Annotated in this window: 50 protein-coding genes and 2 pseudogenes (1 of these 52 running past the window's edge); 26 read left to right on the top strand and 26 right to left on the bottom strand. The window is 64.5% G+C overall.

The window, feature by feature from the left end:
- Both aroB and AYJ54_RS07830 read left to right on the top strand, forming a co-directional pair.
- On the top strand, window positions 1-896 hold the 3' portion of the coding sequence (gene aroB, locus AYJ54_RS07835; RefSeq protein ID WP_063698085.1) for a 3-dehydroquinate synthase. It extends 253 nt beyond the left edge of the window; 896 of the gene's 1149 nt are visible here — the last part of the coding sequence; its start codon lies beyond the left edge, outside the window; its stop codon occupies window positions 894-896.
- Between the two features lie 29 nt (window positions 897-925).
- Window positions 926-2233 carry an HlyC/CorC family transporter gene (locus AYJ54_RS07830; RefSeq protein ID WP_063698083.1) on the top strand — a complete coding sequence of 436 codons (1308 nt, stop codon included), beginning with the start codon at window positions 926-928 and terminating at the stop codon, window positions 2231-2233.
- 146 nt (window positions 2234-2379) lie between these two features.
- Here AYJ54_RS07830 and AYJ54_RS07825 read toward each other — a convergent pair whose 3' ends face one another.
- Window positions 2380-2655 (bottom strand): BolA family protein, encoded by a 276-nt coding sequence (locus AYJ54_RS07825; protein ID WP_063698081.1) that lies wholly within the window; start codon window positions 2653-2655, stop codon window positions 2380-2382.
- A 155-nt stretch (window positions 2656-2810) separates the two neighbouring features.
- On the opposite strand from AYJ54_RS07825, the gene AYJ54_RS07820 reads away from it, so the two are divergent.
- Window positions 2811-3443, top strand: a complete 633-nt coding sequence (locus AYJ54_RS07820) for a J domain-containing protein (protein ID WP_063698080.1) — start codon at window positions 2811-2813, stop codon at window positions 3441-3443.
- Window positions 3444-3642: 199 nt separating this feature from the next.
- Here the strand turns inward: AYJ54_RS07820 and AYJ54_RS07815 are convergent, their stop codons facing one another.
- Window positions 3643-4734 carry a citrate synthase/methylcitrate synthase gene (locus AYJ54_RS07815; protein WP_063698078.1) on the bottom strand — a complete coding sequence of 364 codons (1092 nt, stop codon included), beginning with the start codon at window positions 4732-4734 and terminating at the stop codon, window positions 3643-3645.
- A 75-nt stretch (window positions 4735-4809) separates the two neighbouring features.
- Here AYJ54_RS07815 and AYJ54_RS07810 point away from each other — a divergent pair, with 75 nt between their 5' ends.
- The gene (locus AYJ54_RS07810; protein WP_063698076.1) at window positions 4810-6039 is read left to right on the top strand and encodes a citrate synthase family protein; all 1230 of its coding nucleotides are present in this window, start codon (window positions 4810-4812) and stop codon (window positions 6037-6039) included.
- A gap of 208 nt (window positions 6040-6247) precedes the next feature.
- On the opposite strand, the gene AYJ54_RS07805 is transcribed toward AYJ54_RS07810, so the two are convergent.
- On the bottom strand, window positions 6248-6907 hold the full coding sequence (locus AYJ54_RS07805) for a DedA family protein (RefSeq protein WP_063698074.1): 660 nt from the start codon (window positions 6905-6907) through the stop codon (window positions 6248-6250).
- Window positions 6908-7203: 296 nt separating this feature from the next.
- Between AYJ54_RS07805 and cobS the strand changes: the two genes are divergently transcribed.
- From cobS to AYJ54_RS52100, 7 genes and pseudogenes are all read left to right on the top strand, one after another.
- Entirely contained in the window at window positions 7204-8202 is a 999-nt protein-coding gene (gene cobS, locus AYJ54_RS07800; RefSeq protein WP_063698072.1) for a cobaltochelatase subunit CobS, read from the top strand.
- 3 nt (window positions 8203-8205) lie between these two features.
- Window positions 8206-8616: a GNAT family N-acetyltransferase gene (locus AYJ54_RS07795; protein WP_063698070.1), complete on the top strand. Its 411-nt coding sequence runs from the start codon at window positions 8206-8208 to the stop codon at window positions 8614-8616.
- Window positions 8613-10520 carry a cobaltochelatase subunit CobT gene (gene cobT / locus AYJ54_RS07790; protein WP_063698069.1) on the top strand — a complete coding sequence of 636 codons (1908 nt, stop codon included), beginning with the start codon at window positions 8613-8615 and terminating at the stop codon, window positions 10518-10520. The genes AYJ54_RS07795 and cobT overlap by 4 nt, the downstream gene beginning before the upstream one ends.
- Window positions 10517-11602, top strand: coding sequence for an esterase-like activity of phytase family protein (locus tag AYJ54_RS07785; RefSeq protein WP_063698067.1), 1086 nt, complete (start codon window positions 10517-10519; stop codon window positions 11600-11602). The genes cobT and AYJ54_RS07785 overlap by 4 nt, the downstream gene beginning before the upstream one ends.
- Before the next feature lie 193 nt (window positions 11603-11795).
- Window positions 11796-12494 carry a hypothetical protein gene (locus AYJ54_RS07780; protein ID WP_063698065.1) on the top strand — a complete coding sequence of 233 codons (699 nt, stop codon included), beginning with the start codon at window positions 11796-11798 and terminating at the stop codon, window positions 12492-12494.
- A 301-nt stretch (window positions 12495-12795) separates the two neighbouring features.
- A complete protein-coding gene (locus AYJ54_RS07775; RefSeq protein WP_063698063.1) occupies window positions 12796-13908 on the top strand; it encodes an NADH:flavin oxidoreductase/NADH oxidase in 1113 nt (370 codons plus the stop codon).
- A 618-nt stretch (window positions 13909-14526) separates the two neighbouring features.
- A pseudogene (locus tag AYJ54_RS52100) lies at window positions 14527-14832 on the top strand (hypothetical protein); the annotation flags it as partial.
- A gap of 283 nt (window positions 14833-15115) precedes the next feature.
- Here the strand turns inward: AYJ54_RS52100 and AYJ54_RS07765 are convergent.
- Window positions 15116-15361, bottom strand: a complete 246-nt coding sequence (locus AYJ54_RS07765; protein ID WP_063698061.1) for a PilZ domain-containing protein — start codon at window positions 15359-15361, stop codon at window positions 15116-15118.
- A 391-nt stretch (window positions 15362-15752) separates the two neighbouring features.
- Window positions 15753-17060, bottom strand: a complete 1308-nt coding sequence (locus tag AYJ54_RS07760) for a T6SS phospholipase effector Tle1-like catalytic domain-containing protein (protein WP_063698058.1) — start codon at window positions 17058-17060, stop codon at window positions 15753-15755.
- Between the two features lie 407 nt (window positions 17061-17467).
- On the opposite strand from AYJ54_RS07760, the gene AYJ54_RS07755 reads away from it, so the two are divergent.
- Window positions 17468-18013, top strand: coding sequence for a hypothetical protein (locus tag AYJ54_RS07755; protein ID WP_245328932.1), 546 nt, complete (start codon window positions 17468-17470; stop codon window positions 18011-18013).
- A 326-nt stretch (window positions 18014-18339) separates the two neighbouring features.
- On the opposite strand, the gene ftsZ is transcribed toward AYJ54_RS07755, so the two are convergent.
- From ftsZ to rpmB, 6 genes are all read right to left on the bottom strand, one after another.
- Window positions 18340-19599, bottom strand: a complete 1260-nt coding sequence (gene ftsZ / locus AYJ54_RS07750) for a cell division protein FtsZ (protein WP_063698054.1) — start codon at window positions 19597-19599, stop codon at window positions 18340-18342.
- A gap of 53 nt (window positions 19600-19652) precedes the next feature.
- Window positions 19653-20165, bottom strand: coding sequence for a hypothetical protein (locus AYJ54_RS07745; protein ID WP_063698052.1), 513 nt, complete (start codon window positions 20163-20165; stop codon window positions 19653-19655).
- Between the two features lie 67 nt (window positions 20166-20232).
- A complete protein-coding gene (locus tag AYJ54_RS50585) occupies window positions 20233-20397 on the bottom strand; it encodes a hypothetical protein (protein WP_161491822.1) in 165 nt (54 codons plus the stop codon).
- 126 nt (window positions 20398-20523) lie between these two features.
- Entirely contained in the window at window positions 20524-21774 is a 1251-nt protein-coding gene (locus tag AYJ54_RS53915; protein ID WP_082905539.1) for an ATP-binding domain-containing protein, read from the bottom strand.
- The gene (locus AYJ54_RS07735) at window positions 21755-23572 is read right to left on the bottom strand and encodes an ATP-dependent nuclease (protein ID WP_063698050.1); all 1818 of its coding nucleotides are present in this window, start codon (window positions 23570-23572) and stop codon (window positions 21755-21757) included. Before AYJ54_RS07735 ends, AYJ54_RS53915 begins: the two co-directional genes overlap by 20 nt.
- Window positions 23573-23817: 245 nt before the next feature.
- Entirely contained in the window at window positions 23818-24123 is a 306-nt protein-coding gene (gene rpmB, locus AYJ54_RS07730; protein ID WP_063698048.1) for a 50S ribosomal protein L28, read from the bottom strand.
- Between the two features lie 596 nt (window positions 24124-24719).
- On the opposite strand from rpmB, the gene AYJ54_RS07725 reads away from it, so the two are divergent.
- The 5 genes and pseudogenes from AYJ54_RS07725 (at window position 24720) to AYJ54_RS07705 (ending at window position 31944) form a co-directional block, all read left to right on the top strand.
- Window positions 24720-25529, top strand: coding sequence for a DUF3108 domain-containing protein (locus AYJ54_RS07725; RefSeq protein ID WP_063698047.1), 810 nt, complete (start codon window positions 24720-24722; stop codon window positions 25527-25529).
- Window positions 25530-26601: 1072 nt separating this feature from the next.
- Complete coding sequence (locus AYJ54_RS07720) at window positions 26602-30000, top strand: helicase-related protein (RefSeq protein ID WP_063698045.1); 3399 nt, start codon at window positions 26602-26604, stop codon at window positions 29998-30000.
- 67 nt (window positions 30001-30067) lie between these two features.
- Window positions 30068-30334, top strand: a pseudogene (locus AYJ54_RS07715) (RNA-binding S4 domain-containing protein); the annotation flags it as partial.
- A gap of 136 nt (window positions 30335-30470) precedes the next feature.
- Window positions 30471-30809, top strand: a complete 339-nt coding sequence (fdxA, locus tag AYJ54_RS07710; protein WP_063698041.1) for a ferredoxin FdxA — start codon at window positions 30471-30473, stop codon at window positions 30807-30809.
- A 346-nt stretch (window positions 30810-31155) separates the two neighbouring features.
- Window positions 31156-31944 carry a CarD family transcriptional regulator gene (locus tag AYJ54_RS07705; protein ID WP_082905536.1) on the top strand — a complete coding sequence of 263 codons (789 nt, stop codon included), beginning with the start codon at window positions 31156-31158 and terminating at the stop codon, window positions 31942-31944.
- Between the two features lie 111 nt (window positions 31945-32055).
- Here AYJ54_RS07705 and AYJ54_RS07700 read toward each other — a convergent pair whose 3' ends face one another.
- Window positions 32056-33003, bottom strand: coding sequence for a LysR family transcriptional regulator (locus AYJ54_RS07700; RefSeq protein WP_136623523.1), 948 nt, complete (start codon window positions 33001-33003; stop codon window positions 32056-32058).
- Between AYJ54_RS07700 and AYJ54_RS49035 the strand changes: the two genes are divergently transcribed.
- The gene (locus AYJ54_RS49035; protein WP_136623522.1) at window positions 32968-33201 is read left to right on the top strand and encodes a hypothetical protein; all 234 of its coding nucleotides are present in this window, start codon (window positions 32968-32970) and stop codon (window positions 33199-33201) included. The two genes, AYJ54_RS07700 and AYJ54_RS49035, sit on opposite strands and share 36 nt — an antisense overlap.
- 334 nt (window positions 33202-33535) lie before the next feature.
- Here the strand turns inward: AYJ54_RS49035 and AYJ54_RS07690 are convergent, their stop codons facing one another.
- The 7 genes from AYJ54_RS07690 to cyoA are packed head-to-tail and all read right to left on the bottom strand — an operon-like array spanning window position 33536 to window position 40439.
- The gene (locus tag AYJ54_RS07690) at window positions 33536-34069 is read right to left on the bottom strand and encodes a response regulator transcription factor (protein ID WP_063698036.1); all 534 of its coding nucleotides are present in this window, start codon (window positions 34067-34069) and stop codon (window positions 33536-33538) included.
- Window positions 34059-35450, bottom strand: a complete 1392-nt coding sequence (locus tag AYJ54_RS07685; RefSeq protein ID WP_063698034.1) for an ATP-binding protein — start codon at window positions 35448-35450, stop codon at window positions 34059-34061. The genes AYJ54_RS07690 and AYJ54_RS07685 overlap by 11 nt, the downstream gene beginning before the upstream one ends.
- Window positions 35422-36270: an SURF1 family protein gene (locus tag AYJ54_RS07680; protein WP_063698032.1), complete on the bottom strand. Its 849-nt coding sequence runs from the start codon at window positions 36268-36270 to the stop codon at window positions 35422-35424. Before AYJ54_RS07680 ends, AYJ54_RS07685 begins: the two co-directional genes overlap by 29 nt.
- Window positions 36267-36644 (bottom strand): cytochrome o ubiquinol oxidase subunit IV, encoded by a 378-nt coding sequence (gene cyoD, locus AYJ54_RS07675; protein WP_063698031.1) that lies wholly within the window; start codon window positions 36642-36644, stop codon window positions 36267-36269. The genes AYJ54_RS07680 and cyoD overlap by 4 nt, the downstream gene beginning before the upstream one ends.
- Window positions 36641-37270: a cytochrome o ubiquinol oxidase subunit III gene (gene cyoC / locus AYJ54_RS07670; RefSeq protein WP_063698029.1), complete on the bottom strand. Its 630-nt coding sequence runs from the start codon at window positions 37268-37270 to the stop codon at window positions 36641-36643. The genes cyoD and cyoC overlap by 4 nt, the downstream gene beginning before the upstream one ends.
- Window positions 37267-39267, bottom strand: coding sequence for a cytochrome o ubiquinol oxidase subunit I (cyoB, locus tag AYJ54_RS07665; RefSeq protein WP_063698027.1), 2001 nt, complete (start codon window positions 39265-39267; stop codon window positions 37267-37269). The genes cyoC and cyoB overlap by 4 nt, the downstream gene beginning before the upstream one ends.
- An 11-nt stretch (window positions 39268-39278) precedes the next feature.
- A complete protein-coding gene (gene cyoA, locus AYJ54_RS07660; RefSeq protein WP_063698025.1) occupies window positions 39279-40439 on the bottom strand; it encodes a ubiquinol oxidase subunit II in 1161 nt (386 codons plus the stop codon).
- A 179-nt stretch (window positions 40440-40618) separates the two neighbouring features.
- On the opposite strand from cyoA, the gene AYJ54_RS07655 reads away from it, so the two are divergent.
- Window positions 40619-41947, top strand: a complete 1329-nt coding sequence (locus AYJ54_RS07655) for an MFS transporter (RefSeq protein WP_063698023.1) — start codon at window positions 40619-40621, stop codon at window positions 41945-41947.
- 192 nt (window positions 41948-42139) lie between these two features.
- Here AYJ54_RS07655 and AYJ54_RS07650 read toward each other — a convergent pair whose 3' ends face one another.
- Together AYJ54_RS07650 and AYJ54_RS07645 are read right to left on the bottom strand one after the other, a co-directional pair.
- Complete coding sequence (locus AYJ54_RS07650; RefSeq protein WP_063698022.1) at window positions 42140-43531, bottom strand: M48 family metalloprotease; 1392 nt, start codon at window positions 43529-43531, stop codon at window positions 42140-42142.
- A 131-nt stretch (window positions 43532-43662) separates the two neighbouring features.
- Window positions 43663-44439: a thermonuclease family protein gene (locus AYJ54_RS07645; RefSeq protein ID WP_063698097.1), complete on the bottom strand. Its 777-nt coding sequence runs from the start codon at window positions 44437-44439 to the stop codon at window positions 43663-43665.
- Window positions 44440-44813: 374 nt separating this feature from the next.
- Between AYJ54_RS07645 and AYJ54_RS07640 the strand changes: the two genes are divergently transcribed.
- The 4 genes from AYJ54_RS07640 (at window position 44814) to AYJ54_RS07625 (ending at window position 50083) form a co-directional block, all read left to right on the top strand.
- Window positions 44814-46019 (top strand): ABC transporter substrate-binding protein, encoded by a 1206-nt coding sequence (locus tag AYJ54_RS07640; protein WP_063698020.1) that lies wholly within the window; start codon window positions 44814-44816, stop codon window positions 46017-46019.
- A 188-nt stretch (window positions 46020-46207) separates the two neighbouring features.
- Entirely contained in the window at window positions 46208-46999 is a 792-nt protein-coding gene (locus AYJ54_RS07635) for an enoyl-CoA hydratase (RefSeq protein WP_063698018.1), read from the top strand.
- 2 nt (window positions 47000-47001) lie between these two features.
- Window positions 47002-47763, top strand: coding sequence for a VOC family protein (locus AYJ54_RS07630; protein WP_063698016.1), 762 nt, complete (start codon window positions 47002-47004; stop codon window positions 47761-47763).
- 205 nt (window positions 47764-47968) lie between these two features.
- On the top strand, window positions 47969-50083 hold the full coding sequence (locus AYJ54_RS07625; RefSeq protein ID WP_063698014.1) for an acetate--CoA ligase family protein: 2115 nt from the start codon (window positions 47969-47971) through the stop codon (window positions 50081-50083).
- Window positions 50084-50280: 197 nt separating this feature from the next.
- Here AYJ54_RS07625 and AYJ54_RS07620 read toward each other — a convergent pair whose 3' ends face one another.
- The 3 genes from AYJ54_RS07620 to AYJ54_RS07610 form a co-directional block, all read right to left on the bottom strand.
- The gene (locus tag AYJ54_RS07620; RefSeq protein WP_063698012.1) at window positions 50281-51099 is read right to left on the bottom strand and encodes an enoyl-CoA hydratase/isomerase family protein; all 819 of its coding nucleotides are present in this window, start codon (window positions 51097-51099) and stop codon (window positions 50281-50283) included.
- Window positions 51100-51293: 194 nt separating this feature from the next.
- On the bottom strand, window positions 51294-52454 hold the full coding sequence (locus AYJ54_RS07615; protein ID WP_063698011.1) for an acyl-CoA dehydrogenase family protein: 1161 nt from the start codon (window positions 52452-52454) through the stop codon (window positions 51294-51296).
- Window positions 52455-52470: 16 nt separating this feature from the next.
- Entirely contained in the window at window positions 52471-53535 is a 1065-nt protein-coding gene (locus AYJ54_RS07610) for an acyl-CoA dehydrogenase family protein (protein WP_063698010.1), read from the bottom strand.
- Between the two features lie 252 nt (window positions 53536-53787).
- On the opposite strand from AYJ54_RS07610, the gene AYJ54_RS07605 reads away from it, so the two are divergent.
- Complete coding sequence (locus tag AYJ54_RS07605; RefSeq protein WP_063698008.1) at window positions 53788-54573, top strand: SDR family NAD(P)-dependent oxidoreductase; 786 nt, start codon at window positions 53788-53790, stop codon at window positions 54571-54573.
- A gap of 223 nt (window positions 54574-54796) precedes the next feature.
- Here AYJ54_RS07605 and AYJ54_RS07600 read toward each other — a convergent pair whose 3' ends face one another.
- Both AYJ54_RS07600 and AYJ54_RS07595 read right to left on the bottom strand, forming a co-directional pair.
- Window positions 54797-55069 (bottom strand): GlsB/YeaQ/YmgE family stress response membrane protein, encoded by a 273-nt coding sequence (locus AYJ54_RS07600; protein ID WP_063698006.1) that lies wholly within the window; start codon window positions 55067-55069, stop codon window positions 54797-54799.
- A gap of 118 nt (window positions 55070-55187) precedes the next feature.
- Window positions 55188-55787, bottom strand: a complete 600-nt coding sequence (locus tag AYJ54_RS07595) for a YidB family protein (RefSeq protein WP_063698004.1) — start codon at window positions 55785-55787, stop codon at window positions 55188-55190.
- A gap of 160 nt (window positions 55788-55947) precedes the next feature.
- On the opposite strand from AYJ54_RS07595, the gene AYJ54_RS07590 reads away from it, so the two are divergent.
- The gene (locus AYJ54_RS07590; protein ID WP_063698002.1) at window positions 55948-56964 is read left to right on the top strand and encodes a 2-dehydropantoate 2-reductase; all 1017 of its coding nucleotides are present in this window, start codon (window positions 55948-55950) and stop codon (window positions 56962-56964) included.
- 14 nt (window positions 56965-56978) lie between these two features.
- A complete protein-coding gene (locus tag AYJ54_RS07585) occupies window positions 56979-57194 on the top strand; it encodes a hypothetical protein (RefSeq protein ID WP_063698000.1) in 216 nt (71 codons plus the stop codon).
- Window positions 57195-57671: the final 477 nt, after the last annotated feature.

The following is a 57671-nucleotide window of genomic DNA, read 5'->3' as shown; positions in this document are numbered from 1 at the left end:
CCAAAACCTATGCCGGCCTCGAGAAGGTCAGCGAAGCCCTGATCGCAGCAAAGATCGAGCGCAACGATCTCGTCATCGCGCTCGGCGGCGGCGTGGTCGGCGATCTCGCCGGCTTTGCGGCTGCGATCCTGCGCCGCGGCGTCGATTTCGTGCAGGTGCCGACCTCGCTGCTGGCGCAGGTCGATTCATCCGTCGGCGGCAAGACCGGCATCAACTCGCCCCAGGGCAAGAATTTGCTCGGCGCCTTCCACCAGCCGGTGCTGGTCATCGCCGACACCGCCGTGCTCGACACGCTGTCGCCGCGGCAGTTCCGCGCCGGATACGCCGAGGTCGCCAAATATGGCGTGCTCGGCGACGAAGCCTTCTTCACCTGGCTGGAGAAGAACCACGCCGACATCTTCAAGGGTGGCTCGGCCCGCGAGCATGCGATCGCGACCTCCTGCCGTGCCAAGGCCGCGATCGTCTCGCGCGACGAGCGCGAGACCGGCGAGCGCGCGCTGCTCAATCTCGGTCACACCTTTGGTCACGCGCTGGAAGCCGCGACCGGCTTCTCCGACCGCCTGTTCCACGGCGAGGGTGTTTCCATCGGCATTGTGCTGGCGGCAGAGTTCTCGGCAAGGCTCGGCATGATCGGCGAAGCGGAGGCGGTGCGCGTCGAGCGTCATCTTGCGCAGGCTGGCCTGCCGACGCGGCTGCAGGACATCGCGGGCTTCGCGCAGGAGGGGCTTGCCGATGCCGACGCGCTGATGGCGCTGATGGCGCAGGACAAGAAGGTCAAGCGCGGCAAGCTCACCTTCATCCTGCTGGAAGCGGTCGGCCGCGCGGTCATCGCCAAGGATGTCGAGCCGACGCCGGTGCGCGATTTCCTTAAAGAGAAGCTCGCGCACAGGGCATGAGGCGCGGCTGAACGGCTGTCGAGTGGTGCATGGACTGGCTCGGATTCTCCATCGTCGTCTTCTGCCTCTTGATCTCGGCGTTCTTCGCCGCGAGCGAGACCGCGCTGACCGGCGCCTCACGCGCCAGCATGCTGCGGCTGACCAAGCAGGGCAATCACGACGCCGAAATCGTCTCAAAGCTGATCGAGAACCGTGAGCGGCTGATCGGTGCGCTCCTGCTTGGCAACAACATCGCCAATATCGGAGCCTCCGCGATCGCGACCGGCATCTTCACCACCTGGTTCGGCGAGGTCGGCGTGCTCTACGCGACCGGCGTGATGACGGCGCTGGTCGTCGTCTTCGCCGAGGTGCTGCCCAAGACCATCGCCATCAACGCGCCGGACCGCCTTGCGCTGGCGGTGGCGCGCCCGATGCGGCTCACCGTGTTCATCCTGGGGCCGGTGCTTTCGGTGGTCGAGACCATCGTGCGCATGCTGATGCGCCTGTTTGGCGTTGCCATCGGCGAGCACCAGGCGATCCTGTCGCCGACCGAGCGCCTGCGCGGCGCGGTCGACCTCTTGCATCACGAGGGCAAGGTCGAGAAGCAGGACCGCGACATGCTCGGCGGCCTCTTGGACCTGCGCGAGCTCCAGGTCTCCGACGTCATGATCCATCGCACCGAGATGATGATGATCAATGCCGACCTGCCGCCGGAGGAGTTGGTGCGCGAGGTGCTGGCGACCGAATACACCCGCATTCCGCTTTGGCGCGACAAGCCGGAGAACATCATCGGCGTGCTCCACGCCAAGGATCTCCTTCGCGCGATCCGCGCCTCGGAGGGCGACACCTCGCGCATCGACGTCTCCACCATCGCGCTGCCGCCCTGGTTCGTGCCGGAGATGCGCCCCGTCTCCGAGCAGCTCAAGGCGTTCCGCCGCCGCAAGACCCATTTCGCGCTCGTCGTCGACGAGTATGGCGAAGTTGAAGGTCTTGTGACGCTGGAAGACATTCTGGAAGAGATCGTCGGCGACATCTCCGACGAGCATGACGTCGTGGTCGCCGGCGTGCGCGCGCAGCCGGACGGCTCGGTCGTGGTCGACGGCTCGGTGCCGATCCGCGATCTCAACCGCGCCATGGACTGGCATCTGCCCGACGAGGAGGCAACGACGGTGGCCGGCCTCGTCATTCATGAGGCGCGCTCGATCCCCGACCGCGGCCAGAGTTTCACCTTCCACGGCTTCCGCTTCCGCGTGCTCCGCCGCGAGCGCAACCGCATCACCGCGCTCCGTATTTCACCGGTGCCGCGCGAGGCCGAGGTGGAGGAGGCCAAGCCGCGGCGGGCAGGGACGTCGTTCTGACGCTTATCCGGTGAGCGGTCATCGCCCGCCTTGTGCGCGCTTGCGCACTGGGGCGGGCGATCCAGCACGCCGCGGCCTATCGATTGAATCTCGATGGTGGTGTTTACTGGATGCCCCGCCTGCGCGGGGCATGACTGCAAGATTCGCTAGGTCCCGCCTTCCCCCGGCGCCTGCGCATGGATCGCCAATGCATGCACGCCGCCGGAAAGTTCCGCGGCCAGCGCCGAATTAATCATGCGATGGCGCTCGACCCGGCTCTTCCCTTTGAAGGCCGGCGACACGATATAAACGCGGAAGTGCGTCTCGCCGCTCGGCCGGTGGCCGGCATGGCCCTCATGCAAATGTGACTCGTCGACCACTTGCAGGCTTTCCGGCGTGAAAGCTTCCTGCAACTTGTTGCTGATAGTGTCTTTGATAGCCATGTGAGCCATTAAGGTGTGCGATCGCACGCCGTCAATGCCACAGGCCGCCTTTGGCGGCCGTTAAAAAAAGCCGAAGCGAGGCTTCGGTTACGGGTTTTGTCTTAATCGCAATGTCAAGACTTGAAGGTTTTTGCATTGCGTAGTCAAAGTCAGCCATGCCGATCGATTCATCAAAGTTCTTCGACTCCATCCGCGTCAAGCCGCGAGGCAAGCAGGAAGCGAAGCCGCGCGAGACCGTGGTCACCTGCGAATGGACCGGCTGCCAGAACAAGGGCAGCCACCGCGCGCCGAAGGGCCGCGAAAATTCGCGCGAGTACTGGCACTTCTGCTTGGATCACGTGCGCGAGTACAACCAGAACTACAATTTCTTTTCCGGCATGAATGCTGACGCGGTCGCGCGCTACCAGAAGGACGCGCTGACCGGCCACCGCCCGACCTGGAAGATGGGCGCCAATGGCGGCGTCAAGAAGGGAACGGAAGCCGAGATCGATGGCGCCTTCGATCCGTTCAGCATGTTCAGTGAGATCAACGGCCGGGCGAACTGGCGCCGTGGGCCCGAGGCTCAGCCCAAGGCCGAGACGCGTAAGGTGATGAACGCCGAGCGCAAGGCGCTCCAGGTGATGGGGCTCGGCCCCGACGCCACGCTCGCCGACGTCAAGACCAAGTACAAGGCGCTGGTGAAGCGGCACCACCCCGATGCCAATGGCGGCGACCGCTCGACCGAAGACCGCCTGATCGAGATCATCAAAGCCTATAATTATCTGAAGACGGTGGTGAAGGAGGCCTGAACCTCCAGCCCTTGCCGCTGCCACTTTCTCTGGCGTCGTCCCGGCGAAAGCCGGGACCCAACCCCAGGGAGAAGTTTGGCGAAGACTGGCAGTCATTCGGTCTTCCGGCGATACTAGCACCCGCGCTCACCCGATAGATCACGCGGTATGGGTCCCGGCTTTCGCCGGGACGACATTGTGTTGTGTTGCGCGGTCGCGTTTAGCTCGGCATCGCCCCCACATAGGACGAACTCGGCCGGATCAGCCGCCCCGTCCGCTGCTGCTCGCGGGCGTGCGCGGTCCACCCGGCGCTCCGGGCGACGGCGAAGATCGGCGTGAAAGCCTGGCGCGGGATGGCGAGTGCGTCGAGCAGGATTGCGGTGAAGAACTCGACATTCGTCTCCAGCGGCCGATCCGGATTCTTCTTGCGCAAGGCTTCCCGAATATACGCCTCGACCTCGCCGGCGAAGGGCAGGTCGGCGCCGTCGGCGGAAAGCCGCTCGATCGCGGCCTTGAGCACGTCGGCGCGCGGATCGCGCACGTGGTAGACGCGATGGCCAAAGCCCATCAGCCGCTCGCCGCGGGCGAGTGCCGCGTCGACCCACGGCTTGATCCGCTCACGCGAGCCGATCGCATCCAGCATTTCCAGCACCGGCTCCGGCGCGCCGCCATGCAAGGGACCGGTTAGCGCGCAATAGCCGGCGGTAACGGCGGCGAACAGGTCGGCTTGCGTCGAGGCCACCACGCGCGTGGTGAAGGTCGAGGCGTTCATGCCGTGATCGCAGACCGTGACGAAATAGGCATCCAGCGCCGCGACCTCGCGCGGCTCCGGCGAGGCGCCACGCAGCATCTTCAGCGTATCGGCGGCATGGCTCGCGTTCGGATCGGGCGGGACGGGATCGAGCCCCTTGGCGCGCCGGACCAGTGCGCCCGCAATCACCGGAAACGCGCCGACGATGGTCGCCTCGTGCTCAAGCCCGTTCTCGGCGCGAAGCCCCGCGACCGCCGCGCGAAACCCGTCGATGATGCCCATGCCGCGGGTCGCAGGCAGCAGGTCCGGCAGCCGGGCGAAGGCGCGCTCGCGTGCCAGCCCGAGGCTCGCCCGCACATTGGCCTCGCTGAGCGCGCTCCTGCTGGCGCCGTTCCAGAGCCGGGCGGTGACGCCCTCAAAGCTCGATTTGGCGGCGAGGGTGCCGACATGCTCGCCGGCGATGATCAGTTCGCCGCGCTCGCCGTCGACATGGCTCAGCACGGTTTCGGCCGCGGGAACGCCGTCCAGCCCGATCTGGCTTTTGGTGAGGTGGATGTTCATGGCCCAAATCTCCTTTCACGCAAGGAAAGGTCGGGCCTCTCGACAGATTGATCAATCTTGATTACATAAATCAATATGAAAAATTCTCCGGAGCTGTACCTCTCCGCCCGGGAAGCGGCGGCCGAGCTCGCGATCTCGCCGGCCACGCTCTACGCCTATGTCAGCCGTGGCCTGATCCGCTCCGAGCCGACGCCGGATTCGCGCAAGAACCGCTATCGCGCCGAGGACGTCCGCGCCCTGAAGGAGCGCCGCGTCCCGTCGCCGGAGCCGCGCGGCCTGCGCAGCTTCGATGCCGATCTGCCGGTGATGGACACCGAGATTTCGACCATCACCGAGGACGGCCCGATCTATCGCGGCGTCAACTGCGTCGACCTCGCCGAGAACGACACGCTGGAGCACACCGCAACGCTGCTCTGGGATGTCTCCGGCGTCGATCCGTTTGCCGCGGACAACTGCCCTCAAGTGTCCGAAGAGATGCGCACGATCGCGCAGGCCGCACGTCGCGCCGCGCCGATTGACCGCGCGATCGCGGTGCTGGCGCTGGCAACGAGCGCCGACTCCCGTGCCTTCACTCGCGCGCCCGATGGCCGCGCCATGGTCGGCGCGCGCATCGTTCGCCTATTGGTCGCGACCATGCTCAATGCCGAGCCCTCGGCCGAGCCGCTGCATCAGCAGATCGCGAGGGTCTGGGCGCCGGACAACAAGCATGCGGGCGACCTCATCCGCCGCACGCTCGTGCTGCTCGCCGATCACGAACTGAATGCGTCGACCTTCACCGCGCGTTGCGCGGCCTCGACCGGCCTCAACCTGTACGATGCCGTCATCGCCGGCCTCGCCGCGCTGAAGGGGCCCAAGCACGGCGGCGCCGGTGTGCTGGCCTCGCAGCTCGTCAAGACACTGGTGGATCGCGACGTCGAGCCGATGGTGCGCGAGCGCGTTGCGCTCGGCGAGCGTTTTGCCGGCTTCGGCCACGGCGTCTACAAGCGCGGCGATCCGCGTGCACAATCGCTGCTGAACGCCCTGGCGCGCGCCGGCGCGCCGCGCAAATTCACCCGCGAGGTGCCGGAGCGGATCGCGGAGGCGACGGGCGAGTTCGTCAATATCGACTATGTCCTCGCGGTGCTCGTGCACGCGCTGCGCCTGCCGGCCGGCAGCGAGCTCGCCCTGTTTGCGATGGCGCGCAGTGTCGGCTGGATCGCGCATGCCAGCGAGCAGTTGCAGTTCGGAAAGCTGATCCGCCCGCGGGCACGCTATGTCGGCCCCGCGCCGGGACGGAGGGCCGCGGCTGCCGATTCCAAAACCTAAGGCGCGATGAATTGTGGTTGCTGCGAGCCGAGGAGCTCGATCCACCTCTCCCGTAGGGAGAGGTCGATTTGCGCAGCAAATCGGGTGAGGGGCTCAGGTCCCACGAGAGAGCGTAAGCCCTCACCCGCGCCTCCGGCGCGACCTCTCCCTACGGGAGAGGTTTAGCACCGCAATTCCGGCAAGCAGTTCAACCCACTCTAAACATCCTCTAACCTCGCGGCTTCGCCGTCGCGACTCCGCTGCCATGCCGGCGGCGGATGGCCCAGATCGCAAGCCCCACGATGATCGCGACGCCGACGACGGTGAACATCCAGATATGTTTGCCGACGTGCTCATGATGCGGCAGCCCGGCATATTCATGAAGCGCCGACACCGCGAGGACACCCGGGAGCACATGGGCCGGCGCCCAGACCAGGATGGCCGGGATGTTCACCGCGTAGAAGCGCGACGGCGCCATGCCGAGCGCACCGGCCGTGACCGGCACGAAGGCGCGGATCGGCGGTACGAAGCGGGCGAGAAACACCGCCCAGGTGCCGAAGCGGCGGAAGAAGGTCTCGCTCTCCTCGACCACGCGGGGATAGTTGGTCAGCGGCCAGGTGCTGAGGATCTCGCGCTGCTGCTTGTGCCCGATCCAGTAGGCCGAGCCGTCACCCAGGACGGCACCAAGGGCGGCGGCCAGCAGCACCCATTGCAGGCGGAGCTCGCCGCCCGGAATCAGGGCGCTCAGCGCCAGGATGATGGTCGAGCCGGGGACCACCGATCCCACCACCGGAACGGCTTCGAGAAGCGCCGCCAGGAACAGGGTCAGATAGGCCAGCCATGCATGGGCCGAAACGAACTCAATGAAGGGATCGAGGATGGACGTCACGTCGTCTCTGTCTTGGCCATGGGCTTGCGGGGTTCAGATCCTACATAAGTGGGGCGAGGCGGGAAAAATGCCATTTGCGTGGGCAGGCCGGCTTATTCGGGCGAAATTCGAGCATGATTCGCAGGGCAGCCTTCCAAAAATCGCGTTCCTTGCCTATCTAAATGAAAAGACAACGGAACTTTGATTGGCACGCGGGCTTCTGCCGGCTCGTTGTCTCTGATAGGTTCGCAACGCACCCAGCCGCAGCCAACGTGCAAATAACTGGTCTCGGGACCGCCCGGGGCCTCGGAGGATTGATGACGACCGCCGCCCTGTCCAAAATTGAGGAAGTTTCCGGTCTGCCCGACATGAAGGTGTCGGTGCGCCAGGTGTTCGGGATCGACAGCGATCTCGAAGTGCCGGCCTATGCCGAAGTCGATCCTCATGTCCCGGAAATTGACGCCGACTACCGCTTCGACCGCGCCACCACGCTCGCCATTCTCGCCGGCTTCGCCAAGAACCGCCGCGTGATGGTGACCGGCTATCACGGCACCGGTAAATCCACTCACATCGAGCAGGTCGCGGCGCGGCTGAACTGGCCCTGCGTGCGCGTCAACCTCGACAGCCACATCAGCCGTATCGACCTCGTCGGCAAGGACTCGATCGTGGTGAAGGACGGCAAGCAGGTCACCGAATTCCGCGATGGCATCCTGCCCTGGGCGCTTCAAAACAACGTCGCGCTGGTGTTCGACGAATACGACGCCGGCCGTCCCGACGTGATGTTCGTGATCCAGCGCGTGCTGGAGGTCTCCGGCCGCCTGACGCTGCTGGACCAGAACAAGGTGATCAAGCCGCACCCGGCGTTCCGGCTTTTCTCCACCGCCAACACCGTTGGCCTCGGCGACACCTCGGGTCTTTATCACGGCACCCAGCAGATCAACCAGGGCCAGATGGACCGCTGGTCGATCGTGACCACGCTGAACTATCTCGGCCATGACGAGGAAGTGGAGATCGTGCTCGCCAAGGCGAAGCACTATCGCACCCAGGAGGGCCGCGACATCGTCAACAAGATGGTCCGCCTTGCCGACCTCTCCCGCAACGCGTTCGCCAATGGCGATCTGTCGACGGTGATGAGCCCGCGCACGGTGATCACCTGGGCGGAGAACTCCGACATCTTCGGCGATATCGGTTTCGCCTTCCGCGTCACCTTCCTCAACAAGTGCGACGAGCTCGAGCGTCCGCTGGTCGCCGAGTTCTATCAGCGCTGCTTCAACGCGGAGCTGCCGGAATCGGCAGTCAACGTGGCGCTCAGCTGATCCATGGCCGCCATCAACGTCGAGCGCAGCATTGGGACAACCAAAAAAGCCGTGCTCGCCGGGCTCATTGGCTACAACAATGAGCGGATGGGGAAGCAGAAATACAGACGCCTCGCGATTTCCCTGAAAGAGCGCGGCAAGATCGTCGGCGGAATCGTCGGTGAGGTCTGGACGTCGGTTCTGTTCATGCAGCTGTTCTGGATCGAGCAGAAGTTCCGCGGCAAGGACCACGGCACGAAGCTGATCGCGGCGATCGAGGACGAGGCGAGAAAGATCGGGGCGACCCGGTCCTACCTGGACACGATGAGTTTCCAGGCGCCGGGCTTCTACCGCTCCTGCGGTTACAAGGAGTTCGGCGCCATTGACGGCTATCCTGGCGGCGTGACGCGCCATTGGTTTACGAAGTCGCTATGAGCACATCCAACTCCAAATTCCGGACCGGCAACAAGGAAGCCCCGACCGAGCCGTTCAAGCGCTCGGTGGCGGCGTGCCTGAAGGCGATCGCCAAGACGCCCGAGCTCGACATCAGCTTCGCCGCCGAACGCCCGGGGCTCGCGCCGGGCAAGGCGCGGCTGCCCGAGCCCGCGCGCAAGATGAACAGGCGGGATGCCGCGATCGTGCGCGGCCACGCCGATTCCATCGCGCTGAAGCTCGCCTGTCACGATCCGAAACTGCATCGCAAGCTGATGCCCGGCAATCCGCAGGCACGCGGCGTGTTCGAGGCGGTGGAGCAGGCCCGGGTCGAGGCGATCGGCGCGCGCCGCATGGCGGGCGTCGCCAAGAATCTCACCGCGATGCTCGATGATCACTTCCATCGCGGCAAGTTCGACGAGATCACCGACCGCGCCGATGCGCCGCTGGCTGATGCGCTGGCGATGCTGGTGCGCGAACGGCTGACCGGCATGGCGCCGCCGGCGGCTGCGAAAAAGATGGTCGATCTCTGGCGGCCGATCCTGGAAGACAAGATCGGCAGGCGGCTCGACCGGCTCGATGGCCTGGTCGAGAACCAGACCAAGTTCGGCGACGCCGTGCATGACCTGTTGTCGGCGCTCGATCTCGGCGACGAGCGCAACGCAGATACCGACGAGAACGACGATCAGGACGACAACCGCGACGGCGACAACGACCAGTCCGGCGCCGAGGGCTCGCCCGATTCCGATGCCGCCCAGGAAATGAGCGCCGACCAGGCGCAGGCGACGACGGAGGAGATGAGCGAGAGCGCGATGGAAAGCGCGCAGGCCTCGACCTCCGATACCTTCGATGACGGCGAGCTCGGCGATGACGAGACGCCGGGCGAGGCGACGCGGCCGAATTCGCGCGGGGCCAACGAGCCGCGCGGGCCGGAGTACCACGCCTTCGCGCCAAAATTCGACGAGGTGATCTCGGCTGAGGATCTCTGCGACCACGACGAGCTGGAGCGCCTGCGCGCCTATCTCGACAAGCAGCTCGCGCATCTGCAAGGCATCGTCGCACGCCTCGCCAACCGGCTGCAGCGCCGGCTGATGGCACAGCAGAACCGCGCCTGGGAGTTCGATCTCGAAGAGGGTATCCTCGATCCCGCACGGCTGTCGCGCGTGGTGACCGATCCCTACCACCCGCTGTCCTTCATGCGCGAGAAGGAGGCGACCTTCCGCGACACCGTGGTGACGCTGCTGCTCGACAATTCCGGCTCGATGCGCGGTCGTCCGATCACGGTGGCGGCAACCTGCGCCGACATCCTTGCCCGCACGCTGGAGCGGTGCGGCGTCAAGGTCGAGATCCTGGGCTTTACGACGCGCGCCTGGAAGGGCGGCCAGTCCCGCGAGGCCTGGCTTGCCGCCGGCAAGCCGGCCAATCCCGGACGCCTGAACGATCTCCGCCACATCATCTACAAATCCGCCGACGCACCCTGGCGTCGTGCGCGCAAGAATCTCGGGCTGATGATGCGCGAGGGTCTCTTGAAGGAGAACATCGACGGCGAGGCGCTGGACTGGGCGCACAAGCGCCTGCTCGGCCGGGCCGAGCAGCGCAAGATCCTGATGATGATCTCGGACGGCGCGCCGGTCGACGACTCCACGCTGTCGGTCAATCCCGGCAACTATCTCGAGCGGCATCTGCGCCACATCATCGAGGAGATCGAGACCCGCTCTCCGGTGGAGCTGATCGCGATCGGCATCGGCCATGACGTGACGCGCTACTACCGCCGCGCGGTGACGATCGTGGACGCCGAAGAACTTGGCGGCGCCATCACCGAGAAACTCGCCGAGCTGTTCAGCGAGACGCATACCGCGCCGGCGCAGGCCGCGCCGAGCCGTCCGCGCCGCAAACTGCATTCGTGAGCACGCTTCCATCCCGCCGCAGCTTTCTTGGCCACGCGGCGGCGGGATTTTCCACTCTCGCACTCGCCCGACTTGCACAGGCGCAGCCTGTGACCGAGCCGCCGCCAAAAGCGGCGCAAATACCCGGCAAGGTCGAGCACGCCGTCACCGAGCCGGCCGCCATCGAAGTCAATGCGCGGCAGATCCCGGCGTTCGAGCCGCGCGACCGCTCGCGCGTGCGCTTCGGCTCGCTGGACTATCGCAGCGGCCTCGTGCTGACCTCGTCCTTTCGCGGTTTTGGCGGATTGTCCGGCTTTCGCTTCCTCGATGCGAAGGGCGAGCGCTTCGTGGCGATCTCCGACCAGGGCGCCTGGTTCACCGGCCGCATCCGTTACTCCGGTCGCAACATGGTCGGGCTCGATGATGTCGAGGCGGCACCGATCCTCGGTGCGGACGGCCGGCCGATCACCGAGAAGCGCCATTGGTACGACACCGAGTCGATCGCGCTCGACGGCTCGCTGGTCTATGTCGGCCTCGAGCGCGTCAACCAGCTGATGCGCTTCGATTTCGCCAAGGGCTTTACCCGCGCCCGCGGCGAGGTGGTCCCGCTGCCGCCGGCGGCGCGAAAACTGCCGTACAACAAGGGGCTCGAGGCGCTCGTCGTCGTCCCCAAGGGCCAGCCGCTCGCGGGCACGGTGATCGCGCTGTCCGAGCGCGGGCTGGATGCCGACGGCAATCTGATCGCCTTCCTGGTCGGCGGACCTTCGCCCGGCCAGTTCAGCGTGCGCCGCACGGACAAATTCGACATCAGCGATGCGGTGATCCTGCCCTCCGGCGATCTCCTGATCCTCGAACGTAAATTCTCCTGGTTCAGCGGCGTCAACATCCGCATCCGCGCGATCCCGCTGAAGGGAATCGCACCGGGCGCGTTGGTCGACGGGCCTGCGCTCTTCAACGCCGATCTCGGCTACGAGATCGACAACATGGAAGGCATCGACGCCCACGTCACCCCTGAGGGCGAGACCGTGCTGACGCTCGTCTCCGACGACAATTTCTCGCTGCTCCAGCGCACGCTGCTCCTGCAGTTCACGCTGGTGGAGTAGCTCTCCAACCTCCGTCGTCGTCCCGGACAAGCGCAAGCGCAGATCCGGGACCCATAATCCCAGGGAGTGGTTTGGCGAAGACTCGTGGTTACCCAGCGTCGCGCCACAATTTCTCCCTGGGGCAACGGGTCCTGGCTTTCGCCAGGACGACAGCGGAGTTGAACGCACCTGCATCCCGCCGCGACAAAGCGTCATGCTGATCCGCTGCGCCATCCTTGCCCTCGCTCTCACGCTCGCCGCGCTGTCGCCGGTCCACGCCACGGCCGAGCACCAGTATGGCAAGCACGAATACGCCATCATCGCGGACGGGCGCGCGCCGAACGGAAAGCTGTCGGTCGCCTCCCACGGCGGGGGCGAATTCGGCGGTGACAATTTCCACATCTACCTGATGGCCGAGCCCGGCCATCGCCGGCTCGCGGTGCTCGACAACATCAGCGACGAGAACAATCTCGACCACGCGCCGCAGGCCTATTACGCCGCGTGGTCGCCGGATTCGCGCTACGTCGCAATCGCCTTCCGCACCGAGCGCCACATCATGACGCTGAACCTCTACGCGATCGAGGGCCGCCGCGCCCGACTCCTCGAAGTGCCCGACCTGTTCCGCAACACGACCGGCCGTACCGTCCAGGTCAAGACCGAGGGCGACATGCGCACCTTCGTGCCGAAAGTCACCTGGCAGACGCCGCGGCGCTTTCGCTTGGCGGACTATCGCGTGTTCGTCGAGGACGACACCGCGCTGGCCGACAAGTTAGGTGTGCTCGGCAAGACTACGAAGATGGACGACGGAGGCTATTCGATCGAGTTTTCGGCGGAGGCAGATGTCACGCTGTCGCGTGGGGGGCGGTATCGTACCGGCAAGCTGTGGCCGGGGAAGTTTCCGGACCGGGAGTGATGGACGTTCCGGCGGCGCCTTAAGTTCAGTGTCGTCCCGGCGAAAGCCGGGACCCATACCGCGTGATCATTCAATTGCGGCAGATAGAAGTACCGAACGACCAATCGTCGCCAAACTACTCCCTGGGGTTATGGGTCCCGGCCTTCGCCGGGACGACGGCGAGGTTTGTGGCGACCGGCCTGCGTCAAACTGACGGCAATGCGCGGCGCGAACCACGGCCATTCGCGCCGCGCCGGTGGTAATCCGGCCTCCGCTCACTACACTTTCTCATATTGCCCCTCCATCCCCCGGAACATCCCGCATGAGCGCCCTGTTTTCCCCGATCAAGCTGCGCGGCCTGACGTTGAAGAACCGTCTCGTGGTGTCGCCGATGTGCCAGTATTCGGCTGACGACGGCGTCGCCACCGACTGGCATTTCACCCACATCAACAATCTTTCGCTGTCGGGTGCGGCGATGTTCTGCATCGAGGCGACCCATGTCGAGGCGATCGGCCGTATCACGCCCGGCTGCCTCGGGCTCTACAGCGATGCCTGCGAGGCCGCGCTGAAGCAGATCCTCGCCTCCGTGCGCAAGCACTCCTCCACCGCGGTCGGAATGCAGCTCGCCCATGCCGGCCGCAAAGCCTCCAGCGCGCGGCCCTGGGAGGGCGGCCAGCTGATCCCGCAAGGCCAGGGCGGCTGGCAGACGGTCGCGCCGTCGGCGGTGCCGCACAAGGAGGGCGAGGCCGCGCCGCTGGCGCTCGATGCGGCCGGCCTCAAGCGCATCCGCGAGGCTTTCGTCGATTCCGCCCGCCGCGCCGCGCGGCTCGGCATCGACGCGATCGAGCTGCACGGTGCGCACGGCTACCTCATGCATCAGTTCCTCTCGCCGATCTCCAATCGCCGCACCGACGACTATGGCGGGTCCTTGCAGAACCGCATGCGCTTCCCGCTAGAGGTGTTCGACGCGGTGCGCGAGGTCTTCCCGCACGACAGGCCGGTCGGCATGCGGGTGTCGTCGACCGACTGGATCGATGGCGGCTGGGACCTCGCGCAGACCATCGAGTTTGCCAAGGCGCTGAAGGCGCGCGGCGTCGATTGGATCGATGCCTCCTCCGGCGGCGTCTCGCCGCTCCAGAAGATCCCGCTCGGGCCCGGCTACCAGGTGCAATTTGCCGAAGCCATCAAGCGCGAGACCGGGCTTCCCACCATCGCCGTCGGCCTCATCACCGAAGCCAGGCACGCCGAGGAGATCGTCGCTACCGGCAAGGCCGACATGGTCGCACTTGCCCGCGCCATGCTCTACGACCCCCGCTTCGGCTGGCACGCCGCCGCCGAGCTCGGCGGCGAGGTCGAAGCTCCCCCGCAATACTGGCGCTCGCAGCCCTCGACGCAAAAGGCGCTGTTCGGCAAGACCACGTTCGGGGCGAGGTAGCGGGCCGCGGTCCAAGTTGGACGCGATAGCAGCGCCGCAACTCCTACTGTCGTCCCGGCGAATGCCGGGACCCATACCGCGTGATCTATCGATGGCGCGCGGCGTGCGTTGTCATCGGACTATTTAACTTTGAGTCTTCGCCAAACCGCTTCCTGTGGTTATGGGTCCCCTTCGCCGGGACGACGGCTGAGGATTTGGCGGCGGCGCGGCACCAACTACCACCGTCGTCCCGGCGAAGGCCGGACCCATACCGCGAGGTCTAACGGTGGCGCGCGGTAGGAGTTGCCGCCGAGCAATTTAACTAAGAGTCTTCGCCAAACTCCTCCCTGTGGTTATCGGTCCCGGCCTTCGCCGGGACGACAGCGGAGGATTTGGCGACGGCGTCACCTCGACCACCGCCGAAGGCGCGGTGCGCGCTGTCATCGAACAACGTAACTTTGAGCCTTCGCCAAACCATCCCCAGTGGTAATCGCGACGAGCGCAACGACGATGGCAGACGTCGCGCGGTGTCATGGTCCGCATCGATTCGGGGTTACCTCACCCCTCCGTGACCCCCCTTACCTTCCGCCCCTGCCAAAATTGGCCTAACCTCGTGGAACCCAATGCACGAGGGCTGCCATGCGTTTTCGTGTCCGGAAAACTGCCCACATGCTGGAGCGCGTTGGATTGGCGATGGCAGGGGCCGCGTGCGGGCTGTTCGTCGGTGCCTATGTGGGCTCGACGATATCGCATCTCACCACGCAGGGCTTTCTGCTGGTGATGATGCTGCTCGGCGTCGTCGGCTTCTATCTCGGCATCGACACGCCGCAGCTGCCCTTCGACGAGGAGCACAGCCAGATCGACGCCGCGGAATTCTTGAGCTCCGCCGGCACGCTCTGCGCCACCATCGCCGCCTTCGCCTCGGTCGCCGTCATCGTGCTGCGGNGAGCCGCACCTCGCCTGGAGCTGGCTCGTCCTCGTCGCCTGGGTCGCCGGCGTCGCCATGCAGATCGTCGCGGGGGCGAAGGCGCGGATGCGGTAGTAGGGGGGCGGAGCGCGCCCTGCATTTAGGAATTGTGCCGTGAAGCAGAGAGCGCACCGCCCTGCCCGCAAGGGGGGAGGGAGCAGAGCGGAGTGCGCGGCGAGGCGACTCAATCAGCGAAGCGGGCTTTCGCCGGGATGACATCGGAGTAAGTGGCTGCGTCGGAGCGCCAGACTTGCGGTAACCCTAAAACACCACGCCCACCCGCGACCCGCGCTTCCAGGCGATGCGGCAGCGCTTCTTGGTGTTGACGTGCAGCAGCTCGAAGCGGTCGGGGATCGCGACCTGGCCGCCGAGGTCGACGCAGGCGCCGCCCGGCGAATAGTCGATCAGCGTGCAGGGGATCACCGGCTTGCGCGGGTCGGTGATGATCTTGGCCTGGCGGGACACCAGCCCGCTCGGCTTCACGCGGGCAAACTTGCGCGGATGCATTGGCACGTCCCCTCCAATTCCGCTCTAGCATGATCCGGAAAAGTGTGAGCGGTTTTCCGAACAGATCATGCTCAGACATTAGGTCGCGGTGGTCTGGGGACGATGATGGGAGGGAGATGATGCGATAAGGCTAAGGTCCGCGGGAGAATTTTAGTGAAAAGTAGCGGCGAATTGGGGGAGGCGGTGGTTGGTTGCCCGCGGTGGTGGGCCTTATCTCACCGTCGTCCCGGCGAAGGCCGGGACCCAACCCCAGGGAGTAGTTTGGCGAAGATTCGTCGTTCGGTACTTCGACCTGCAGCAATCGAGAGATTCCGCGGTATGGGTCCCGGCCTTCGCCGGGACGACAGCTGTGACGCGGCGCGCGCTCGCGTCCATCACATCGTCCCACCCCTCACGCCGCCTCCGGCTCCCCTGCTCCCTCCGCATGCGGCGGCGTCGGCATCGGCACCGTGACAAACTCCGTCGGCAAATTCACCGGCCGATAGCCGGGCAACGCTGCCATCCGCTTCACCACGCTCTCATGCACATGCGCGCCTTCGGGGATGACGCGCGGTTCGCAATCGGGAATGTAGAAGCCGAAATGCACCTTGCGCTCCGGCCATTCCTTGTACTTCGCGCTCTTCGGCAAGTATTCCAGCACGCGCCAGGCCGGCGTCATCGAATTGTGCAGCTCGCCGTCGGCGTCGGGCGCAACGTAGGTGAACGGGCTGTTCTTGCGCTGGACGCCCCAGGCGAGCTGGTTCACGGTGCGCGGGTTGAAGTTGAGGCCGGCGGCGCGCGCCTCGTCGATCATCCACAGCAGCGGATATTTCGATACCGCGCTCTCGACTTCCGGATAGCCGCCGCCGACGTCGCCATGCACGCCGGCGAACCACACCTGCAAACTGTCCTGCGGCACCTTCTTGTCGTCGGGCACGAAGCGGTTGCTCCAGTAGTCCTGCGGCTCCTTCCATTCCTTCAGGCGGAACATGCAGCGCCGCTCGTCGATCGCGATCGCCTGGCGGAAGATCTGCGCGCTCGGGTTCCGCAGCGTGAAGGCCAGCTCCTCCAGGCTCGGCCAATAGAAGCGGTCGGCGCGCGGCACGATCACGCTCGCCACCGTGTCCCACACGCCGATGAAGTGGATCGTCGGCCAGCGCGAGGAGGTGATGCGGGCGAACTGGGCGGCGAGATCGAAGCGGTCCTTCGGCAGCGGCCCGTCCGCGTCGCTTCCTGCGTCGGTGAGATCGGCGAGGTCGTTGCCGCGCCCGGTGCCGGAATATTGCTTGTAGGCGATGAGGCCGCTTCCTGCGAGGTTCGCCTGCTCCGGCGAGATCAGCCCCACCTTGTGGATCAGCCCCGCCAGCACCCGCACGGTATAGGCGCCGCGGGAGAAGCCGAACAGGTAGATCCTGTCGCCCGGGGCGTAATGCTCGACCAGGAAGCGGTAGGCCGACAGCACGTTGTCGTCGAGCCCGTAGCCGGTGGCGAGCCCCAGCACCAGGTTGATGTTGGCCTTCCAGCGGTGCCACGTGGTCGGCTCCGTCACCGTGCCGACGCCGGGATCATAGAACACGAGTTGCCGCGGCTGTGTCCTGTCCGTCTTGCGCAGGCAGCGATAGAGCTTCAGGACGTTGGAGATGTTCTCGCTGATCTCGTTGCCGGTGCCGTCACAGCAGATGACGAGGTTTTTCGGCTCAAACTTGTGCTCGTGCTCCACGGTCCGCCCCTCCCGGTGATGCTACCGAGGCGAATATAGCGGAAATGGATGGCAGCGAGGAGACGATGGCGGTGTCGCCGGCATGCGTCGCGACGTTGTTTTGAGTGATGCAGCAGCGGAGCTTACCCTCCAGTGAGGGCAAGTGCGCCGCGCTTCGTCTCGTCTTCAGTCGTCCTGCTTCTTCTTCGCTGGTCCGAAATCCGGCTGCCACGTGCTGTTGAAATTAACCACTTGTTAACCATGCGGTCGCCTAATGTGACGATTGGGGGATCACCATGTCGGCCCATGTAACGCGACCGAAGTTGATACCTGTTTCGGCCGATCCAGCCATTCGATCGGTTGCCCGGCTCGCGGTTCGCGCCAAGGCCGTCCTACAGACCAAAACGGCTGTGCTACGGAGCAAAGCAATGTTCGGAAAGGACGACTTAGTGGACAATCTCAGCCGCGACCTGGATCGCGTGCGCGGAAGACGCGATGCACTTGCATCCGAAGCCACGACCCTGACGGCTCAGATCGCCGAAATCGAAGCCCGCCTTTCGGAGGAGAAAAAAAGGCGGGAGCGTGATCGCGTCTTAGCCGAAATCGAAGCGATGAAAACGCGAATCAAGCAAGCCGCCGGCGCGTTTGCGCCTGTGGTCGAAGGTCTCTGCAAGGCAATCGAGCCGGCTGCGGCAGTCGTGCCCGAGGCGCGCGAGCTCAATGCTTTCCTGGTATCGGTGGCGACCGAAGTCGACAGCGTGCTCGATCCCCTGTTGCGCGAACTGGATCAGCGCGCGGATGCGGTGCGGGTCGGCCAGGCTGCACTGGACCTGCCGAGTTCGGCCAATGAAGCGCCCATCGAACCGCCAAAAGACAACAACGATAGCCTGCTTCGTTTTCCAGCATGGCTGTCTCGCGACAAGCCGGCGGACAAAAAGGAAACACCGGAGAACCCGCGCAGCACGGCAGCGTGAACGATCGGAGCGGTTATGGCGCGAAGTTGCTAACCACGAGTCTTCGCCAAACTACTCCCTGTGGGTATGGGTCCCGGCCCCCCGTGCGCAATTGCGCACTAGGCCGGGACGACGGCGGAGTTTGTTGCTGCAGCGAGTCTCTAACAAGTTGTTGTTTTGCTCCGTCATTACGGGGCGCGCCTCTTGGCGCGAGCCCGGAATCTATTGCTCAACAGTCACTGTGGTCCGATGGATCCCGGGCTCGCGCCAAGAGGCGCGCCCCGGGATGACGACCTGTTGTTGGGCTCGCTGCTCGCCAGGCAAGTAACCCCGGTTCTCGCGACCGCTCAGTTGGCCGTGCGGCGCAGGAAGGCCGGGATATCGAGAATGCCTTCGTCGGTCGCATTGCGCGCAGAGGTGCGGCCGTAAGGATCGAGCGGCTGGGGAGCCGCCTGGCGCGCATATTCCGGATTCGGCCTTGCCGGTTGCCCCGCGGGGTGGCGGGCCTCCTGGCGGAGCGGTGGGCTTTCCACTTGCGGAAGGGGTGCGCCGCGCTCGATGCGATCGGCGATGCGGCGGCTGTCGTTGCGCAGCCTGCCGGCGAGCTGCGTCAGTGCGCTTTCCGCCGGTTGCCTCTCGAGCGCCGGGTCGAGATTATCGATCCCGGTCGCCACCACCGAGACGCGGACGATGCCTTCAAGGCTTTCATCGAAGGACGCACCGACGATGATGTTGGCATCCGGGTCAGCCTCGTCGCGAATGCGGGTCGCAGCTTCGTCGACTTCGAACAGCATGAGATCCCTGCCGCCGGTGATGGAGATGATGAGGCCACTGGCGCGCTTGATCGAGGGGTTCTCGATCAATGGATTGGAAATCGCGGCCACCGCGGCGGCGAGCACGCGCTTCTCGCCGGAAGCCTCGCCCCTTCCCATCATGGCCTTGCCCTTCTCTTTCATGACGGAGAGAACGTCGGCAAAATCGAGATTGATGAGACCTTCCTTGACGATGAGGTCGCTGATGCAGGCCACACCCGAATAAAGCACCCGATCGGCAAGGGCAAAGGCATCGGCGAATGTGGTCTTCTCGCTGGCCACCCGAAACAGGTTCTGGTTCGGGATGATCAGCAGGGTGTCGACTGTCTTCAATAGCTCCTCGATGCCGGCTTCGGCAAAGCGCATGCGGCGCTGGCCCTCGAAGTAGAATGGCTTGGTGACCACGCCGATCGTGAGAATGCCAAGCTCGCGCGCAGTCCTGGCGACGATGGGTGCAGCCCCGGTGCCGGTCCCGCCGCCCATGCCGGCCGTGACGAACACCATGTGTGCGCCGGTCAAATGATCGCGGATCGTATCGACTGCCTCTTCGGCTGCGGCGCGTCCGACGTCGGGCTGCGAGCCGGCGCCAAGGCCTTCAGTCACGTGGGTGCCCAGCTGGATGAGGCGCTTGGCCTTCGACATGGCAAGCGCCTGCGCGTCGGTATTGGCGACGACGAAGTCGACCCCTTGCAGCCCGGCCGTGATCATATTGTTGACGGCATTGCCGCCGGCGCCGCCGACCCCGAACACGACAATGCGCGCCTTCAACTCGCGAATATCGGTGATGCCTGCCATTCTTCCCTCGTGGTTGCTCCGGCAAGCCGGGGATTTGAGAAAGTACCAAGTAGCTACCTGCAAGCCGCGCGGTCTGCTTCCACGATGGAAGCGGCCAGACGTCCCAATCGAAGCGCGGCCTGTCCCGCGATCGAGCCGCCAGCCCGGCCACCGGTCCGCAGGGCCGCCACTTCATCTTCCAATCGTGCCGCCCGCTCATGGACTGCCATCGTCTCGGCAGCCGCCTGCTGCAGCTCGACAGCCAGGCGATCGGCGCGCTCGCGCTCGCGCTCGAAATCTGCCCTGTAGCCGGCTGCCGTCGCTTCGAGCCGCGCGATCTCCGCCTTGAATGCCTCGATCTCTGATGCCTCGATCTTTGCCAGGGAGGCGGCGATGTCGCCTGCCTGCCGACCCCGTCGTGGGCGAGGCACGTACCGAAGCTCGGAGAGATCAACGCTCACCAGGGCCTTGCCATCATCCGAACGCGAGCGCCGCAACCGGCGTCGTCTGGCAAGCGCACGAGCGGCCTCGCGCGAAACGTTGAGGCGGGCACCTAGATCGGCATACGTCAACAACTCAACGGACATCGGCTGTCCTCCTGGAACGAACCGGGACGGCATTTCGGGCTGATGATGGCTGGACGATGACTTGAGGCTAGGCTGCGTTGGTTAATGGACGGTTAACGCGCGAGCGGCGCTGTGTCTTGTCCGTCTTGCGCAGGCGGCGGTAGAGCTTCAGGGCGTTGGAGATGTTCTCGGAGATCTCGTGGCCGATGCCGTCACTGCAGGTGAGGTGTTTCAGCTCGGTCTTGTGCTCCACGGCCTGCCCCTCCCTGTGATGCTACCGGGGCGAGTATAGCGTAAGTGAGAGCAAAACGTCCGCACAAACTTGAGGGGTCCGGCGAAAGGTGTTCGCTCCACTATTGATATCGAAATCGTTGTTTCGCTAGATGAATGGCGGCTGCCCAAGCAACAGTTGCGTCCGGACGATTACCGTGCAGTTGTGCTCGGCGCGAGAGATCGCGTTATAGAGGAGCCGGCGTAGGTGATCGGCACTACCCGGGATGCCTGGTCCCCATAAGACTACCACGTCTCTAAACTGCCGGTTCTTTGCCGCCTGAATCGTCATCACACGGATTCCGTAGTTGGATGAGTATCCATAAGCGCGATGAAGATTTGCTCGCTTGCTACAGACGGCGAACAGTTCTGACTGGCTCCAAATATTCTTTCCGTGAGCTCTCCGGGCCATTTCTATATTGTTGATGACGGCTGGCATCCATGCTGGTGTGTCGGCTAATTGACCGATCCTTCGCAGCACTTCAGAGGAACTAATCTGCTCGGCCGTGCTACACAAAGCGTCGACGACCTTCGAAATCTCATTGCTGGGACCGGTGTCCCAAGCTATCGGCAACGGGGGTATGCTTTGCCTTTTTGACCTAATGCCGCTGGCCAATTGGCCAATTATTTCATTCGCCCAAGGAGTCGAGCCCGGCGCAACGAGAATAGCACGGCTTCCCGTGGCATTGCGTAGGGCATGCCCTACCGTGAACTTTACCTGAGCGGGAAATTCGTACCGAATACTCAGACCACTCCCGCTCTTGGGACCCTCTGAGTTTCGGAGGGCGACGCCTGCGTCCAATAGCCCCTGTCTCCCTGTTCTGCGGACCAAAGTGAGCCGCTGAACATTTCCAGTCGCGAACCACTCTGAAAATGGTCCCGTGTCGAGCTGTTCGTCTAGACATTGAAATTCATCTGCAGCGACTATCAATCGCGTCGAGGCGCTGAGCGCTTTAGCAACTCTCAGCATACAGGGTTTCAGTTCTTGTGCTTCGTCAATAGCGATGATCGGAAACGTAGCAGCGACCCAGTTAGCCACTTCTGGCCGCTTAAGGAGCATTCCGCAAGCGTCACAAATCTCGTCAAATCGCGAGAAGTCGGGAACGAAGGAGAGCAGAAAACTCCAGCGCCTAACCATACTCGCCGCGAAGGAATCAATTGTCGTCGCATGAGATCGGCCACGAATTTGCTCCTTATTGGCGAAGCTTTCCTCAAGTCGCCGCCGAGAGCCATGCATGAAGGTGAGACCGAGCACGCGTTGGCTTGACCCCGTCAGTTTGAGCGCACTGGAACATACCTCATCAATAAGACGATACGTCTTTCCCGTACCTGCAGGCCCCTCAAATCCCAAGAACGGCATTGCTTAATGTCCAGATGACGGTTGTGCCGTTCGCGTGCTTAATCATTTTGTGTTGGGTCGGTGGTCTTCTTCCCATGGCAATATCGGCGACAAATTGCATCACGGAGCCTATTCGTCGGCGGCATGCCTCACTCTCAACGAATGCGTCGGCTATCACTCCATGAACTATCTCGTCCGTCTTGAATTTACCCTGCAGCGCGCCGACAAGCTCTGCAGGTTTTGATGGCACGCCTATCTGCGCCAATTCCGCACGTGCAAGTATGCTTGGGTCTCCCTCAGCTATCCACCCGACAACATGTTCGATGGCCCATCCTTTGGGCCATCTAGCGACGATGTGGGGCGGCGGCTTCGATGTGCACACGGCGGATGTGTAATTGTCGCCTTGCGCATCGCCATCGAAGAGACAGAACACTAGAGGGTGAACCTCTCGGAGGTGTTCGTAGACTTCCCGCGCCCGTGCGTCGGCCGTTGGAATGGGTCCCACTTCTTGGGCAAAGCTGAGTCCCAAGTCGCTGCTATTTGTCGCTCCTAGTTCAAGAATTTTTACGAATTGCCGCAGCCACGCGGCATCGATCCTTCCTTCTGGTACAAGCACAGAAGGATGCATTAGCGCGTAGATGGTTGCGTCGCGAGCGGATAGCAGCAAACTCCGGATCGGATTTTGAGCGTCTGGCGCTAGTGGTCGCTTCGTGAGAGGTCGGGCGACGAGTGCGCCGTTGGAATTGGCGACAAATTGAATTTCGTGTGGGTTAGGGACCGAGGCTATGGTTGGTGAATGAGTTGTGACGATAGTTTGCGTCGCCATCGCCTGCATCATTCGAAGCAACTTTCGCTGCAGGGGAGGAGGGACATGCAGCTCTGGCTCCTCGATCACCATTAGAAATCCCTCGCCATTGGCGACTCTAACTTGACCAAATCGCATAAGGAGAATGAGAGTCTGTAGCGAGATCAATCCGCTTCCGTGTCGGCGCGAAGGAAGGGGAATTTTGTCACCATTGCTGAAGTGTGGGAAAACGCTTTCCAGAATTCCCTCACTATCGGTGGTGGTCAGTCTAAGCTTTAACCTTGTCTCTTGCCCCAATAGTGCTGCGAGATCGGTATCAATATTGCTGACAAGCTCACGCAGGTTGGAGTCAGCCTCAAGCGGATCTTTGGGTGTACGGAGTCGTGCTCGCTCGGCAAGAACCGCTGCTGCTGGCTTTCCGCCCACGTACGATACCACCCGACGGAACAACTCTGAGCCAAATGAGATTGTTCGGTCCCAAGTTCGGCTTGCCGGTACAAGAAAAAATCCGAGTCTGCGGATCAGATCTGCGGGCACTTGCTCAATGGCGGCGTCATCAGCAAATGGATCAACGCCGGTGTCATAGAAATACCTGGCAGTCACGACCTCCAGACTTTCCAAATCGAATCGCGCCGCGAACGCAATTTGGCAGGTTAGTAGGTCTGTGTTCTTGCTCCTTTCGACCTTCACAGCGCCGGAATCAACATCAGTCCACTTTATTGTTGCCCGTCCCCATCTAAACCAATCCGATTGTCTTGCCGGGTCATTCGGCAGGAAACCAGTTATCGATGCGACGATGATGATTCGATCGGTCTCTTTAGGCTCGGACCCAATGAAGTCGTGCTCAGTGAGTGTTCTGACCAATCGATCGCGCCCTAATACCAGAGCAAGGGCCTCGGCAATTGTCGTCTTTCCGCAGTTGTTCGGACCTACAAAAGTGTTGAATTTTGAAAAGTTGATTTCACAAGTTCTGATTCCGCGAAATCCGCTTACCTGCAATTTACTAACTATCATTTGGTCCTCATGAACGCGCTTCCTCCGTTTGCCATGTCGATTGCACGCTCTGCTGGCTCGCTCGATTCTTGGTTGAATTATGCAATGATTCTACCAGAAGCAATAATTCAAAAGCTCTGTTGCTCAACGAACTGCCCCAAAAACAAAAACGGCCGGATCTTTCGATCCGGCCGTCACGCAAACTCTACTGGCTAAGCCTTACGCCACGCGACGCAACTTAGCCCCCGCCCAAACTTGGAATTCGATTAGCTCGCCTTCTTCGCCGGCTCGCCGCCGACCTTCTTCAGGATCTGGCGCTTCAGCTCGAGCGCGCGCGGCGAGAGGTCGCCGGCGTTGGCCTTGAGCAGGAAGGCATCTAAGCCGCCATTGTGGTCGACGCTCTTGACCGCGTTGGTCGAGACGCGCAGGCGCACGTTGCGCTCGAGGGCTTCGCTGATGAACGTCACATTGACGAGGTTCGGCAGGAAGCGGCGCTTGGTCTTGATGTTGGAGTGGCTGACCTTGTGGCCGACGAGGGGGCCCTTGGCGGTCAGTTCGCAGCGGCGAGACATGGCAAAAATCCTTATCCTTTCCCCCAAGCGTTGCGGCGGCCATTCGGGGCGCCACGGGGGTGCAAATTCTCTGTCCTTGCAGGGAGCGGGCGGACGTATAGGGGGGAAGGGGCGGGTAGTCAAGGTGACGGGGCCGGTTTCGGACCCGTCATTCCGGGGCGGGCGGTACGCCCGAACCCGGGATCTCGCGCCGCGCGGGAGGTGTACTCCCTCTCCCGCTTGCGGGGGAGGGTTGGGGTGGGGGTGCCTCCGCGGGGAAGGGCCTTGATATCACGGTTGGTGTCCCCGCGCGGAGAGAGCCCCCACCCGGCGCTGCGCGCCGACCTCCCCCGCAAGCGGGAGAGGTGTTCGAGCTCGCGGCGGTTCACGCCAAATCACTAAAATGGCAATGATTAAAATGCCTTACCACCACATAAAGGGCGTATTCGCCCCCGAAGAGTCGGTGGAGTTCCCGGCCCGTCGTGCTCGGATGCATTGCCTGCTGCGATTTTCGGCTTAAGTAACAACCACTCGCGCCCCGATTGGAAAGTTTCGTGCCCACACCCCTTATTCCACCTCGGCAGCGCTCTGCCGGCAGGCGGGGCGTTGCCAAGATTTTGGCTGCCCTTGGCGGGCTGGCCGTGGCGTGGGGGGCAGCGCCGGCGGCCGCGCAAGGAAAGCTCGAGGCGCAGTATGAGGCGACGCTGGCGGGCATTCCCGTCGGCAAGGGCGCCTGGAGTATCGACATCCAGGACGACGTGTTTTCCGCCGCGGCCTCCGGCGGCACCACGGGCATTTTGAAATCCTTCGCGGGCGGGTCCGGCACCGGCGCGAGCCAGGGGCGGGTGGTCAACGGCGCGCTGGTCGCGACCGGCTACCAGGCCTCCACCATCACCTCGAAGAAGAAAGAGGAGATCCGCATCGTCCTGGACAAGGGCAATGTGAAGGAGTTCGGCATCGTGCCGGAGCCGCCGGTCGATGCCGACCGCATCGTCGTCACCGATGCGCATCGCCGCGGCGTCTGGGATCCGATGACGGCCTCGATGCTGCGGGTGCCCGGCAATGGCGATCCCTTGTCGCCGGACGCCTGCCACACCGGCGCGCCGGTGTTCGACGGCCGCATGCGCTATGACCTCAAGCTCGATTTCAAGCGCATGGAAACGGTGAGGGCGGAGAAGGGCTATCGCGGCCCGGTCGTGGTCTGCGCGCTCTATTTCGTCCCCGTCGCCGGCTACATCCCCGACCGCCCCGTGATCAAATACCTCGCCGCCCAGCGCAACATCGAGATCGCGTTTGCGCCGGTCGCGGGCACGCGGATCCTGGTTCCGTTCTGGCTGAAGGTGCCGACGCCGCTCGGCCCGGCAATGCTGGAAGCAACCAGCTTCATCACCGCCCCGCAGCCGCCGCGGGTCGCCAAGACGCAGTAGCGCGCCGCGCTGCCGTAGCCCGGATAAGCGGAGCGACATCCGGGGAACTATCGCCCAGGACAGGGTCCCGCATATCGCTACGCTCATGCGGGCTACGCGACCGGTTTGTGACGTCGTCATTTCGGGGCGCGACGAAGTCGCGAGCCCGGAATCCATCGCGCCACAGAGCCAGCCTCACCATGGATTCTCAGATGCGCAATTGCGCATCATAGCCCGCGCCTGCCGGCGCGTCCCGGAATGACGAATGGAGCGAGCTTCGTTGGCGCTTCAACGCGTTACGCTCCGTCACCCCGCCAACTGCGTCTACTTTGCATGGGGTTGTTTTCGCGAAAATGCGTTGGGGCGCGCTCGATGGCGTGGGAGGCACGAGACCGTCATGGCCGGGCTTGACCCGGCCATCCATCCCGCTTCGGAAAGCTCCTTTTTCGATGGATGCGCGGGGCAAGCCCGCGCATGACGAGCGAGGGACTCGGCAGTTGGAATCCAGCAGTTGGAATCCATTTGACTCTGCCCCGATTCTGATTCGACTCCGCGCCGTCCCCAATTTTAAGGAACTCGCGATCAAATCATCGCTTGTGCGGCGAAGCAAAACTCCATCTAGTGCGGGGCCAAGATCGGTCCCGCGACATGTTGCGTGAACGTAACAGGAAGCGAAGGGGAGTCAGCGATTCGGCCGCGATTCGTTCTAGAGTCGTTCCGAGGCTTAAGAACGGGCGGAAAAAGCGTCGCAAAGTGAGACAGTTGCGCGGGATTTTGGGAGAACGCTCCCACACACTCGACTGTCATCGCCCGGCTCGACCGGGCGATCCAGTATGCCGAGGCGGNTGTGGTTGAGCGGAGAAGCCGCTGCGTACTGGATGCCCCGGTCGAGCCGGGGCATGACAGCGGAAAAAGGGGCCGCGTTCGGAGACATGGCCGACACATGAACGCCCATCCGCCGGTACCGCTTCCCATCACCTTCCAGCGACAACGGCTTCGCCGTTGCGCGGGGATGACGGGTTGAGCTCAAGCCGCCTCGCCGCCCCAAAACGGCACTGACATTCGCCCAAATCGCCACTACCTAATCCGCAGAATGGCCTTCTCTCCTTCCCCCTTCGCTTCCGAGCGGCTGCCTGGCGCCGGCGTCACTGCGGTGCTCGGGCCGACCAACACCGGCAAGACCCATCTCGCCATCGAGCGGATGCTCGCGCATTCCAGTGGCATGATCGGGCTGCCGCTGCGGCTGCTCGCGCGCGAGGTCTACAACAAGATCGCCGATCGCGCGGGAAGCGAAGCCGTCGCGCTGATCACGGGCGAGGAGAAGATCAAGCCGAGAAGCCCGCGCTACTGGGTCTCGACCGTCGAGGCGATGCCGCGCGACCTCAACGTCTCGTTCCTCGCCGTCGACGAGGTCCAGATCGCGGCCGATCTCGAACGCGGCCACGTCTTCACCGACCGCATCCTCAACCGCCGCGGTCGCGACGAGACGCTGCTGCTTGGCGCTGCCACGATGCGCCCCATCATCGAGCGGCTGCTCCCCGGCGTCTCCATGATCACGCGGCCGCGCCTGTCCAGCCTCGAATTCGCCGGTGACCGCAAGATCACGCGCCAGCCGCGGCGTACCGCGATCGTCGCGTTCTCCGCCGACGAGGTCTACGCCATTGCCGAGCTGATCCGCCGCCAGCATGGCGGCGCGGCCGTGGTGCTCGGCTCGCTCTCGCCGCGCACGCGCAATGCGCAAGTGGCGATGTTCCAGAACGGCGATGTCGACTATCTCGTCGCCACCGACGCGATCGGCATGGGCCTCAATCTCGACGTCGACCACGTCGCGTTTGCCTCCGACCGCAAGTTCGACGGCTACCAGTTCCGCAGGCTCACGCCGGCCGAGTTCGCGCAGATCGCAGGCCGCGCCGGCCGTGCCACGCGGAACGGTACTTTTGGCACCACAGGCCGCTGCGCGCCGTTCGAGCCCGAGCTCGTCAATGCGCTCCAGAACCACACCTTCGACGCCGTGAAGATGCTGCAATGGCGCAATGCGAAGCTGGATTTCTCCTCGCTCGGCGCGCTCCAGGTGTCGCTGAACCTGCCGCCCGGCCATGAGGCGCTGACGCGCGCGCCGATCGCCGAGGACATGCGCGTGCTCGATCACGCCGCCCGCGACGGCGAGGTCCGCGACAAGGCGCACGGCAAGGCGGCGGTGGAACGGCTGTGGGAGGCCTGCCAAATACCAGACTACCGGAAACTGTCGCCGGCGGCCCATGCCGAGCTCGTGACCACGCTCTACGGCTTCCTGATGCAGAAGGGCTGCATCCCCGATAACTGGTTCGCAGCCCAGGTCGACCAGGCCGACCGGATCGACGGCGACATCGACACGCTGTCGGGCCGGATCGCGCAGATCCGCACCTGGACCTTCGCCGCCAACCGCCCGGACTGGCTGAAAGATCCCGAACACTGGCAGGGGATCACGCGGGAGGTCGAAAATAAATTATCGGATGCGCTCCATGAACGGCTGACGGAGCGTTTCGTTGATCGTCGGACCAGTGTATTGATGCGCCGCCTGCGGGAGAACACGAGCTTGAATACTGAAATCGGCAAGACCGGCGAAGTCATCGTCGAAGGCCACATCATCGGCCGCCTCGATGGATTCACCTTTGCACCGGATGCGGCCGAAGCCGGCTCCGATGCGAAAGCCTTGCAGGCCGCAGCCCAGGCCGTGCTCGCCGGCGAGATCAACGCGCGTGCCGAGAAACTGGGCGGCGCGCCCGACGAACAGTTCGTGCTGACGTCGGAGGGAACGATCCGCTGGACCGGCGATGCGGTGGCGCGGCTGACTGCCGCAGAGGACGCGCTGCATCCGCGCATCCGCATCATCTCCGACGAGCGCCTGACCGGCGCGCCCCGCGAGAAGGTGCAGGCACGGCTCGACCTCTGGCTCAAGACGCATATCGAAAAGCTGCTTGGGCCGATGTTCGAGCTGTCGAAGGCCGAGGACGTCACCGGCATTGCCCGCGGCATCGCCTATCAGCTCGTCGAGGCGCTCGGCGTGCTCGAACGCCCGAAGATCGCGAACGAGCTGAAGGATCTCGACCAGCCCTCGCGCGCCACGCTGCGCAAGTATGGCGTCCGCTTCGGCGCCTATCACATCTATTTCCCCGGCCTCTTGAAGCCCGCCGCGCGTGCGCTCGCCGCGCTGCTCTGGGCGCTGAAGCAGGACAATGTCGATCTCTCGGCGCTGTCCGGCGCGCAGCATCTGGCGAGCTCGGGCCGCACCTCTTTCCCGGTCGACAAGCAGCTCCCGCGCGATGCCTATCGCGTGCTCGGCTACAAGCAGGCCGGCGAGCGCGCCGTGCGCGTCGACATTCTGGAGCGGCTCGCTGATCTGATCCGCCCGGCGCTGGCCTGGCGCGAGAGCTCACCCGGCGAAAAGCCGGCCGGCGCCTTCGACGGCCGCGGCTTTGTCGTGACGCAGGCGATGACCTCGCTCACCGGCTCCGCCGGCGAAGACTTTGCCTCGGTGCTGCGCGCGCTCGGCTATCGCATGGAGAAGCGCCCGCCGCCGCCGCCGAAGCCGGTGGCGGCTGAGACGGCTGCGACAGAAGCGCCGCCGGCCGAAGGCAGCGCGGAGACCTCGAGCGAGACCGCGGCCGAGGCCGTTGCCGGCCTGCCGGAGGAGCCGACCACGTCCGCCGAGGCCGCGACCGAAGCGGCGGCCGAGCCGGTCACGGTCGAAGATGCGCCCGGCATGGAACAGCACGACGAGTCCACGCACGAGGCTGTGCCTGTGCTGGAGGCGTCGCCTGACGCCCCCGTCACGCCGGAAGACGCGCCCGGCATCGCGCCGCCGGCGGAGGAACCCGCTGCGCCAGCCGAGGCTTCTGGCCTCGAGGCCGCCGCCGCTGAAACCGCCGCGACGGAAGCCGCCGCATCGGCCGATGCCGCTGCCCCCATAGCGGAGGCCGCACCTGCCGAGCCCGAGCTTGTCGAGGTCTGGCGTCCCGGCGGCCGTCACGAGGATCGCAAACCGCGCCACGAGCGCCATCGCCACCAGCGTCACCATCACCAGCCGCGTCCCCAGGCGGGTGCGGAAGCGGGTAGCGCGCCCGCGGAAGGCGAGGCCGCGCAGGCGGCCGACGGCGAGAAGCGCGGCGAACGCCATCGCCATGGCGGGCATCGCAAGGATTTCCGCAAGGGTCGCGAAGAGGGCGCCCAAGGTGGCGATCGCCGCGAGCCACGCGACGACAAGAACCGCCGCTTCGAGGGCAAGGATCGCGATCGTAACAAAGGCAAGTTCGGCGACCGTGACGGCGGTCGTGAGCATCGTGGACGCGACCGCGACAAGGGCCGCGATCGCCGCGACCGCGAGTCCGGTCCCTCGCTGCGTCCCTATGCGTCGAGCGCGAACCCGCGCGAGCGCGATCGTCCGATCGATCCCAACTCGCCCTTCGCCAAGCTCGCCGCGCTGAAAGAGCAGCTCGCGGGTCGGAAGGAGTAGCGTTTTCAAGCGAAGTGCGGAGCGGTTCGCGTGAAGAAAACGCGTCAAAAGGACTAAGGCCACGACCGAGCGCCAGCGTCTCGACAAATGGCTGTGGCACGCGCGGGTGGTGAAGGCGCGCACGTCGGCGGCCGAGCTCGTCGTCACCGGCCATGTCCGTGTCAACGGCGTGCGCGAGACCTCGCCGGGGCACGCGATCAAGGTCGGCGACGTGCTCACGGTTGCGCTCGATCGCGCCGTGCGCGTGTTGAAAGTCACCGCCTTCCACGAGCGCCGCGGCGATGCGGCCTCGGCGCGCGTGCTCTACGAGGATGTGGGTGAAGGCAAAGCGTAATTAATTGCGCTTCGCATTCATTTCTTGGCCGATCAAACGCGGAAAGCGGTCATGATCGGCCGTTGTCGATCTTGCGGCGCCGGGCCATCCGCGCTACGCAAGCCCCGACTTTTAAAAGAGCTTTTCGGAGCGTTGGATGACTTACGTCGTCACTGAGAACTGCATCAAGTGCAAGTACACCGACTGCGTCGAGGTCTGCCCGGTCGACTGCTTCTACGAGGGTGACAACATGCTGGTCATCCATCCTGACGAGTGCATCGACTGCGGCGTGTGCGAGCCGGAATGCCCCGCCGACGCCATCAAGCCGGACACGGAACCGGGCCTGGAAAAGTGGCTCGAGGTCAACGCCGAATACGCCAAGAGCTGGCCGAACATCACCCAGAAGAAAGAATCACCTGCCGACGCGAAGGAATTCGACGGCATGGAGGGTAAGTTCGAGAAATATTTTTCTCCGAACCCCGGTTCTGGAGACTAATCCGCTCCCAAACTTAACCCTAATACCTTCGTTGGCGCCGAAAACCAGCCCTCAAAGCCCCTAAATCATTGATTTTTGCGGGAAATGTGCTATATTGGGCACATTAAGCCGAACCCCGTCAGCCCCGTTTGGCCCCTCTGGGTTCCCGTGAAACCTCAATGTCGAACAGGGGCGTGGCAGTTTCCGCGCGCAGGCTGTGTCACAGAAAACGCGTAAAAAGAGTACTTCAGCGAGGGCTTCCCATAAGGAGGCCAAAAAAGTCGCCGCGGCCAGCCGTAGCGCATCCAAGGGCCGTGCCGCCACCAAGGCGTCGGCTGCAAAGTCCTCCAAGAACAAAAGAAGTGCAATGCCGAACAAGACTGCCAAAACTGCCGCGAAAGCGACCGTTTCGAAGCCTGCCGCTGCCAAGCCCGCCGCCAAGCCTGCTCCGAAGGCTCCTGTTGCTGCTGCCCCCGCCAAGGCCCCCGTCGCTGCCAAGCCGGCCGTGAAGCCCGCCGCTGCGCCGAAGGTCGAGGAGAAGAAGGTCGTGACCCAGCGTCAGGGGTTCAAGGCCAATGAATTCGTCGTCTATCCCGCTCACGGCGTCGGCCAGATCCTGGCCATCGAGGAGCAGGAGATCGCCGGTGCCAAGCTCGAGCTGTTCGTCATCAACTTCATCAAGGACAAGATGACGCTGCGCGTTCCGACCGCCAAGGTCGCCAACGTCGGCATGCGCAAGCTCTCCGAGCCCGCGCTGGTGAAGAAGGCGCTCGAGACGCTCAAGGGCCGCGCCCGCGTGAAGCGCACCATGTGGTCGCGCCGCGCGCAGGAGTACGAAGCGAAGATCAATTCGGGCGACATCGTCGCGATCGCGGAAGTCGTGCGCGACCTCTATCGCTCGGAGTCGCAGCCCGAGCAGTCCTACTCTGAACGCCAGCTCTATGAGGCGGCGCTCGATCGTCTGTCCCGCGAGATCGCGGTGGTGCAGCATTCGACCGAGACCGAAGCGGTCAAGGAGATCGAGGCCCAGCTCGCCAAGAGCCCGCGTCGCACCAACGCGAAGGCGGAAGCCGCCGAGGGCGAGGCCGATGCGGACAACGAGGGCGATATCGACGATACCGATGGCGGCACCACGGTCGCCGACGAGGCGGCGTAAGCCCGCGCGTCGATCGCAACAGATCAAGAGCCCGGCCGTGCGGCCGGGCTTTTTGTTTGGTGCGATTGGGGTGCCGTGACGGTTGTCCTGCGGCGACCGATCCGCGAGGGATCACCTCGCGCGAGCAAGCTTCATCGCTCTCTGATCGAGGATCTCCAGGAAGGCGTGTTGAGCCGCGGTCAGTGGTTGATCCCTGCGATATGTCAGGCCGATTGCGCGTGCGTTGTCAGGAAGTTCGACCGAGAGCGCCTTCAGTCCCTTCGCAATGGCCTTGAGCTTGCCGCGCGAGTAGGTCAGCAGTCCGATGACGTCACTGTGCATGATCATCTGCTCGGCGAGGGAGAAGGTGACGATCTCGCAGGTCTGCGACGGCGGGACCGGGCCCTGTCCGATCAGAAGCTCCTCGAAATAGCGGCGCGTCGGCGTTCCATGCGGCGCGACGACCCAGTTCTCGCTCGCGAGATCCTTCAGCTTGCGCCGGCCTTCCGCCATACGGTGATCCGCGCGCGCGATCACGGCGAAGAATTCGTCGTACAGATGCCGCTCCTCGAGGATGTCGTAGGGCGGAGGGTCGCGCAGCGGGCCGATGACGAAGTCGAGCTCGCCCTGACGCAGTCCATCGATCAAGGCGGCATAGCTGCCGGTGACGGCCTGAAGCCGGACGTGCCGATGCCGGCTCAGCATCTCGCCGAACACCTTCACCACCATGTCCTGTTCGGAGAACGGCAGCAGGCCGACGGCGACGCGCCCCGTCACCTTGCCGGAAAGCGCCTCTAACTGCTCCGGCAGTGTCATCACATCCATCAGCAGCTTGGTATGTAGGTCTGCGAGGATGACGGCGTCGTTCGTTGCGGTCATGCCGGAGCGCGTGCGCGCGAATGGCGGCCGGCCGGTGGCGGCCGCGATCTTCGCGAGCGCGCGGCTGATGTCCGGCTGTGATCGCTCCGGATAGTTGGCGGCGGCTGACACGCTTCCGGTCATCCGGACGGCGCTGACTGCGCTGAGCAGGTCCCAGGCGAGATGATGGCCGAGATCGGCGATCTGGCCACGACCAAGCATCCGCAGCTTGAGGACAAGAACGTCCTGAAGCGTCGCCTCGACGAGGCCGCGAAGCCGATCGATCCGGCGTTCCTGGCGCTCAGCCCGCAATGCGGCTTCGCCAGCGTCGTCGAAGGCTATCTGATCACGGAAGCCGACCAGCGCGCCAAGCTCGCGCTGGTGGTGCAGACGGCAGGGGAATACTGGGGCACGGTGTAGTGTCGATGATAACCAGGGCGGCGATCTAACCTGGATAGGTGCTCTCGCGCACGTCGCTTGTCGGGGCGAGCAGCGAGAGTGGTGCGACAGCGGTCCCACAAACTCGGTGTCGTCCCGACGAAGGCCGGGACCCCCGCGCGAGCGCTTGCGCTCGTCGCGATAACCCCAGGGAGCGGTTGTGGCGCCGGGCTGGTAAGCACGAGTCTTCGCCAAACCCAATCCTGTGGTTGGGTCCCGGATCGGCGCTTCGCTTGTCCGGGACGACGAGCGGAGAGTGGCGCGAACGCCGCGTAACAAACTCGGTCGCACTTCGCACGCCCCGGGGCGACGAGGGTTACTTCACCGGCCGCTTCTCTAGCTTCCTTGCCAGCGTGCGCCGGTGCATTCCCAATCGCCGCGCCGCTTCCGAGATGTTGAAATCCGTCTCGATCAGCGTCTGGTGGATGCGCTCCCATTCGAGGGTCTTGATCGAGGTTGGCCGCGTATCGAGCGCGACTTCGGCGTTGCCTTCGGCCTTGTGGAAGGCGGCCTCGATGTCGTCGGTGTTGGAAGGTTTTGCCAGGTAGTGGCAGGCGCCGAGCTTGATGGCTTCGACGGCGGTGGCGATGCTGGCAAAGCCGGTCAGCACCACGATCAGCATCTCCGGATCGTGGGTGTGCAACAGCTCGACGCAGGCGAGGCCCGAGGCGCCGCCGAGCTTGAGATCGACCACCGCGTAGCCGAAGGAACGTTCCTCCAGAACTTTCCGGACCTCTTCGATCGAGGCGGCCAGCACGACCACATAACCGCGCCGTTCGAAGGAACGTTTCAGCGTGCGGGCAAAGCCCGCATCGTCCTCGACGACGATGAGCGAGCGGTCAGGCGTCAAAGCCGCCTCCGATCGCCAGCGTTGCGAGCGGCAGCGTGAGGCGGACGGTGGCGCCGCGCTTCCTGTGGTTCTCGGCGGTCACCGCGCCTCCGAGTTTGCGCACGACGTTCACCACCAGGAACAGGCCGAGCCCGCCGCCGGCGCGACCCTTGCTCGACTGGTAGGGCTTGCCGAGCTGCGCCAGCATTTCGGTTGGGAAGCCCGGGCCCCGGTCGCTGATCGAGAGCACCAGCTTGTCGCCCTCGCGTTCGGCCAGAAGCTCGACCCAATCGCGCGAGACCTCATAGGCGTTGTCGAGCACGTTGAAGATCACCTGCTTCAGCGCTACGTCCGAGACGATCGCTACGTCCTCGCCAAACGTGTTGACGAAATAGAGCGTCCGCGCCGAGCGCGCGTTGCGCCATTCCTCGACCATGTCGGTGAGGAATGCCGTCACCGTCGTCGGTGACGATCCTTCGCCGCGGGCCTCGCCCGCCGACACCAGGATGCCCGTCACGATGGTCTTGCAGCGCTGCAGCGAGGTCTCCATCTCCGCGAGATCCTCGGCGAGCTCGTGGTCGGCGGCGAGATCCGGCATGCGGCGCCAGTCGCTGAGGATGACCGAGAGCGAGGCGAGCGGCGTACCGAGCTCATGCGCCGCGCCGGAGGCCAATAGGCCCATGCGGACGATGTGATCCTGCTCGGCGGCATGCTGGCGCAGTGCGGCCAGATGGGCGTCGCGCTGGCGCAGGTTCCTGTTGATGCGGGTCACGAACACGACCAGCAGCACGGCGTTGAGGATGAAGCCCAGCAGCATGCCGGTAACGGTGAGGGTGTAGGTCTCGCTGAGCGGATTGGGCGGCAGCTCGAGCGGCCGGTAGGCTATCGTCAGCCAGACGAAGCTCGCACAGGTCAGCGCGACCAGCGACCAGGTCGAGCGGGCATCGAGCAGCACCGCGCCCAACGTCACCTGGAGCAGGAACAGCGAGGTGAAGGGATTGGTAGCGCCGCCGCTGAGGTAGAGCTGCGCGGTCAGCGCGGCGACATCAAGCATCAGCGCGACCAGCAGTTCATTGTTGGTGATCGCGGCGCGATGGCGCACCCAGACCAGGCTCGAGACGTTGAGCAGGACAAGAGCGCCGATCACCGCGCCCATCCGCACCAGCGGCAAGGGAATGCCGAGCCAGAAGTGCACGCCGCCGATGGTCACGATCTGGCCGACCACCGCCGTCCAGCGCAGCTGGATCAGGAGCGCCATGTTCTTGCGGTTGGTCTCGTCGTCCGTCGGCGACGCGCCGATCAGCTCGCTGCGCGCGTCCGCCGGCGATTGCAGCGTGACGGCCAGCTCGCCATTGGGAAGTGTCTTCCCGTTATCAGGTCGGCTCGACGATCGTTCCAGCATCTGATCCCGTCCTGCGGGCGGAGGCATCTGGGCCGCCGGCCGGTTCGTGGACGAAGCGCTTGCGGCGGAACAGCCCGCCGCCGAATGTGACGAAAAATTTACCCGCCAGCATGAAGGCCAGGGCAAACCACGTCAGCGCGTAAATCAGGTGGTTATTGGGAAAGCGGATCACGGTCAATCCGCCGATTGGACCTCCGCCAGCGCGCGGCGCGGCGTCGGCATCGATGAAGAAGGGCGCGACATCGTGGAGACTGCGTGCCGCCGAGATTGCAGCGACGTCCCGCGAGTACCAGCGGTCGTGGGCGGGGTCGTTGTTGCGGAGGAAGCCGCCTTTCGGCTCCGTCATCCGTAACAAGCCGGTGATCTCGACGGCGCCTTCCGGATTGCCGTCCTGCCGCGTCGATGCGTCGCGCCGCTCGGCCGGCACGAAGCCGCGGTTGATCAGGACCTGCGTGCCATCATCGCGCTGAAGCGGCGTGAGCACCCAATAGCCGCCGCCTTCCTCGGTGACGGCCTGGACCAGCGTTTCGCGGTCATGCAGGAAGCGGCCCGTCACCGTGACGTGTCCGTATTCGTCGTTTGCGGCCGAGACCGTGGGCCACGCGGCAGGCGAGGGGATCGGCTGGGCCGCGGCATGGACGCGCTGCTCGACGCGGTCGATCAGCGCCAGCTTCCAGGCGCGACGTTCGATCTGCCAGACGCCCAGCGCGATCAGGAGCGCGAAGGCAGCGAGCGAAAGGACCGCGAGCCACAGGCGAGGGCGCGCAGCCTTGCCGCGCGTCCCGTCGGTCTCGTGTTTCGCGGTCCCGGTCTCGCTCACTTCATCCCGCCCATTTCGTGGACCGGCATCATGTTGCTGTTGAGGTGGTTCATGACCCACAGCGAGCCGGACAGCGCGATTACGACCATGACGATGGTGAAGATCAGCGCCATCATGCTCCAGCCGTTCTCGGACGTCGTGTTCATGTGCAGGAAGTAGATCATGTGCACGACGATCTGCACCACCGCGAAGGCCATGATGACCAGCGCGGTGATCTGCTTGCTCGGGAGCGCGCCGCTCATCACCAGCCAGAACGGAATCGCGGTGAGCACGACCGAGAGCACGAAGCCCAACAGATAGGTCGAAAGGGTGCCGTGCGCGTGGTCGTCGTGGTGATGATGGTCCGCAGCAGTGGCGTGGGTGTCGGTGTTCATCGCAGCACTCCCAGGAGATAGACGAAGGTGAAGACGCCGATCCAGACCACGTCGAGGAAGTGCCAGAACATCGACAGGCACATCAGGCGACGGCGGTTGGCCTCGATCAGGCCGAACTTCCAGACTTGCACCATCAGGGTCACCAGCCAGATCAGGCCGCAGGTGACGTGCAGGCCGTGGGTGCCGACCAGCGTGAAGAAGGCGGAGAGGAAGGCGCTGCGCTGTGGGGTAGCGCCTTCATGGATCATGTGGGCGAACTCCGTGAGCTCGATGCCGATGAAGGCGGCGCCGAACAGGCCGGTGATCGCCAGCCACATCTGCGTCTGGCCGATGCGGTTCTGCTGCATCGTCAGCATGGCAAAGCCGTAGGTGATCGACGACAGCAGCAGCATCGAGGTGTTCACTGCGACCAGCGACAGATCGAACAGGTCCTTTGGTGCCGGGCCGGCGGCGTAGTTGCCGCCGAGCACGCCGAAGGTGGCAAACAGGATCGCAAAGATGAGACAGTCGCTCATCAGATAGATCCAGAAGCCGAGCGAGGTGCTGTATCCCTCCGGATGCGGGTGCTCGTCGGCGAGGTAGAACAGCGGCTCGCCCGTTTGGGTGGGTTTGACAGCAATCGTCATGACTTGGCTCCGGCGAGCAGTTGGGTCCGCGCGTCCTCGGTCCGAACGACCTCATCGGCCGGGATGTTGAAGTCGCGGTGATAGTTGAAGGTGTGGCCGATCCCGACGGCGAGCATCGCGATGAAGCTCGCAGCGGCCAGCCACCAGATGTACCAGATCAGGCCGAACCCCATCGCGGTGGCAAAGCCGGCGAGGATGATGCCGGTGCCGGTGTTGCTCGGCATGTGGATCGGCTTGAACCCGGTGAGCGGACGCTGGTAGCCGCGCTTCTTCATGTCCCACCACGCGTCGTTGTCGTGAACGACGGGCGTGAAGGCGAAGTTGTAGGCCGGCGGGGGCGAGGAGGTCGCCCATTCCAGCGTACGCGCATCCCAGGGATCGCCGGTGACGTCCTTGAGCTGTTCGCGCTTGAGGAAGCTGACGGCGAACTGCATCAGCATCGACAGGATGCCGAGGAAGACGAGGCCGGCACCGATCGCGGCGATGACGAACCAGATCTGCAGGGACGGGTCGTCGAACACGCGCAGGCGGCGGGTCACGCCCATCAGGCCGAGCACATAGAGCGGCATGAACGCGAGGTAGAAGCCGGTGACCCAGAACCAGAACGACATTTTGCCCCAGAACGGATCGAGCTTGAAGCCGAACGCCTTCGGGAACCAGTAGGTGATGCCGGCGAAGGCGCCGAACACCACGCCGCCGATGATCACGTTGTGGAAGTGCGCGATCAGGAACAGGCTGTTGTGCAGGACGAAGTCGGCCGGCGGCACCGCGAGCAGCACGCCGGTCATGCCGCCGATCACGAAGGTCAGCATGAAGGCGATCGTCCACATCATCGGCAGCTCGAAGCGGATGCGGCCGCGATACATCGTGAACAGCCAGTTGAACATCTTCGCGCCCGTCGGGATCGAGATGATCATCGTGGTGATGCCGAAGAAGGAGTTGACGCTGGCGCCCGACCCCATGGTGAAGAAGTGGTGCAGCCAGACCAGGTACGACAGGATGGTGATGACCACCGTGGCGTAGACCATCGAGGTGTAGCCGAACAGCCGCTTGCCCGAGAAGGTCGAGGTGACTTCCGAGAAGATGCCGAAGGCGGGAAGAACCAGGATGTAGACCTCGGGATGGCCCCAGATCCAGATCAGGTTCACGTACATCATCGGGCTGCCGCCGAAATCGTTCGTGAAGAAGTTGGTGCCGACGTAGCGGTCGAGCGAGAGCAGCGCGAGCACGACGGTCAGAACGGGGAAGGAGGCGACGATCAGCACGTTGGTGCAGAGCGAGGTCCAGGTGAAGACGGGCATCCGCATCATGGTCATGCCCGGGGCCCGAAGCTTGACGATGGTACAGATCAGGTTGATGCCGGATAATGTCGTTCCGACGCCGGCGACCTGAAGCGCCCATATGTAATAGTCGACGCCGACGTCAGGACTGTAGCCGATGTTCGATAGCGGCGGATAAGCGAGCCAGCCGGTGCGGGCGAATTCGCCGATGAACAGCGAGGCCATCACCAGCACCGCGCCGCCGACCGTCATCCAGAAGCTGAAATTGTTCAGGAACGGAAACGACACGTCGCGCGCGCCGATCTGGAGCGGCACGACGTAGTTCATCAGGCCGGTGACCAGCGGCATCGCCACGAAGAAGATCATGATCACGCCATGGGCGGTGAAGACCTGGTCGTAGTGATGGGCGTTGAGGTAGCCCTCCGAGCCGTTGAACGCGAGCATCTGCTGGCCGCGCATCATCAGCGCGTCGGCGAAGCCGCGCAGCAGCATCACGATGCCGAGGATCATGTACATGATGCCGATGCGCTTGTGGTCGACGGTGGTGAACCACTCGCGCCAGAGATAGCCCCAGACGCGGAAGTAGGTGAGACCGCCGAGCAGCGTGATGCCGCCGAGCGCGACCACCACGAAGGTGCCGACGACGATCGGCTCGTGCAGCGGCAGCGATTCGATGCTGAGCCGGCCGAAGATGAGCTTGATGAGATCAGGAGACATGCGAGCTCTCTTTAGGAGTCTGACTTCGGACGTTGTCCGAGGAAGAAGGAGGAAGACTTGAGCGGCGTGAAGCTCGGGCGCTTCAGACCGGCGCCGAGCAGCGGCGTGGCGTCAGCGGGAGCCTTGATCGACGCCGTGGTCTGGCCCTGCGGCGCATCGGGCGTGCAGGTGCCGGACACGAAGGTCGGCTCGCCGCCGAGCGCGGTGCCGCGGCGGACGTATTTGTCGTAGGCGAGCGGCAGGGTGTTGTTCAGGCCTTCATGGCCGAGGCCACCCTTGGCATCGATTGCCATCATCTCGCTCTGGCACATCTTGCCGGTCTCGACGCACATGTTGAGGATCAGGCGATAGAGATCGGAATCGATGTTGCCGTAGCGGCGCACCGGCTCGTTCTGGCTCGGCTTCTCGAGCTGGAGATATTCGGCGCGACCGAGCGAGCCGCCGGCCGACTTGGCACCGGCGATCCACGCGTCAAAGCCCTTGTCGTCGAGGCCGTGGAAGGCGAAGTGCATGCCGGAGAAGCCGGCACCGCTGTAGTTCGCCGAAAAGCCCTTATACGTGCCGGCGTGGTTCACCACCGCGTGCAGCTTGGTCTCCATGCCGGGCATCGCATAGATCTGGCCGGCGAGCGCGGGGATGTAGAACGAGTTCATCACCGAGGAGGCGGTGATGCGGAAATTGATCGGGCGATCGACCGGCGCGGCCAATTCGTTGACGGTGGCGACGCCGTAGTCCGGATAGATGAAGAGCCATTTCCAGTCGAGCGCGACGACGTCGACCTCGAGCGGGGCCTTGGCCTGGTCGACGCCGCGCTCCGCGTTGATGCGGCCGAGCGTGCGATAGGGATCGAGCAGATGCGTCCCCATCCAGGTCAGCGCGCCCAGGCAGACGATGATCAGCAGCGGCGCCGACCAGATCACCAGCTCGAGCTTGGTCGAGTGATCCCAATCCGGCTCGTAGCGGGCCACCTTGTTGGACTGGCGGTAGCGCCAGGCGAACAGCACCGTCAGCGCCATCACGGGCACGACGATCAGGAGCATCAGGACGGTGGAAATAATGACGAGGTCGCGCTGCTGGGCAGCGATATCGCCGGCTGGCGCCAGCACGATGTAGTTGCAGCCACTGAGCGCAACCGCCAAAGGTAGTAGCGCCAGGATCTTGAGACGAGACACGGGCCGAGCCTTCTAGAATGAGTTTCCCTTGCGGGGCCAACGGGTAGCTGCGGCGCAACAATCCGGACATTGGACAATTTGTCCAATGTTGCAGTGCGGAATGTTGGGTCAGAGAGGGCCAGATTGCCCGGCGCCCGCCGGGTGGTTGGCTTTGGTTTTCAGGACGTTAAGGGCGCACGATGGCGACGGCACAGACCCCCGCAATGGCAGACCTCCACTCGGGTGAGCATGGCCACGACCAGGCCAGTCCCGGCGAGATCGCCATCGGCGTCATCATCGGCCGCACCTCGGAATTCTTCGACTTCTTCGTCTATGCGATCGCCTCGGTGATCGTGTTTCCGCGCCTGGTCTTCCCGTTCGCGAGCGAGCTGACCGGTACCCTTTATTCCTTCGCGATCTTCGCGCTCGCCTTCATGGCGCGGCCGCTCGGCACCGTCATCTTCATGACGATCGACCGGCAGTACGGCAAGACGGCCAAACTGGTCACCGCGCTGTTCCTGCTCGGCACCGCCACGGTCGCAATCGCGTTTCTGCCCGGCTATCACGAGATCGGTGCCGCCGCGATCTGGCTCCTGGCGATGGCGCGCGGCGCCCAGGGTCTGGCATGGGGCGGTGCCTGGGACGGTCTTGCTTCGCTGCTCGCGTTGAACGCGCCGCCGTCGAAGCGCGGCTGGTACGCGATGGTGCCGCAGCTCGGTGCCCCGCTCGGGCTGATCGTGGCGAGCGCCCTGTTCGCCTATTTCGCCGGCAATCTGTCGGCAGACGATTTCTTCGACTGGGGCTGGCGCTATCCGTTCTTCGTTGCCTTCGCCATCAACGTCGTGGCGCTGTTCGCTCGTCTGCGCATGGTGTCGACCGAGGAATATGCATCGCTGTTCGAGACCCGCGACTTGCAGCCCTCGCGCATCTCCGACACCGTCGCGCGCGAAGGCCACAACATCATGCTCGGCGCGTTCGCGCCGCTGGCGAGCTTCGCGCTGTTCCACATGGTCACGGTGTTTCCGCTGTCCTGGGTGTTCCTGTTCACCCGCGAAAGCCCGGTGCGCTTCCTGATCATCGAGATCGTCGCCGCCGTGTTCGGGGTCGCCGCGATCGTCGCCTCGGGCATCATCGCCGACCGGGTCGGCCGCAAGTCGCTCTTGATGGGATCAGCGATCGCGATCGCGGTCTATAGCGGTTTTGCGCCGCAGCTGCTCGACGCCGGCGCGTTCGGCGAGACCATCTACATGGTGATCGGCTTCATCCTGCTCGGCCTGTCCTTCGGCCAGTCCTCGGGCGCGATCGCCTCGAACTTCAAGCAGATGTATCGCTACACGGCCTCGGCGCTCACCTCCGACATGGCCTGGCTGTTCGGCGCCGGCTTCGCTCCGCTCGCGGCGCTCCTGCTCGCCACCAATCTCGGCGTCATCGCCTCCGGTGCCTATCTGCTCTCGGGCGCGCTCTGGACCCTCGTCGCGCTCTGGCTCAGCGGCCAGCGCGAGGCGGGGGACATGGATGCGGGAAGCTGAGCGGGCTCGAACCGCCGCCCAAAATGAATCCGTCGTCCCGGACAAGCGCAAGCGCAGGTCCGGGACCCATAGCCACAGGACGCAGTTTGGCGAAGACTCTGTGGTCGCCAGCTTGCACTATAACCACTCCTTGTGGTTGGGTCCCGGATCAGCGCTCCGCTTCGCTGCGCTTGTCCGGGACGACAGCGGAAATCAGTCGACGACAATCTTCACGCGGTCGCGCACCTTGACCTGCGCATGCGCGTCGAGGCCGTTGAGCACGCGGAAGCGCTCGGTCGGGTGATCGACGCCGGCCATGCGGTGGGAGAGCGATTCCACGGTGTCGCCGGGCTGCACAGTGATCACCTTGATGCGCAGGGGCCGCGCGGCCTGGATTTCGTCGAGCGTCAGGCGACGGAATGAATTGACCGTCTCGCGCGCATTGCGCTCGCTCTCGGTGGACTTCTGCCTTGTGGCGAAGATGAAGCGGTAGACGTCGCTGCCGAAGCGCAGCGCATAGACCTTGAACTGCCACTGGTCGCCCTTGGCGGTGGCGGACGCAGCCGGGAAGCCGTTGATGGTGATATCCTCGGTCGAGGCCTTCTCGACGCCTTCCATCCAGCCCGAATTGAGATAATCGCCGAGCGACTGCTCGGCCGGCACCCGTACCACGTCGAAGCGCATCGCCTGCGACCCGCCCTCGCGCACGCCGATGACGGCCTGCGCGGTGTTGTCGAGCGTAAAGTTGTCCGGCGCCTGGAAGGTGAAGCCGAGCTTTGGATGCAGGAATCTGCGGCCGCGGACAAAGCCCTCGCTGGGATCCTCGCCATAGACGAGGTTGTCGATCGCGGCGAGATAGCTCTCGCGGTCGCGTTCGCCGCCTTCCGGCGCGCCGTATTGGCGCGCGATCGTCTGCGCGTTCTGCACGCGCTCCGGGGTCGCCGGATGCGACGAGGTGAAATCCTGCGCGCGCGGGTCGAGCGAATTCTTGGCGGCCTTGAGCTCGGCATTGCGCTCCATCGCCGAGAGGAAGCGCGCGGCGCCATAGGGATCGAAATGCGCGCGCGCGGAAATGCCGACGCCGATGCCGTCGGCCTCGAACTCCTGGTTGCGCGAGAAGCTCGCCATGGTCAGCTTGGTCTTGGCGAGTGCGAGCGCGGTGAGCTCGGGATCGGTGCTCATGTCGGTGACGACGCGGGTGACGATCGCGGCCTGGCGGGCCTGGTCCTCGCGCATCGCGGCGTGCTTCGACAGCACATGCGCCATCTCGTGGCTGAGCACGGAGGACAATTCCGAGGTGTCGCTCGCAAGCGCCAGCAATCCGCGCGTGACGTAAAGCTGCCCGTTCGGCAGCGCGAAGGCGTTCACCGCGCCGGAATTGAGGATGGTGACCTTGTAGCCCTGGTCCGGACGGTCGGAGGCCGCGACCAGCCGCTCGACGGTCTTGGTGACCAGTGATTCGAGCCGCGGATCGTCGTAGGTGCCGCCATAGCTCGCCAGGATGCGCTCGTGTTCCTTCTCGGTGGCCGGCGTCTGCGCGACGGCCGGCTTAGGCTTGGGCAGCACGACGGTCGGTGTCGTCGCAGCGGTCTGGAACCGGCCCATGTCGCCGCAGCCGGCGAGCGTTGTGCCTAGCAAAAGGCACAGCGTTGCCGGCGCAGCCCGAAGGCGGCGGCCTTCACATTTTCCGTGCCGTTCTAGCACCCCATTCACGTCGCTTAACCCGTGCCTGGCCCTTATGGCCTTACCCCAGTCGGCTCGCTTGCGCCTAGCAACTCAATCTGCCCCCTGAGACGCACGTCGATCCGCGGTCCCGCATTCCCATCAACCCAGCCCCGGACTCGAATACGTCGATTTTCCAGAGACTTAAGGACGATCCCGGCGCCCTCAAAGGCCGGCAGGATGCGCCTTGAAATAGTCACGGCAAAGCCCCGTGTCCAGTTCCGGGAGAAGTTGAGGTAAGTCATTGCCCCGGCTTGCCGGACCGACAGGACCTTGCCCTCGACCACCATGAAGCGCCCAATCCCGGCCAAAATATCGTCCGGACTTTCCGCGTTTTTTATGGCCAACAGGTCAGCCCAGTTGCCCTTTTTTTGGCGCCGCGCCTCCGCCTCAGCCGCCATCAGGGCGGCCGCGCAGTCCTTGTCGGCGATCTCGGCCGAGACGATCGCATCACCTTGAGCGAGCAGGACAGCCTGCGCCGGCGTCTCGCTGTCCCGGATGAAGACGAATGCCGATTGCCGCCCGTAACGATCCGGCGTGTCGTCGCTGCCGTGGAGCATGACGTCGCGGCCGAGGAGCAATGTTGTCAGGGCCTGCTTCGTCGCTGCCGTCGGCTCGATGCCGACAAGACGCACCTCGCGGCCGTCATCGAGACGCAGGCTGCGCGCATCGGTGATCGCAGTGACGCGTCCTTCGCCCTGCGCTTCGAACTGGCAGGCCGCCGCAAGCGCGGCGTCGTGCGATCCGATGAGGAGCGCTGCTGCGGCGATGAGAGTGAGCGGTCGCTTCACGTTGCCAGGAGAGGTTGCATTGCATGACTCTCTTAACTCAAACGTGGCCGGCGACGAAGTCAATTCGGCTTGGTGCCGCAGCGGGGTTGCCTCTGTCGCGCTCCGTTGCTTCCACATTCTCGTCATTGCGAGCGCAGCGAAGCAATCCAGAATCCCACCGCGGAAAGACTCTGGATTGCTTCGCTTCGCTCACAATGACGATGTGGAGACCGTGGGGCCAAAACGCCATTCCGTTTTGCGGAAAACCTTGCGTGGCCCCGCGTGGCGCTTCTGCTTGCTGCGCTCTCGCGCATGCGGCATGATTGTGGCAATACCTATAACCAAGAGCAATAACCAAGCCGCCGGCAGAGTAAGGCGATCGAGGGAGAATTTTGATGAAGAGAATTTTGTCCGGCATTTTTGCCGCCGCGTTTGCGCTGGGCGCGAGCGCCGCGCAGGCCCAGGACAAGCCACCACTCAAGATCGGCGGCATCCTCGACATGTCGAGCCTCTACGCCGACATCACCGGTCCCGGCAGCGAGACCGCGGCCAAGATGGCGGTCGAGGATTTCGGCGGCGAGGTGCTGGGCCGCAAGATCCAGGTGCTGGCGGCCGACCATCTCAACAAGGCCGACCTTGCCGCCAACATCGCCCGCGACATACTCGACAACCAGGGCGTCGAGATGATCTACGACGTCGCGGCCTCCGCGACCGCGCTTGCCGCCGGCGAGATCGCGAAGGCGCGCAACAAGATCATCATCTTCAACGGTCCCGGCTCGATCCGCCTCACCAACGAGGCCTGCGGCCCCTACACCGTGCACTACGTGTTCGACACGTTCGCCCAGGCCAATGTGACCGGACTTGCCGCCGTGAAATCGGGCCTCGACACCTGGTTCTTCCTGACCGCCGATTATGCCTTCGGCCAGGATCTGGAGAAGGACACCAGCAATGTCGTGGTAAAGACTGGCGGCAAGGTGCTGGGCAATGTCCGTCACCCCTTGAATACGTCTGACTTCTCCTCCTTCCTGCTCCAGGCGCAGGCCTCCAAGGCGAAGGTGATTGGTCTGGCGAACGCCGGCGGCGACACCGTCAACGCCATCAAGCAGTCGGCCGAGTTCGGCATCATGAAGGGCGGCCAGAAACTCTCGCCGCTGCTCGCCTTCGTTACCGACATCGACTCGATCGGGCTCGAGACCGCGCAGGGTCTGTTGCTTGCCGAGGCGTTCTACTGGGACCTCAACGACGACACGCGCGCCTTTTCGAAGCGCTTCGCCGAGCGCATGAAGCGCCCGCCGACTTCGGCGCAGGCCGGCGTTTATTCTTCGGTCACGCATTATCTGAAGGCGGTGAAGGCGGCCGGCACGACGGACTCCGCGGCCGTCATGAAGGTGATGAAGGAGACGCCAATCAACGACTTCTTTGCCAAGAACGGCAAGATCCGGGAGGACGGCCGCATGACCCACGACATGTACCTGTTCGAGGTGAAGAAGCCGTCGGAATCGAAGGGCCGCTGGGACGACTACAAGCTGCTCGCCACCGTGCCCGGCAACGAGGCGTTCCAGTCGCTGGAGCAGTCGCGCTGCCCGCTGGTGAAGAAGTGACGGCGTGAGCCGTCGTGGCGACAAGCGAGCCCAACAACAGGTCGTCATCCCGGGGCGCGACGAAGTCGCGAGCCCGGGATCCATCGGGCCGCAGTGACTGTTGAGAAATGGATTCCGGGTTCGCGCCAAGCGGCGCGCCCCGGAATGACGATGTGAGAGAGTGGACTACAGAAAAGGGGCAAACACCCATGAGCAACGACATGGTCCTGCAAAAGCTCGAAGGCGGGCTGCTCACCATCACCATGAACCGCCCGGAGCGCAAGAATGCGCTTAATCCGGACATGGTACGCGGCTTGGTCGAAGCCGCGCGGCGCGCGGCTGATGATCCCGAGGTGCGCGCGGTGCTGTTCAAGGGCGCCGGCGGCAGCTTCTGTGTCGGCGGCGACGTCAAGTCGATGGCGGAGGGGCGCGCGCCGCTGCCGTTCGAGACCAAGCTTGCAAACCTGCGCCGTGGCATGGAGGTCTCGCGCATCCTGCACCAGATGCCCAAGCCCGTGGTGGCGCAGCTCGATGGTGCTGCGGCCGGCGCAGGTCTTTCGATGGCGCTGTCCTGCGATCTGCGCGTTGCGTCCGAGTCCTGCAAGATCACGACGGCCTTCGCCAAGGTCGGCTTCTCTGGCGATTATGGCGGCACCTATTTCCTGACCCAGCTCCTCGGCAGCGCGCGGGCGCGCGAGCTCTATCTGATGTCGCCGGTGCTCAGCGCGAAGGAAGCGCATGCCATCGGCATGGTGACCAGAGTCGTGCCGGACGCCGAGATCGATGCCGCCGCGCACGAGCTCGCCTTGTCGCTGGCGCAGGGACCTTCGATCGCGCTCGGTTACATCAAGCGCAACATCAACAATGCCGAACATCTGGCGCTGGAGGATTGCTTCGACGGCGAGGCGATCCACCACACCCGCTGCGGCGACACCGAGGACCACAAGGAGGCCGCGAAGGCCTTCGTCGAGAAGCGCAAGCCCACGTTCAAGGGCGCGTGACGATGTCCGCCTATATGCGGTTGCGGCAGATCTGCCTGGTCGCGCCGCAGCTTGAGCCCGTGATCGCGGATATTGCCAGGATCATGGGCCTCGCCGTCTGCCATCGCGATGGCAATGTCGCAAAATACGGCCTGGAGAACGCGCTGCTTCCGGTCGACACGATCCTGCTCGAGGTGGTGGCGCCGTTCAGGGACGGCACCGCGGCCGGCCGCTTCATCGAGAAGACCAGCGGCCGCGGCGGCTACATGGCGATCTTCTGCTGCAACGATCCTGACGAGCGCGGCAAGAACGCTAACGCAATGGGCGTGCGCACCGTGAACGTGATCGACCACGCGCCCTACCACGGGGTGCAGCTTCACCCGCGCGACTGCCGCGCCGCGTTCATCGAGTTCAACCACACCAAAGGCAGCGACGACATCCTGGGGCCGTATCCGCCGGCGGGGCCGGACTGGCAAAAGTTCATCCGCAAGGACGTAACGCAGGCGTTGACGGGCGTGGAGATGCAGAGCCCGGATCCGCAAGGGCTGGCGGAGCATTGGGGGAAGATCATCGGGGTAGCGCCGAGCCAGGCGGATGGCGGCACAGCTGAACTGAAGCTGCCCAACGCCACCTTCCGTTTCATGAAGGGCGCAAGCGAGATCATGAGCGCGCTGGAATTCCGTGTCGCCGACATCGCAAGCGTGCTTCATGTTGCCAAGACGAAGGGGCTGGCGGTGGCGGGCAATGAGTTCTTGCTGGGCGGGGTGACGTTCCGCGTCAGTTGATCCCTTGATTGTTATCCGTCACCTTAGCGCAACGGCGAAGCCGTTGTTGCTGGAGGTGCCGGAGCGTAGCGGAGGCCTCGAAGGGCGACGATTCATCCTTCGAGGCTCGACCCACGGTGCAGGTGCACCGTAGGCCTCGCACCTCAGGATGACGGGGCGAGAGAGAGCTGGACGGCACACGATAAGCAAGAAGGAAACACCCCACATGCCGCATCCGCTCGACAGCTTCTTCGCGCCCGCAAGCATCGCGCTGATCGGGGCCTCGCGCGATCATGAGAAGATTCCGGGACGGCTGCTCGCGATGCTGCGCAAGAACGCGTATCCCGGAAAGATCTATCCGGTGAATCCGAACTATGCCGAGATCGACGGGCTCGCCTGCTACAAATCGATCGCCGACGTCGGTGCGCCGATCGATCTCGCCGTCATCATCATTCCCGCGCGCACCGTGCTCGCCGCGCTCGAGCAATGCGCCGCCGCCGGTGTGAAGAACGCCGTCATCATCTCCTCCGGTTTTGCGGAGGAGGGCGGCGACAGCGCGGCGATGCAGGACGCGATCGCGGCGCTGGCAAGGCGCACCGGCATGCGGATTTCCGGTCCGAATGCCGAAGGCTTTTTCAGCCAGGTGCAGCGGGTCGCGGCGACCTTCAGTCCGGCGGTTGACGTCAAGCCTGGTGTCGTTCCGCTCGTTGCCACGCAAAAGCGGATCGGCATCGTCGCGCAGAGCGGCGGCATCGGCTTTGCCTATTATAACCGCGCCAAGGCGCTCGGCGTCGCCGTGAGCTATGTCGTCAGCGCCGGCAACGAATCCGATCTCGGCGCCGGCGAATTCCTCGACTACATGGTGCAGGACGCCTCGACCGACGTGATCCTGCTGTTCATCGAGGGGATCCGCGACGTCGAGAAATTCATTGCGGCCGCGCGGCGTGCCGCGGAGGTGAAGAAGCCTGTCATCGTCACCAAGGTCGGCCGCTCCGGCGCCGGTGAGCGAGCGGCCGCCTCGCACACTGCCAGCATGGCCGGCTGGTCCGCGGCCTATGATGCGGTGTTCGCGAAATATGGCTTCATCGTCTCCAATGATCTCGACGAGGCGCTGACGATCGCGGCGGTGCTTGCAAGCAATCCGCTGCCGAGAGGCGATCGCGTCGCGGTCGTCACCGTCTCCGGCGGTGCCGGCATCTGGGGCGCGGACGCCGTGGCGTTGCGCGGCCTGCAGGTGCCGGAGCTCTCCGAGTCCATCCAGGCGGGGATCAGGACGCTGATGCCGTCCTACGGCACCGCGCGCAACCCGATCGACGTCACCGCGCAGGGCGTGACCTCGGGCGGGCTTCAGAAGAGCGTCGATCTGCTCACGGCCTCAGACGAGGTCGACGCGATCCTGGTCGTGCTGTCGCTGTCGAGCGAGGTGCGGATGCCGTTTAGCGAGCCCGAGCTGAAGCCGTTGCTATCAGCGCAGCACAAGCCGGTGGTGTTCTATTCCTACACGTTGCCGTCAGACTTCGCGCGGCGCGAGCTTGCCAAATCCGGCGCGGTCGTGCTCTCCGGCCTCACCCATGTCGGCGTCACGATGCGGCAGCTCGTCGACTATGCCAGCTTCAAGCTGCCGAAGCCTGTGGATGAGACGCGGCTGCCGGCGCGCGATCTCTCCGCCTACCTGACGTCACCGGTTCTGTCCGAGGCCGATAGCAAGGCGCTGCTCCGCACCGCCGGCATCGCGCTGCCCGACGAAGTGCTGGTGAAGGACAGGGGCGGGCTCGACGAGGCGATCGCGCGCGCCGGTTTCCCGCTGGTGATGAAGGTCCAGTCGCCGGACATCGCGCACAAGAGCGAAATCGGTGGTGTGCGGGTCAACATCACCACGAAGGGCGAGGTTTTTCTGGCGTTCGAATCGCTCCTGAACAATGCGCGCAAGCATCGGCCGGAGGCCGATATCCAGGGCGTGCTGGTCGGGCCCATGGCGAAGAAGGGCGTCGAGATCATCGTCGGCACGATGACGGACAAGACGTTCGGTCCGATGGTGATGGTGGGGCTCGGCGGCATCACCACGGAGCTGTTCCGCGACGTCGTCTATCGCCCTGCGTCGGTGAGCGTGGAGGAGGCGGGCGCGATGCTGGCGGGCCTGAAGGCCGCGCCGCTGCTGAACGGTTTTCGCGGGGCGGCAAAGGCCGATGTCGCGGCGCTGGCGCAATTGATTGCCGACATCTCGGTGCTTGCGGCGCGGCATGCCGGCGAGATCGCGGAGATCGAGCTCAACCCGGTGCTGGTGCACGCCGAGGGACAGGGCGTAACGATCGTCGATGCGCTGGTGGTGGGGCGGAATTAGCTGGCCACAGACACCGCTGTCGTCCCGGACAAGCGAAGCGCAGATCCGGGACCCATAACCCCAGGGAGCAGTTTGATGAAGACTCGGAGTTACCAGCTTCGCGCCACAACTTCTCCCTGGGGTTATTGGTCCCGGCCTTCGCCGGGACGACAGGGAAGTTGTGGGAGCGCCAGAATGATGCGACGAAGCCGCCGCAATCACCGCCCCCTAAAGTTCGCCGCGCGGCGCTCTTCGGTCGCCTTCACGCCTTCCTTGAAATCTTCCGTGGCGCGCAGCCTCGTCTGCTCGGCGAGCTCGTGGTTGGTCGCGGCCATGACGCGGTCGGCGAGGCCTGCGCGCATCGTGGCGCGGGTGGAGACCAGGCCGAGCGGGGAGCACTCGGCGATTTCGCCGGCGAGCTTCATTGCGGCCGATTTCACCTGGTCCTGCGGCACCAGCTCGTTGGCGAGGCCCCATTTGTAGGCCTCTTCGCCGGTGACGCGGCGGCTGGTGTAGAACATCAGTTCCGCGTTGTTCTTGCCGATCAGCTCGGGCAGCGTCACCGTCAGGCCGAAGCCGGGATGGAAGCCAAGCTTGGTGAAGTTCGCAGAGAAGCGCGCTTCGGGGCAGGTGACGCGAAAATCCGCGGACACCGCGAGCCCGAGCCCGCCGCCGATGGCCGCGCCCTGCACGGCGGCGACGATCGGCTTCTTGGCGCGGAAGATTCGCACGGCCTGGATGTAGAGATGGTTGATCGGGCCGAGGCTGTCGGCCGGGTCGCCCTTCGCAGTTTTCTCGGCGGCGCGTGCCTCCTGCTCCTGCCGCGCCGGGTCGTTGAAATTGGCGCCGGCGCAGAACGCCTTGCCCTGCGCCGACAACACGGAGGCACGGATCTCGATGTCACGGTCGAACTCGTCGAGCGCATCCGCGATCTGGTTGATCAGCGAGATGTCGAAGAAGTTCAGCGGCGGGCGGCGGATCTCGATGGTGCCGACATGCCCGACCTTCTCGACGCCGATGTCCTTGTAAGTACTCATGCGTTGTCTCCAAGCAATTGAATAGGTCCGTAGCGAAGAACCACCTCTCCCATAGGGAGAGGTCGATTTGCGCCAGCAAATCGGGTGAGGGGCTGTGCTCTTTCGAGGGACCGTAACCCCTCACCCGGCGCTACGCGCCGACCTCTCCCATAGGGAGAGGTGAACGGAGCGCGCGGCCAGGGTTTCGATCTCATCTAGCGCAAACCAAGGCCGCGGGCGATGATGCCGCGCAGCACTTCGGTGGTGCCTCCCTGGATGGTGAGTTTCGGCGCGGTCTTGATGGCGAAGTCGAGCTGCCGCTCCAACGTCTCGCGGTTGGTCGCGGTCTCCTCGACGAAGGCCGCGAGATCGCGCACGCGATGCGGAAGCTGCTGCTCCCAGACCGTGCCGATGTCCTTGACGATGGAGGCTTCGACCACGGGCTCCTTGCCGGCCTGGAGCATGCCGGCGACCGAGACTGACATCCGCCGCATGGTGTGGAGCTGGGCGACCAGCCGGCCAATGCCTTCGGCGCTGCGCGTGTCCGGATTGGGGCCGACCGCGCGCACGAGCTCGGTCAGCACGTAATAGGTCTCCAGGAAACGCTCAGGGCCGCTGCGCTCATAGGCAAGCTCGCTCGTGGCCTGCTTCCAGGCGCCGTCGACCTCGCCGAGCACGTAGTCGTCGGGGATGAAGTAATCGGTGAAGACGACCTCGTTGAACTCGTATTGGCCGGTGATCTGGCCGATCGGGTTCACCTTGATGCCCGGCTGCTTCATTTTGACCAAAAATTGCGTCAGGCCGTGACGGCGGTTTTCCTTGGTCGGCGGCGATGTGCGGAAGATCGCGATCATGTAGTCGGCGATGTGGGCCGACGACGTCCAGATCTTGGTGCCGTTGATGAGATAGCCGCCATCGGTCTTGGTCGCGCGGGTCTTCGCGGCGAACAGGTCGGAGCCGGAATTCGGTTCGCTCATGCCGATCGCAAAGCAGATCTCGCCGCGGCAGATGCGCGGCAGGATCTCCATCTTGATGTGCTCGGGCGCGTATTTCAAAAGCACCGGCCCGCTCTGGCGGTCGGCGACGAAGAAGCGCCGCGTCGGCGCGTTGGCCACGCGCATCTCCTCGGTCACCACATAGCGCTCGAGGAAGGAGCGCTCCTGGCCGCCATATTTCTTCGGCCAGGTCATCCCTAACCACCCCTTGGCGCCGACCCGGCGGGAGAATTCCGGCGCATCGGTGTCTTCGCGGTTGGGCTTGTGCGGATCGAAGGTGCCGGCCGCAATTTCCTCGGCGAGGAAGGCGCGCACTTCCTTGCGCAGTTGCTCGCATTCGGGCGGCAGGCGGATCGGATCGAAACGAAGGGCAGCGGTCATAGGTCTCGTCCCCTGGTCAGCGCGAAGCCACGAGCGGCCACAATTCATCGGCGCCGCGATTGGCAACCAGCTTGCCGAGCTCGACGGCCCAGTGGCTCTCCGAACCGAAGTCGTCGCGCCAGGCCAGCGCCCGTAGCGAATAGCGGTGCAGAATGTGCTCCATGGTGAAGCCGATCGCGCCGTGCACCTGATGCGCGATGCCGCCGCCTTTCTCCGCGGCTTCCGCGCAGCGGATTTTTGCCGAGGCGGCTTCGAGGTAGACTTCGTCGTCGAAGGATTTTGCATTCGCGATCGCGTCGGCCGCGGAAGTCGCGGCCGCAAGTGCCGCGGCGGATTCGCCGGCCAGGCGCGCGAGATTGTGCTGCACCGCCTGGAACTTCGAGATCTTCTTCTCGAAGGCGACGCGCTCGTTGGAATAGCGCACGGAGATGTCGAGCATGGATTCCAGCGCACCGGCAATCTGAAGGCTGCGCGCGACGCCGCCCATCAGCATCATAGTGGTCTGGTCGAATCCCTTCGGCGCGGGCTTGAGGGTGACGGGCTGGACGTTGTCGAGCGTCACGGTGTCGCTGTGGTCGTAGCCGACATTGAGGCCAGCTTCGATCCGCGCCTTGGCCGCGTCGACCAGCGCGATCGAGACGCCGCCAGTGCCGTGCGCCAGCACCGCAAAGTGCTTCGCCGCTTTCGCAAAGGGAATGCCGCGGGCGCGGCCGGAGAGCGAACCGTCGGCGTTCAGCGTGATGCGATCTTTCGGGCTTGCCGGCACGACTGTCATCTCGCCGTCGGGGGAGGCGATCTTCGCCTGCGCCAGCAGCCAGCCCGCGAGCATGGTCTCGGCCAGGGGAACCGCGACCGCAAAGCGCCCGGCGGCATTAAGAAGCGCGAAGCCGTCGGCAAGGCTCGCGCCGGAGCCGCCGAGGTCATCGGGCACCCATGACAGCGGCAGACCGGCCTCGGTCAGCGCCTGCCACAGCGGTGCCTGCCATGCGTCTTTCTTGTCATTGTTGATGGTTTGCGGATCGGCGAGATCGGCGAAGATTTTCTCCGCGGTCTCGACGACGATATTGTCACTCTCCGCCACAGCGTTCCCCGTGCTTTGCCATTGGCGCGCCGGCCCGGTGGGCAGGCGCGCGGGTCTCTTCTTGCGCCCGATGATCGGAAAAAGCCATGGCCGTGACAAGCGTTGATCGCAGGTCCATCTGCGGCGGCGACATGGGCGATGCGCTAATTCCGCTTAGCGGAGTTTGCTCGATTTGCAGGGCGCGGCAAACTCGCTAAACAGGGCCAACTACATCCAAAGAGCTTGCATTCAACACAGGGGAAGGAAATCCGGATGGCAAAGGACAGCTTGTGCGCAATCGTGACGGGGTCCGCATCCGGCCTGGGTGCGGCGACCGCTGAAATTCTCGCGCGCGGCGGCGCGCGGCTCGTCATCAACTATTCCTCGAGCCAGAAGGAAGCCGAGGCGACTGCCGAGGCTTGCCGCAAGGCCGGGGCCGCGGAGGTCGTGATCGCGCAAGGAGATGTCTCGCGCGATGAGGATTGCCGGAAGATCGTTGCGGCAGCCGCGGGCTGGGGCCGGCTCGATGTGCTTATCAACAATGCCGGCACCACCAAGCATGTCGCCCATGGCAATCTCGACGGGCTCGCCTCGGAGGATTTCCAGCGGCTGTTCGGCGTCAACACCATCGGCCCCTTTCAGATGGTGCGTGCCGCGCGCAGCCTGCTCGAGGCCGGCGCCAAGGCCTCGGGGCGTCCCTCGGCGGTGGTGAACGTGTCCTCCGTCGCCGGCATCAGCGGCGTCGGCTCGTCGATTGCGTACGCCGCCAGCAAGGGCGCGCTCAACACCATCACGCTGTCGCTGGCGCGCGCGCTCGCACCCTTGATCCGCGTCAACACGGTGTGTCCCGGCTATATCGATACGCCCTGGTTCACCAAGGGGCGCGGCGAGGAAGACGCCAAACAGGTGCGCGACAGCGTGGTGGCGAAGGTGCCGCTCAAGGTCGCGTCAAGCGCGGAGGATATCGCGCAGCTCGTCTGCTTCCTGGCGACGCCGGCATCGAGCAACATGACCGGCGAGATCGTGCGGATGGATGCCGGGCTGCATTTGATTACGTGAGACTGCGTGGCCACGTCAGGTAACGTTCCTCTGGCGCGGCAAACACAGCCGTCGTCCCGGCCGAGTGCGCAATTGCGCACGGGGGCCGTCCACATATGGGTCCCGGATCTGCGCTCCGCTTCGCTTCGCTTGTCCGGGACGACGATCGAAGTTGCGGGGCGAGATTCCCAATGCGCAATTGCGCATTGGGGTTCGCGCTTCGCGCGACCCGGAATGACAGTCGCTACCCCTTGATCACGCCGCTCGCCACCAGGCGGTGCCAGATGAACAGCACCACCACCGCTCCGATGGTGGCCATGATGAAGCCGGCGCCCTGGTCGGGGCTGTAATGACCGATGGCCTGGCCGACGAAGGTCGCGAGGAACGCGCCGGCGATGCCGAGGATGGTGGTGAGGATGAAGCCGCTCGGGTTGTTCGGTCCCGGCGCGAGCCAGCGCGCGATGAGGCCCGCGACGAAGCCGACGACGATGATCCACAACAGGCCGCCCAAACTCATGACAGTGCTCCCCTTCCTGAACGCCTAGAGCATGATCCGGACCGGAAGGGCCGCGTTAGCGCAAAGTGTGCAGCGGTTCTCCGAAAAGATCATGCTCAAACCAACCTTCAGACTTCGATTAAATTCTGTCCGAGAGCTCGTTCTCGGTCGGCAGCCGGCCGTCCGGCGTCAGGTGGTCGACCACCTGCGGTAGATACTGGCTGAGGCCGGAGAGCAGCTCGTCACGCGACAGGCCGCTCTGGGCGGACAGGCTCTGGATCTGGTCGGCGCCGAGCGCGTTGGCGAGATCGCCGGGTGCGATCGGCTTGTTCTGGCCCTTGCCGACCCAGGAATTCGCGGTCTCGCCGTGGCCGCCCTGCTGGAGCTGGTTGAGGAGGTCACCGAGCCCGCCGCTCAGCACCGTTCCGGCGGCGCCACCCGCGAGCAGGCCGCCGAGGCCGCCCTTGAGCAAATCGCTAAGACCGCCGCTATCACTGGGCCCGCCGGGAAGAACTCCACCGCCCGCATTCGCAGGCGTCGGAGGCGGCAATGGTGATCGCTGCTGTGGCGCCGCATCAGGTTGACCTGCCGTCAAATGCTTGAACGCCTTCCAGGCGAGCAGGCCGAGGATCGCCATCGTCATCGGCGACATGCCGCCGCCGGAGGATTCCTGTGAGCTTGGCGTGCTCGGGCCGCGCGGGCCGTTCTGCATGCCGTTGAGGACGTCGAGTAGACCCATGGCGTTCTCCTCCCTTTGGCGATCGCTCGCCGCTGACAAGCCCCCGGGTCGAAAACATATGGGGCTCTCATGACGGTTACAAGGCAGACGCAGCGCAACCCGCGATGGGCAGCCGGCCCGGCCTCTGCTATCGAGGCGGCAGTCCATCGGGGAGAATTGCGTGGTTACGGATCGACCGATCGTAGTGGCCGGCGCGGGTGCCATCGGCTGTTTTGTCGGCGGCATGCTTGCTGTCGGCGGCCGCCGCGTCGCGCTCCTGGTGCGGCCGCGGGTGAAGACCGAAATCGAGCGCTTCGGCTTGCTGCTGACCGATTTCGACGGGTCCGAGAAGAAACTGGGCGCCGGCCAGCTTGCGCTCTCCGAGGACCCTTCGATCTTCCATAGCGCCGGCACCGTGCTGGTCACGGTGAAGAGCGCGGACACGGCTGATGTCGCCGATCAGATCGCACAGCATGCGCCGCAGGATGCCGTGATCGTCTCGTTGCAGAACGGCGTCGGCAATGTCGCGGCCTTGCGCGACCGCCTGGGCGGCCGGTGCGTACTCGCCGGCATGGTGCCGTTCAACGTGATCGCGATGGGCGAGGGGCGCTTTCACCGCTCGACCTCCGGCGACATCCATGTCGAAGCGGATGAGGCGAATACGGCAGCGGTGCTGTCGGTGCCGGGGCTCACCATGCGCGCGAGCCGCGACATCACCGGCGTGCAATGGGGCAAGCTGATCATCAACCTGAACAACGCGCTCAGCGCGCTGTCCGACATGCCGCTTGCCGCGCAATTGGCAAGCCGCGAATGGCGGCGGCTGTTTGCCGACCAGATGGCGGAGGGGCTCGCTGCGATGAAGGCCGCCGGCATCACGCCGGTGTCGGCAACGCCGATCCCGCCGCGCTGGACGCCAACCTTGCTGCGGCTGCCGGATACGGTCTTCAACGCGATCCTGGGACGAACCATGAAGATCGATCCCGAGGCACGCTCCTCGATGTGGCAGGATTTGAAGCTGGGACGCAAGACCGAGATCGACTATCTCCAGGGCGCGATCATCGCGCTCGCCGAGCGGAACGGCGTCGACGTGCCGCTGTCGCGCCGCATTGTTGCGCTGATCAGGGAGGCAGAAAGCGCGGGCAAGGGCCCGCCGAGGCTGACGCCGCAGCAGATCCGTGGCGGTGGCCCGGCCGGATGAAAGGGAGGCGCGCGATGAAAAATTGTTTGACGATCGGACTCGCGCTGGCCGCGCTCTGCGGCGCATCCACGTTTGCTCAGGCCCGGCCGCCGACCGTCACGGTATCGCCCGGCTATGATGCGCGACTGCAGGAGAACCGGTCGGCGCTGAGCGGTGCGTCTACGGCACCGGCGCTTGTGAACCCGCCGACGGCCATGCATAAGCGCGGGAAGAAGAAGCGAACGAACTGAGGCGGCCTTGCGTGGGAGTTGTCTGGCCGGCTGTCCCACCCTGCATCGAAAGAAGTAGGCTGGTGCCACATCCTCCGCTGTCGTCCCGGACAAGCGAAGCGCCGATCCGGGACCCATATGTGGACGGCCCCCGTGGCACAAGAGCTTTGTGAGGTTTGATCGGATCGCTTGCGTCCATATGTCCGGCCTGTTGGTGCGGCGTGTTGGGCCGCTGGCCAAGAGGGTTTCCGCGACGCGAGTTCCAATCAACCACGCGACCTCGTTCGGCCGATGGGTCCCACGGATTTGCTCGCATCTCGGGTCGATCGATCGCACCATCTCCTCTGCTCTTGCAGCTCCGGTTCGGCCGGTGGGCKARCCCCCGCCGGTCGGCCGAATCCCTCAACTACGCGGCGGTTGCCATTTGGGCATCGAGCCGCGCGTTGTCATATTGCTCTCCCGTCGTCATCAGCTTCCAGGCGATACGGGCCATCTTGT

Origin of the sequence: Bradyrhizobium centrolobii (assembly GCF_001641635.1) — a bacterium.
Lineage (GTDB): Bacteria > Pseudomonadota > Alphaproteobacteria > Rhizobiales > Xanthobacteraceae > Bradyrhizobium > Bradyrhizobium centrolobii.
The sequence above is the reverse complement of the archived record's forward strand: the minus strand, read 5'-3'. Positions and strand labels throughout refer to the sequence as shown.

Coding starts and splice junctions, on each gene's coding strand:
- AYJ54_RS07830 (WP_063698083.1), top strand. CDS start 926: ATGGACTGGCTCGGATTCTCCATCGTCGTCTTCTGCCTCTTGATCTCG.
- AYJ54_RS07825 (WP_063698081.1), bottom strand. CDS start 2,655: ATGGCTATCAAAGACACTATCAGCAACAAGTTGCAGGAAGCTTTCACG.
- AYJ54_RS07820 (WP_063698080.1), top strand. CDS start 2,811: ATGCCGATCGATTCATCAAAGTTCTTCGACTCCATCCGCGTCAAGCCG.
- AYJ54_RS07815 (WP_063698078.1), bottom strand. CDS start 4,734: ATGAACATCCACCTCACCAAAAGCCAGATCGGGCTGGACGGCGTTCCC.
- AYJ54_RS07810 (WP_063698076.1), top strand. CDS start 4,810: ATGAAAAATTCTCCGGAGCTGTACCTCTCCGCCCGGGAAGCGGCGGCC.
- cobS (WP_063698072.1), top strand. CDS start 7,204: ATGACGACCGCCGCCCTGTCCAAAATTGAGGAAGTTTCCGGTCTGCCC.
- AYJ54_RS07795 (WP_063698070.1), top strand. CDS start 8,206: ATGGCCGCCATCAACGTCGAGCGCAGCATTGGGACAACCAAAAAAGCC.
- cobT (WP_063698069.1), top strand. CDS start 8,613: ATGAGCACATCCAACTCCAAATTCCGGACCGGCAACAAGGAAGCCCCG.
- AYJ54_RS07780 (WP_063698065.1), top strand. CDS start 11,796: ATGCTGATCCGCTGCGCCATCCTTGCCCTCGCTCTCACGCTCGCCGCG.
- AYJ54_RS07775 (WP_063698063.1), top strand. CDS start 12,796: ATGAGCGCCCTGTTTTCCCCGATCAAGCTGCGCGGCCTGACGTTGAAG.
- AYJ54_RS07765 (WP_063698061.1), bottom strand. CDS start 15,361: ATGCATCCGCGCAAGTTTGCCCGCGTGAAGCCGAGCGGGCTGGTGTCC.
- AYJ54_RS07755 (WP_245328932.1), top strand. CDS start 17,468: ATGTTCGGAAAGGACGACTTAGTGGACAATCTCAGCCGCGACCTGGAT.
- ftsZ (WP_063698054.1), bottom strand. CDS start 19,599: ATGGCAGGCATCACCGATATTCGCGAGTTGAAGGCGCGCATTGTCGTG.
- AYJ54_RS07745 (WP_063698052.1), bottom strand. CDS start 20,165: ATGTCCGTTGAGTTGTTGACGTATGCCGATCTAGGTGCCCGCCTCAAC.
- AYJ54_RS53915 (WP_082905539.1), bottom strand. CDS start 21,774: ATGCCGTTCTTGGGATTTGAGGGGCCTGCAGGTACGGGAAAGACGTAT.
- AYJ54_RS07735 (WP_063698050.1), bottom strand. CDS start 23,572: ATGATAGTTAGTAAATTGCAGGTAAGCGGATTTCGCGGAATCAGAACT.
- rpmB (WP_063698048.1), bottom strand. CDS start 24,123: ATGTCTCGCCGCTGCGAACTGACCGCCAAGGGCCCCCTCGTCGGCCAC.
- AYJ54_RS07720 (WP_063698045.1), top strand. CDS start 26,602: ATGGCCTTCTCTCCTTCCCCCTTCGCTTCCGAGCGGCTGCCTGGCGCC.
- fdxA (WP_063698041.1), top strand. CDS start 30,471: ATGACTTACGTCGTCACTGAGAACTGCATCAAGTGCAAGTACACCGAC.
- AYJ54_RS07705 (WP_082905536.1), top strand. CDS start 31,156: ATGCCGAACAAGACTGCCAAAACTGCCGCGAAAGCGACCGTTTCGAAG.
- AYJ54_RS49035 (WP_136623522.1), top strand. CDS start 32,968: ATGGCCGAGATCGGCGATCTGGCCACGACCAAGCATCCGCAGCTTGAG.
- AYJ54_RS07700 (WP_136623523.1), bottom strand. CDS start 33,003: ATGCTTGGTCGTGGCCAGATCGCCGATCTCGGCCATCATCTCGCCTGG.
- AYJ54_RS07685 (WP_063698034.1), bottom strand. CDS start 35,450: ATGCTGGAACGATCGTCGAGCCGACCTGATAACGGGAAGACACTTCCC.
- cyoD (WP_063698031.1), bottom strand. CDS start 36,644: ATGAACACCGACACCCACGCCACTGCTGCGGACCATCATCACCACGAC.
- cyoC (WP_063698029.1), bottom strand. CDS start 37,270: ATGACGATTGCTGTCAAACCCACCCAAACGGGCGAGCCGCTGTTCTAC.
- cyoB (WP_063698027.1), bottom strand. CDS start 39,267: ATGTCTCCTGATCTCATCAAGCTCATCTTCGGCCGGCTCAGCATCGAA.
- AYJ54_RS07655 (WP_063698023.1), top strand. CDS start 40,619: ATGGCGACGGCACAGACCCCCGCAATGGCAGACCTCCACTCGGGTGAG.
- AYJ54_RS07650 (WP_063698022.1), bottom strand. CDS start 43,531: ATGGGCCGGTTCCAGACCGCTGCGACGACACCGACCGTCGTGCTGCCC.
- AYJ54_RS07640 (WP_063698020.1), top strand. CDS start 44,814: ATGAAGAGAATTTTGTCCGGCATTTTTGCCGCCGCGTTTGCGCTGGGC.
- AYJ54_RS07635 (WP_063698018.1), top strand. CDS start 46,208: ATGAGCAACGACATGGTCCTGCAAAAGCTCGAAGGCGGGCTGCTCACC.
- AYJ54_RS07630 (WP_063698016.1), top strand. CDS start 47,002: ATGTCCGCCTATATGCGGTTGCGGCAGATCTGCCTGGTCGCGCCGCAG.
- AYJ54_RS07625 (WP_063698014.1), top strand. CDS start 47,969: ATGCCGCATCCGCTCGACAGCTTCTTCGCGCCCGCAAGCATCGCGCTG.
- AYJ54_RS07620 (WP_063698012.1), bottom strand. CDS start 51,099: ATGAGTACTTACAAGGACATCGGCGTCGAGAAGGTCGGGCATGTCGGC.
- AYJ54_RS07615 (WP_063698011.1), bottom strand. CDS start 52,454: ATGACCGCTGCCCTTCGTTTCGATCCGATCCGCCTGCCGCCCGAATGC.
- AYJ54_RS07605 (WP_063698008.1), top strand. CDS start 53,788: ATGGCAAAGGACAGCTTGTGCGCAATCGTGACGGGGTCCGCATCCGGC.
- AYJ54_RS07600 (WP_063698006.1), bottom strand. CDS start 55,069: ATGAGTTTGGGCGGCCTGTTGTGGATCATCGTCGTCGGCTTCGTCGCG.
- AYJ54_RS07595 (WP_063698004.1), bottom strand. CDS start 55,787: ATGGGTCTACTCGACGTCCTCAACGGCATGCAGAACGGCCCGCGCGGC.
- AYJ54_RS07585 (WP_063698000.1), top strand. CDS start 56,979: ATGAAAAATTGTTTGACGATCGGACTCGCGCTGGCCGCGCTCTGCGGC.